General features: G+C 36.2%; 69 protein-coding genes, 1 tRNA gene and 1 pseudogene (2 of these 71 running past the window's edge). 36 read left to right on the top strand and 35 right to left on the bottom strand.

Annotated elements, in window-relative coordinates; genetic code table 11:
• Positions 1–120: the final stretch of an Asp-tRNA(Asn)/Glu-tRNA(Gln) amidotransferase subunit GatB gene (gatB, locus tag C0Q33_RS01650; RefSeq protein ID WP_101476864.1), read on the top strand. It extends 1,278 nt beyond the left edge of the window; the window shows 120 of its 1,398 coding nt (coding positions 1,279–1,398); its start codon lies off the left edge, out of view; its stop codon occupies positions 118–120.
• On the opposite strand, the gene C0Q33_RS01645 is transcribed toward gatB, so the two are convergent.
• Both C0Q33_RS01645 and C0Q33_RS01640 read right to left on the bottom strand, forming a co-directional pair.
• Complete coding sequence (locus C0Q33_RS01645; RefSeq protein WP_101476863.1) at positions 109–585, bottom strand: pyridoxamine 5'-phosphate oxidase family protein; 477 nt, start codon at positions 583–585, stop codon at positions 109–111. The genes gatB and C0Q33_RS01645 overlap by 12 nt on opposite strands.
• An 89-nt stretch (positions 586–674) precedes the next feature.
• Positions 675–2,084 carry a gas vesicle protein GvpD basic region 2 domain-containing protein gene (locus C0Q33_RS01640; protein WP_101476862.1) on the bottom strand — a complete coding sequence of 470 codons (1,410 nt, stop codon included), beginning with the start codon at positions 2,082–2,084 and terminating at the stop codon, positions 675–677.
• 322 nt (positions 2,085–2,406) lie between these two features.
• Between C0Q33_RS01640 and C0Q33_RS01635 the strand changes: the two genes are divergently transcribed.
• Positions 2,407–3,165, top strand: coding sequence for a hypothetical protein (locus C0Q33_RS01635; RefSeq protein WP_101476861.1), 759 nt, complete (start codon positions 2,407–2,409; stop codon positions 3,163–3,165).
• 37 nt (positions 3,166–3,202) lie between these two features.
• Here the strand turns inward: C0Q33_RS01635 and C0Q33_RS09170 are convergent, their stop codons facing one another.
• Together C0Q33_RS09170 and C0Q33_RS01625 are read right to left on the bottom strand one after the other, a co-directional pair.
• Entirely contained in the window at positions 3,203–3,379 is a 177-nt protein-coding gene (locus C0Q33_RS09170; RefSeq protein WP_165776408.1) for a hypothetical protein, read from the bottom strand.
• A 304-nt stretch (positions 3,380–3,683) separates the two neighbouring features.
• Positions 3,684–4,562 carry an adenylate/guanylate cyclase domain-containing protein gene (locus C0Q33_RS01625; protein ID WP_165776407.1) on the bottom strand — a complete coding sequence of 293 codons (879 nt, stop codon included), beginning with the start codon at positions 4,560–4,562 and terminating at the stop codon, positions 3,684–3,686.
• A 119-nt stretch (positions 4,563–4,681) separates the two neighbouring features.
• Here C0Q33_RS01625 and C0Q33_RS01620 point away from each other — a divergent pair, with 119 nt between their 5' ends.
• On the top strand, positions 4,682–5,434 hold the full coding sequence (locus tag C0Q33_RS01620; RefSeq protein ID WP_133120975.1) for a cupredoxin domain-containing protein: 753 nt from the start codon (positions 4,682–4,684) through the stop codon (positions 5,432–5,434).
• Between the two features lie 168 nt (positions 5,435–5,602).
• On the opposite strand, the gene C0Q33_RS01615 is transcribed toward C0Q33_RS01620, so the two are convergent.
• From C0Q33_RS01615 to C0Q33_RS09555, 5 genes and pseudogenes are all read right to left on the bottom strand, one after another.
• A complete protein-coding gene (locus C0Q33_RS01615) occupies positions 5,603–5,833 on the bottom strand; it encodes a DUF2283 domain-containing protein (RefSeq protein WP_101476857.1) in 231 nt (76 codons plus the stop codon).
• Positions 5,811–6,095 (bottom strand): DUF4258 domain-containing protein, encoded by a 285-nt coding sequence (locus C0Q33_RS01610; protein WP_101476856.1) that lies wholly within the window; start codon positions 6,093–6,095, stop codon positions 5,811–5,813. Before C0Q33_RS01610 ends, C0Q33_RS01615 begins: the two co-directional genes overlap by 23 nt.
• An 86-nt stretch (positions 6,096–6,181) precedes the next feature.
• Complete coding sequence (locus C0Q33_RS01605) at positions 6,182–6,763, bottom strand: hypothetical protein (RefSeq protein ID WP_101476855.1); 582 nt, start codon at positions 6,761–6,763, stop codon at positions 6,182–6,184.
• Positions 6,764–6,826: 63 nt separating this feature from the next.
• Positions 6,827–7,180: a CBS domain-containing protein gene (locus tag C0Q33_RS01600; RefSeq protein WP_281258814.1), complete on the bottom strand. Its 354-nt coding sequence runs from the start codon at positions 7,178–7,180 to the stop codon at positions 6,827–6,829.
• Positions 7,160–7,297, bottom strand: a pseudogene (locus C0Q33_RS09555) (CBS domain-containing protein); the annotation flags it as partial. The pseudogene C0Q33_RS09555 and the gene C0Q33_RS01600, both read right to left, overlap by 21 nt.
• Positions 7,298–7,504: 207 nt before the next feature.
• Here C0Q33_RS09555 and C0Q33_RS01595 point away from each other — a divergent pair.
• The 5 genes from C0Q33_RS01595 (at position 7,505) to C0Q33_RS01580 (ending at position 15,391) form a co-directional block, all read left to right on the top strand.
• Positions 7,505–8,518: an aldo/keto reductase gene (locus C0Q33_RS01595; protein WP_101476853.1), complete on the top strand. Its 1,014-nt coding sequence runs from the start codon at positions 7,505–7,507 to the stop codon at positions 8,516–8,518.
• Between the two features lie 311 nt (positions 8,519–8,829).
• Positions 8,830–9,003 (top strand): hypothetical protein, encoded by a 174-nt coding sequence (locus C0Q33_RS09165; protein ID WP_165776406.1) that lies wholly within the window; start codon positions 8,830–8,832, stop codon positions 9,001–9,003.
• Between the two features lie 271 nt (positions 9,004–9,274).
• Positions 9,275–13,807 carry a S8 family serine peptidase gene (locus C0Q33_RS01590; RefSeq protein WP_101476852.1) on the top strand — a complete coding sequence of 1,511 codons (4,533 nt, stop codon included), beginning with the start codon at positions 9,275–9,277 and terminating at the stop codon, positions 13,805–13,807.
• 146 nt (positions 13,808–13,953) lie between these two features.
• Positions 13,954–14,988 carry a nucleotidyltransferase domain-containing protein gene (locus tag C0Q33_RS01585; protein ID WP_101476851.1) on the top strand — a complete coding sequence of 345 codons (1,035 nt, stop codon included), beginning with the start codon at positions 13,954–13,956 and terminating at the stop codon, positions 14,986–14,988.
• Positions 14,957–15,391, top strand: coding sequence for a HEPN domain-containing protein (locus tag C0Q33_RS01580; RefSeq protein WP_165776405.1), 435 nt, complete (start codon positions 14,957–14,959; stop codon positions 15,389–15,391). The genes C0Q33_RS01585 and C0Q33_RS01580 overlap by 32 nt, the downstream gene beginning before the upstream one ends.
• A 142-nt stretch (positions 15,392–15,533) precedes the next feature.
• On the opposite strand, the gene C0Q33_RS01575 is transcribed toward C0Q33_RS01580, so the two are convergent.
• The gene (locus tag C0Q33_RS01575; RefSeq protein WP_101476849.1) at positions 15,534–16,865 is read right to left on the bottom strand and encodes a site-specific integrase; all 1,332 of its coding nucleotides are present in this window, start codon (positions 16,863–16,865) and stop codon (positions 15,534–15,536) included.
• A 58-nt stretch (positions 16,866–16,923) separates the two neighbouring features.
• Between C0Q33_RS01575 and C0Q33_RS01570 the strand changes: the two genes are divergently transcribed.
• The 3 genes from C0Q33_RS01570 to C0Q33_RS01555 all read left to right on the top strand — a co-directional run bounded on the left by C0Q33_RS01570 (position 16,924) and on the right by C0Q33_RS01555 (position 21,269).
• The gene (locus tag C0Q33_RS01570) at positions 16,924–17,502 is read left to right on the top strand and encodes a hypothetical protein (protein WP_101476848.1); all 579 of its coding nucleotides are present in this window, start codon (positions 16,924–16,926) and stop codon (positions 17,500–17,502) included.
• A gap of 656 nt (positions 17,503–18,158) precedes the next feature.
• Positions 18,159–19,406: a hypothetical protein gene (locus C0Q33_RS01560; protein ID WP_101476846.1), complete on the top strand. Its 1,248-nt coding sequence runs from the start codon at positions 18,159–18,161 to the stop codon at positions 19,404–19,406.
• Positions 19,407–19,523: 117 nt separating this feature from the next.
• Complete coding sequence (locus C0Q33_RS01555; RefSeq protein WP_101476845.1) at positions 19,524–21,269, top strand: hypothetical protein; 1,746 nt, start codon at positions 19,524–19,526, stop codon at positions 21,267–21,269.
• Between the two features lie 134 nt (positions 21,270–21,403).
• On the opposite strand, the gene C0Q33_RS01550 is transcribed toward C0Q33_RS01555, so the two are convergent.
• Entirely contained in the window at positions 21,404–22,333 is a 930-nt protein-coding gene (locus C0Q33_RS01550) for a hypothetical protein (protein WP_133120973.1), read from the bottom strand.
• A gap of 5 nt (positions 22,334–22,338) precedes the next feature.
• On the bottom strand, positions 22,339–22,632 hold the full coding sequence (locus tag C0Q33_RS01545; protein WP_101476843.1) for a winged helix-turn-helix domain-containing protein: 294 nt from the start codon (positions 22,630–22,632) through the stop codon (positions 22,339–22,341).
• Between the two features lie 163 nt (positions 22,633–22,795).
• On the opposite strand from C0Q33_RS01545, the gene C0Q33_RS01540 reads away from it, so the two are divergent.
• Positions 22,796–24,361 (top strand): hypothetical protein, encoded by a 1,566-nt coding sequence (locus C0Q33_RS01540; protein ID WP_101476842.1) that lies wholly within the window; start codon positions 22,796–22,798, stop codon positions 24,359–24,361.
• 4 nt (positions 24,362–24,365) lie between these two features.
• Positions 24,366–25,589: a metallophosphoesterase family protein gene (locus C0Q33_RS01535; protein ID WP_101476841.1), complete on the top strand. Its 1,224-nt coding sequence runs from the start codon at positions 24,366–24,368 to the stop codon at positions 25,587–25,589.
• A 149-nt stretch (positions 25,590–25,738) separates the two neighbouring features.
• Here C0Q33_RS01535 and C0Q33_RS09065 read toward each other — a convergent pair whose 3' ends face one another.
• Positions 25,739–26,032: a hypothetical protein gene (locus tag C0Q33_RS09065; RefSeq protein WP_133120972.1), complete on the bottom strand. Its 294-nt coding sequence runs from the start codon at positions 26,030–26,032 to the stop codon at positions 25,739–25,741.
• A 480-nt stretch (positions 26,033–26,512) separates the two neighbouring features.
• Here C0Q33_RS09065 and C0Q33_RS01525 point away from each other — a divergent pair, with 480 nt between their 5' ends.
• Positions 26,513–27,370, top strand: coding sequence for a CBS domain-containing protein (locus C0Q33_RS01525; protein ID WP_101476839.1), 858 nt, complete (start codon positions 26,513–26,515; stop codon positions 27,368–27,370).
• An 11-nt stretch (positions 27,371–27,381) separates the two neighbouring features.
• Here C0Q33_RS01525 and C0Q33_RS01520 read toward each other — a convergent pair whose 3' ends face one another.
• Positions 27,382–27,825 (bottom strand): CBS domain-containing protein, encoded by a 444-nt coding sequence (locus C0Q33_RS01520; RefSeq protein WP_245867280.1) that lies wholly within the window; start codon positions 27,823–27,825, stop codon positions 27,382–27,384.
• Between the two features lie 124 nt (positions 27,826–27,949).
• Positions 27,950–28,399: a CBS domain-containing protein gene (locus C0Q33_RS01515; protein WP_101476838.1), complete on the bottom strand. Its 450-nt coding sequence runs from the start codon at positions 28,397–28,399 to the stop codon at positions 27,950–27,952.
• Positions 28,400–28,728: 329 nt separating this feature from the next.
• Here C0Q33_RS01515 and C0Q33_RS01510 point away from each other — a divergent pair, with 329 nt between their 5' ends.
• The gene (locus C0Q33_RS01510; protein WP_101476837.1) at positions 28,729–28,998 is read left to right on the top strand and encodes a hypothetical protein; all 270 of its coding nucleotides are present in this window, start codon (positions 28,729–28,731) and stop codon (positions 28,996–28,998) included.
• Positions 28,999–29,445: a universal stress protein gene (locus tag C0Q33_RS01505; protein ID WP_101476836.1), complete on the top strand. Its 447-nt coding sequence runs from the start codon at positions 28,999–29,001 to the stop codon at positions 29,443–29,445.
• Positions 29,446–29,680: 235 nt separating this feature from the next.
• Here C0Q33_RS01505 and C0Q33_RS01500 read toward each other — a convergent pair whose 3' ends face one another.
• The 3 genes from C0Q33_RS01500 to C0Q33_RS01490 form a co-directional block, all read right to left on the bottom strand.
• A complete protein-coding gene (locus C0Q33_RS01500; protein WP_101476835.1) occupies positions 29,681–29,908 on the bottom strand; it encodes a hypothetical protein in 228 nt (75 codons plus the stop codon).
• A 177-nt stretch (positions 29,909–30,085) separates the two neighbouring features.
• Positions 30,086–30,475, bottom strand: a complete 390-nt coding sequence (locus tag C0Q33_RS01495) for an Hsp20/alpha crystallin family protein (protein WP_101476834.1) — start codon at positions 30,473–30,475, stop codon at positions 30,086–30,088.
• A gap of 5 nt (positions 30,476–30,480) precedes the next feature.
• Entirely contained in the window at positions 30,481–31,227 is a 747-nt protein-coding gene (locus C0Q33_RS01490; protein ID WP_101476833.1) for a proteasome assembly chaperone family protein, read from the bottom strand.
• A gap of 138 nt (positions 31,228–31,365) precedes the next feature.
• Between C0Q33_RS01490 and C0Q33_RS01485 the strand changes: the two genes are divergently transcribed.
• Entirely contained in the window at positions 31,366–31,734 is a 369-nt protein-coding gene (locus tag C0Q33_RS01485) for a hypothetical protein (protein ID WP_101476832.1), read from the top strand.
• 36 nt (positions 31,735–31,770) lie between these two features.
• Here C0Q33_RS01485 and htpX read toward each other — a convergent pair whose 3' ends face one another.
• A complete protein-coding gene (gene htpX, locus C0Q33_RS01480; RefSeq protein ID WP_101476972.1) occupies positions 31,771–32,658 on the bottom strand; it encodes a zinc metalloprotease HtpX in 888 nt (295 codons plus the stop codon).
• 317 nt (positions 32,659–32,975) lie between these two features.
• Between htpX and C0Q33_RS01475 the strand changes: the two genes are divergently transcribed.
• Both C0Q33_RS01475 and C0Q33_RS01470 read left to right on the top strand, forming a co-directional pair.
• Complete coding sequence (locus C0Q33_RS01475) at positions 32,976–33,623, top strand: GNAT family N-acetyltransferase (RefSeq protein ID WP_101476831.1); 648 nt, start codon at positions 32,976–32,978, stop codon at positions 33,621–33,623.
• Positions 33,624–34,421 carry an amidohydrolase family protein gene (locus tag C0Q33_RS01470; protein WP_101476830.1) on the top strand — a complete coding sequence of 266 codons (798 nt, stop codon included), beginning with the start codon at positions 33,624–33,626 and terminating at the stop codon, positions 34,419–34,421.
• Between the two features lie 42 nt (positions 34,422–34,463).
• Here the strand turns inward: C0Q33_RS01470 and C0Q33_RS01465 are convergent, their stop codons facing one another.
• Complete coding sequence (locus C0Q33_RS01465) at positions 34,464–35,633, bottom strand: CBS domain-containing protein (protein ID WP_101476829.1); 1,170 nt, start codon at positions 35,631–35,633, stop codon at positions 34,464–34,466.
• A gap of 119 nt (positions 35,634–35,752) precedes the next feature.
• On the opposite strand from C0Q33_RS01465, the gene C0Q33_RS01460 reads away from it, so the two are divergent.
• Both C0Q33_RS01460 and C0Q33_RS01455 read left to right on the top strand, forming a co-directional pair.
• Complete coding sequence (locus tag C0Q33_RS01460) at positions 35,753–36,181, top strand: universal stress protein (protein WP_101476971.1); 429 nt, start codon at positions 35,753–35,755, stop codon at positions 36,179–36,181.
• Positions 36,182–36,187: 6 nt separating this feature from the next.
• Positions 36,188–37,096, top strand: a complete 909-nt coding sequence (locus tag C0Q33_RS01455) for a malate dehydrogenase (protein ID WP_101476828.1) — start codon at positions 36,188–36,190, stop codon at positions 37,094–37,096.
• A gap of 49 nt (positions 37,097–37,145) precedes the next feature.
• Here C0Q33_RS01455 and C0Q33_RS01450 read toward each other — a convergent pair whose 3' ends face one another.
• On the bottom strand, positions 37,146–37,631 hold the full coding sequence (locus C0Q33_RS01450) for an Hsp20/alpha crystallin family protein (RefSeq protein WP_101476827.1): 486 nt from the start codon (positions 37,629–37,631) through the stop codon (positions 37,146–37,148).
• A 130-nt stretch (positions 37,632–37,761) separates the two neighbouring features.
• On the opposite strand from C0Q33_RS01450, the gene C0Q33_RS01445 reads away from it, so the two are divergent.
• Entirely contained in the window at positions 37,762–38,235 is a 474-nt protein-coding gene (locus C0Q33_RS01445) for a universal stress protein (RefSeq protein ID WP_101476826.1), read from the top strand.
• Positions 38,236–38,263: 28 nt separating this feature from the next.
• Here the strand turns inward: C0Q33_RS01445 and C0Q33_RS01440 are convergent, their stop codons facing one another.
• Positions 38,264–38,788 carry a hypothetical protein gene (locus C0Q33_RS01440; protein ID WP_101476825.1) on the bottom strand — a complete coding sequence of 175 codons (525 nt, stop codon included), beginning with the start codon at positions 38,786–38,788 and terminating at the stop codon, positions 38,264–38,266.
• A 109-nt stretch (positions 38,789–38,897) separates the two neighbouring features.
• Here C0Q33_RS01440 and C0Q33_RS01435 point away from each other — a divergent pair, with 109 nt between their 5' ends.
• The 3 genes from C0Q33_RS01435 (at position 38,898) to C0Q33_RS01425 (ending at position 40,884) form a co-directional block, all read left to right on the top strand.
• Positions 38,898–39,239 (top strand): winged helix-turn-helix domain-containing protein, encoded by a 342-nt coding sequence (locus C0Q33_RS01435; RefSeq protein WP_101476824.1) that lies wholly within the window; start codon positions 38,898–38,900, stop codon positions 39,237–39,239.
• Between the two features lie 87 nt (positions 39,240–39,326).
• The gene (locus C0Q33_RS01430; RefSeq protein ID WP_133120971.1) at positions 39,327–40,181 is read left to right on the top strand and encodes a CBS domain-containing protein; all 855 of its coding nucleotides are present in this window, start codon (positions 39,327–39,329) and stop codon (positions 40,179–40,181) included.
• A gap of 55 nt (positions 40,182–40,236) precedes the next feature.
• Positions 40,237–40,884, top strand: a complete 648-nt coding sequence (locus C0Q33_RS01425) for a universal stress protein (RefSeq protein WP_101476822.1) — start codon at positions 40,237–40,239, stop codon at positions 40,882–40,884.
• A gap of 206 nt (positions 40,885–41,090) precedes the next feature.
• Here the strand turns inward: C0Q33_RS01425 and C0Q33_RS01420 are convergent, their stop codons facing one another.
• Positions 41,091–41,483: a hypothetical protein gene (locus tag C0Q33_RS01420; protein WP_101476821.1), complete on the bottom strand. Its 393-nt coding sequence runs from the start codon at positions 41,481–41,483 to the stop codon at positions 41,091–41,093.
• Between the two features lie 112 nt (positions 41,484–41,595).
• Here C0Q33_RS01420 and C0Q33_RS01415 point away from each other — a divergent pair, with 112 nt between their 5' ends.
• The gene (locus C0Q33_RS01415; RefSeq protein ID WP_101476820.1) at positions 41,596–41,952 is read left to right on the top strand and encodes a hypothetical protein; all 357 of its coding nucleotides are present in this window, start codon (positions 41,596–41,598) and stop codon (positions 41,950–41,952) included.
• 38 nt (positions 41,953–41,990) lie between these two features.
• Here C0Q33_RS01415 and C0Q33_RS01410 read toward each other — a convergent pair whose 3' ends face one another.
• Both C0Q33_RS01410 and C0Q33_RS01405 read right to left on the bottom strand, forming a co-directional pair.
• On the bottom strand, positions 41,991–42,758 hold the full coding sequence (locus C0Q33_RS01410) for an SDR family NAD(P)-dependent oxidoreductase (protein ID WP_101476819.1): 768 nt from the start codon (positions 42,756–42,758) through the stop codon (positions 41,991–41,993).
• A gap of 126 nt (positions 42,759–42,884) precedes the next feature.
• On the bottom strand, positions 42,885–43,340 hold the full coding sequence (locus C0Q33_RS01405) for a universal stress protein (protein WP_101476818.1): 456 nt from the start codon (positions 43,338–43,340) through the stop codon (positions 42,885–42,887).
• Positions 43,341–43,549: 209 nt separating this feature from the next.
• On the opposite strand from C0Q33_RS01405, the gene C0Q33_RS09160 reads away from it, so the two are divergent.
• Genes C0Q33_RS09160 through C0Q33_RS01390 form a run of 4 tightly spaced genes read left to right on the top strand, consistent with a single transcriptional unit; the run spans position 43,550 to position 46,378 of the window.
• On the top strand, positions 43,550–43,723 hold the full coding sequence (locus tag C0Q33_RS09160) for a hypothetical protein (RefSeq protein WP_165776404.1): 174 nt from the start codon (positions 43,550–43,552) through the stop codon (positions 43,721–43,723).
• Entirely contained in the window at positions 43,701–44,378 is a 678-nt protein-coding gene (locus C0Q33_RS01400; RefSeq protein WP_101476970.1) for a dienelactone hydrolase family protein, read from the top strand. Before C0Q33_RS09160 ends, C0Q33_RS01400 begins: the two co-directional genes overlap by 23 nt.
• Positions 44,375–45,022, top strand: a complete 648-nt coding sequence (locus C0Q33_RS01395; RefSeq protein ID WP_101476817.1) for a phosphoribosyltransferase — start codon at positions 44,375–44,377, stop codon at positions 45,020–45,022. Before C0Q33_RS01400 ends, C0Q33_RS01395 begins: the two co-directional genes overlap by 4 nt.
• 57 nt (positions 45,023–45,079) lie before the next feature.
• Positions 45,080–46,378, top strand: coding sequence for an NRAMP family divalent metal transporter (locus tag C0Q33_RS01390; RefSeq protein WP_101476816.1), 1,299 nt, complete (start codon positions 45,080–45,082; stop codon positions 46,376–46,378).
• Between the two features lie 49 nt (positions 46,379–46,427).
• Here C0Q33_RS01390 and C0Q33_RS01385 read toward each other — a convergent pair whose 3' ends face one another.
• The 4 genes from C0Q33_RS01385 to C0Q33_RS01370 form a co-directional block, all read right to left on the bottom strand.
• Positions 46,428–48,290 carry a heavy metal translocating P-type ATPase gene (locus C0Q33_RS01385; protein WP_101476815.1) on the bottom strand — a complete coding sequence of 621 codons (1,863 nt, stop codon included), beginning with the start codon at positions 48,288–48,290 and terminating at the stop codon, positions 46,428–46,430.
• A 122-nt stretch (positions 48,291–48,412) separates the two neighbouring features.
• Positions 48,413–49,648 (bottom strand): ornithine cyclodeaminase, encoded by a 1,236-nt coding sequence (locus tag C0Q33_RS01380; RefSeq protein ID WP_101476814.1) that lies wholly within the window; start codon positions 49,646–49,648, stop codon positions 48,413–48,415.
• 74 nt (positions 49,649–49,722) lie between these two features.
• Positions 49,723–50,070, bottom strand: coding sequence for a hypothetical protein (locus C0Q33_RS01375; protein ID WP_101476813.1), 348 nt, complete (start codon positions 50,068–50,070; stop codon positions 49,723–49,725).
• Positions 50,071–50,090: 20 nt separating this feature from the next.
• A complete protein-coding gene (locus C0Q33_RS01370; protein ID WP_101476812.1) occupies positions 50,091–50,621 on the bottom strand; it encodes an HD domain-containing protein in 531 nt (176 codons plus the stop codon).
• Positions 50,622–50,731: 110 nt separating this feature from the next.
• Here C0Q33_RS01370 and C0Q33_RS01365 point away from each other — a divergent pair, with 110 nt between their 5' ends.
• Positions 50,732–51,268 carry a cob(I)yrinic acid a,c-diamide adenosyltransferase gene (locus C0Q33_RS01365; RefSeq protein ID WP_101476811.1) on the top strand — a complete coding sequence of 179 codons (537 nt, stop codon included), beginning with the start codon at positions 50,732–50,734 and terminating at the stop codon, positions 51,266–51,268.
• A 43-nt stretch (positions 51,269–51,311) separates the two neighbouring features.
• Positions 51,312–51,385 (top strand) — tRNA-Phe (locus C0Q33_RS01360).
• A 296-nt stretch (positions 51,386–51,681) separates the two neighbouring features.
• On the opposite strand, the gene C0Q33_RS01355 is transcribed toward C0Q33_RS01360, so the two are convergent.
• Together C0Q33_RS01355 and C0Q33_RS01350 are read right to left on the bottom strand one after the other, a co-directional pair.
• The gene (locus tag C0Q33_RS01355; RefSeq protein ID WP_101476810.1) at positions 51,682–52,224 is read right to left on the bottom strand and encodes a hypothetical protein; all 543 of its coding nucleotides are present in this window, start codon (positions 52,222–52,224) and stop codon (positions 51,682–51,684) included.
• 5 nt (positions 52,225–52,229) lie between these two features.
• On the bottom strand, positions 52,230–52,463 hold the full coding sequence (locus C0Q33_RS01350; RefSeq protein ID WP_101476809.1) for a hypothetical protein: 234 nt from the start codon (positions 52,461–52,463) through the stop codon (positions 52,230–52,232).
• Between the two features lie 154 nt (positions 52,464–52,617).
• Here C0Q33_RS01350 and C0Q33_RS01345 point away from each other — a divergent pair, with 154 nt between their 5' ends.
• Both C0Q33_RS01345 and C0Q33_RS01340 read left to right on the top strand, forming a co-directional pair.
• Entirely contained in the window at positions 52,618–53,019 is a 402-nt protein-coding gene (locus C0Q33_RS01345; RefSeq protein ID WP_101476808.1) for a hypothetical protein, read from the top strand.
• Positions 53,004–53,384, top strand: coding sequence for a hypothetical protein (locus C0Q33_RS01340; RefSeq protein ID WP_133120970.1), 381 nt, complete (start codon positions 53,004–53,006; stop codon positions 53,382–53,384). The genes C0Q33_RS01345 and C0Q33_RS01340 overlap by 16 nt, the downstream gene beginning before the upstream one ends.
• A gap of 103 nt (positions 53,385–53,487) precedes the next feature.
• On the opposite strand, the gene C0Q33_RS01335 is transcribed toward C0Q33_RS01340, so the two are convergent.
• Together C0Q33_RS01335 and C0Q33_RS01330 are read right to left on the bottom strand one after the other, a co-directional pair.
• Positions 53,488–53,775, bottom strand: coding sequence for a winged helix-turn-helix domain-containing protein (locus C0Q33_RS01335; protein ID WP_101476806.1), 288 nt, complete (start codon positions 53,773–53,775; stop codon positions 53,488–53,490).
• Between the two features lie 133 nt (positions 53,776–53,908).
• Positions 53,909–54,136 (bottom strand): hypothetical protein, encoded by a 228-nt coding sequence (locus C0Q33_RS01330; RefSeq protein WP_101476805.1) that lies wholly within the window; start codon positions 54,134–54,136, stop codon positions 53,909–53,911.
• Between the two features lie 418 nt (positions 54,137–54,554).
• On the opposite strand from C0Q33_RS01330, the gene C0Q33_RS01325 reads away from it, so the two are divergent.
• Positions 54,555–54,965 carry a hypothetical protein gene (locus tag C0Q33_RS01325; RefSeq protein WP_101476804.1) on the top strand — a complete coding sequence of 137 codons (411 nt, stop codon included), beginning with the start codon at positions 54,555–54,557 and terminating at the stop codon, positions 54,963–54,965.
• A gap of 7 nt (positions 54,966–54,972) precedes the next feature.
• Here C0Q33_RS01325 and C0Q33_RS01320 read toward each other — a convergent pair whose 3' ends face one another.
• Together C0Q33_RS01320 and C0Q33_RS01315 are read right to left on the bottom strand one after the other, a co-directional pair.
• Positions 54,973–55,314, bottom strand: a complete 342-nt coding sequence (locus C0Q33_RS01320; RefSeq protein ID WP_101476803.1) for a winged helix-turn-helix domain-containing protein — start codon at positions 55,312–55,314, stop codon at positions 54,973–54,975.
• 3 nt (positions 55,315–55,317) lie between these two features.
• Positions 55,318–55,668 carry a DUF7521 family protein gene (locus C0Q33_RS01315; RefSeq protein ID WP_245867279.1) on the bottom strand — a complete coding sequence of 117 codons (351 nt, stop codon included), beginning with the start codon at positions 55,666–55,668 and terminating at the stop codon, positions 55,318–55,320.
• A gap of 66 nt (positions 55,669–55,734) precedes the next feature.
• On the opposite strand from C0Q33_RS01315, the gene C0Q33_RS01310 reads away from it, so the two are divergent.
• On the top strand, positions 55,735–55,749 hold the start of the coding sequence (locus C0Q33_RS01310; RefSeq protein ID WP_133120969.1) for a cupredoxin domain-containing protein. It continues 477 nt past the right edge of the window; only the first 15 of its 492 coding nucleotides appear in the window; it begins with the start codon at positions 55,735–55,737; its stop codon lies beyond the right edge, outside the window.

Here is a 55,749-nt window from a genome sequence, read left to right as displayed (position 1 = left end):
GAAGCAAGACGGAATCCTGATACCATTAACTACCTTGTAGGAAAAGTTATGAGGAAAACAAAAGGAAAGGCAGATCCTGCAACCACACTTGATATTCTAAGAAAAAAACTATCTTCCTAGAAGCGAGATTGTCTCACCATCTTTGTCCATCACCATGGCTAAACCTGATTCTTCTTTTGGACTAAGTGAGTAAACTGCCTTTGGTGTAAACATGATTACATCCGGAGTCTTGTTCTGACTCATTCTTTCAAATATTTTGCTTGATGTCTTTCCAGTTGCAGACCTTGTAATGACATCTGTAATTCTTGCTTTTTCTTTAGATTCTGTTACAAATGTGACCTTGCCTTTCATTTGATATCCTTTGAGCTCTTTTTTATCAAATACTCCGACACTTACCCATGGAATACTCTTGAAATTTCCCTGTGATTTGTGCTTGAAAAAGTCTAGCCAATATACCGTAGCATCTGTAAAATAAAACGAGGTTCTTGGAGATAGATTTGCAAGACCATTGACATCAACAGAGCCAACTACTATGACTTTTTGACTCTTGAGCATTTCTTGGACTTTGGCTGGAATTTTAATCATAAAGTAGCATTGGTATATGATGTATTAAAGTAAAATGTCAATTATCTATCTTGAAAATACGATCCTGGTGTTAATTTATGCAAATTATCTCATACTGAATCTTCTAGAATTAATTGAGGGTATCCACTTTCAAAACTTGATTGCATGTTGCACAAAAATAGCTGTGGTTTCAAGGCCGATAGGAAAACTGTCCCTTCATGATCAAACAATCTCAAGTGCAAGTCGCATACGCTCTTCATAATCTCTAATGACTTGTATCCGGGTCTTGAAATAATCAAAAAGAGATCCTTGTTGTGTCTTATCATGCGTGAATTATCAATTAGGGATTTTAAGATTAATTTTTCTTCTGACTGGTAGGCTAGCTCTAAGAAACTATAATCTACTGACATCAAGAGTGGTTTGCCATTTTCTTTTAGGCTGCTGTATGTTTTTTGCCATTCTGTATTTGTTGACTCAAAATCCAAACCCTCTCTTTCTATGATGTAATCTGATTTTGTGCCAAAAGTGTGTCCAAATATCCTGAAATTCTTTAATGCGTCTTTATCTACATATGGTGTAAGGTAATTTACTACTGCACTTACATCTTGGTCTGATGAGGATGATATTAGAACCGAATTATTTTGAACCATAAAGTTTAGTGCAATAGGTGAGAGGAGTGGCACAAAAGCAAAACGGTCTACATCGCTGTCAATTTCAATTCCAATTACAGAACCTCTCCTAAAACCTCCGTTTAACTTTGAATCAAAATCCTTGCTACCTGTAGAGTATCGTGCATCTGAATCTGGCAAGGGAGTAAACATTGAGATACTTTTCATGTTGCTACGCAAATTTGAAAATGACTGGAATCTTCCATTTTGAAGCGTAAATGGAATCTTTGGCCTCTTGATGGGTACACCTTTTAATTTTTCAAGGCTTACCTCTCTTATTCTATATGTCTTAAAGTAACGCTGCGATGTCTCTATCACACCATCTACGAGATATTCAAGTGATGCAGTATCTTGCTGCTCGCTTAGGAAAATTATAAATCCGTCATATTTTTCGGCAAGCGATGTCAAAAGTTTCTCAGCCCGCATTCTATCTAATGCATTCATCTCTCTTGAAACTGAATCCCAGACATCAAGTATGATGAATGGTTTTCTAACACTCTCTAGGGCAAGAAAAGGATCTTTGACTTTTTTCGAAGAATTTGCTATTGCATTTACTATGGCAGATATTACAAAGGAAGGGTCAGTCAATACTGCATCTTCTGGAGATATTTCAACAATATTTGAAGGCGAGATAAAGTCTGTAATCCACGGGAATCGCCTATACAGTATTTTATCTGTTTGATTTCTTGTAATAAATATAACATTATACTCTTTTACTTTGCCCCCTGCAAGCTCAAAACAGAGTGTCTCTTTGCCAGTTCCAGATCTTCCCTTTACTAGCAGTGACCTGTTTCCAATTTCTACGAATCTTTCCAGGTCTGAAAGGCCATATCTTTTGGGTTTTTGTTCCATTGCTATTTCTTATCTCCTGATAACAATACAAATATGCTTACTTATCACATTTATCCTGATAATCATTTTTGGCTCTGAACAATCTGTTATTTCGATAATATGTTGATAAAATAAGATATTTAAAAAGAATGTCGATCTTGATGCAGATCAGAAAAGATTTTGGATTGAATCTTTGAGAAATGTCAAAGACAAGGAACATAATCTATCCGTTAAACCCTCAGAAATTTCCTAAAGCGTTTGAGTTGAACGATGATTATGATTTATAGAATATGTCATCTTGTTCTTAGTGTATTTAATATTGATGCGAAATTCATAACTTGACATGCATCTGGAAAAACTAGCACATAGTTTCACAATTGGTGGCACTTTAATTGCAATTTTGTTAGTAGTTATAGCACTAATCGAAGTATATCATTTTGGCGAGCTTGTTGATGAGACACAAAAGACAACTACGAGTTTGACCTTACTACTCAATAAAACTGACAGTTTGTTAACAGAGACGCAAAAGTCTACAGCGGGTTTGGATACGTTGGTAAACAGAACAGATCAATTAATACAAATACAAAACAGAACATCTTCGAACATCTCACAGCAAACCCTGATGACGGAATATCACGCACAGGCACCATTCAAAGATATTATCCCATATTGTTACTATGTAGAAAATGGCACTGATCTTGTTTATACTACAATTATTTTAGATAAAAATGGCGATCCTACAACTCTGAAATTCATGTCATCAACATTATTTAGATCATATACTTTTCCAAATGATAATGGAACTCTATCAAGCGGACAATTTGGAAGTTTGATGAATGATTCAAATTCAGAAGTAGTTGATCCAGTTGAAGAAAAAACACACGTATTACAACTGTCGACCATATTGAACCAAACTGAAAATTCACCTAATCCATATCTGTTCATACGCACAGAGTATAATTTTGCTCCATATTCTGAATCTGCTGGAAAAATGATTACAAAATACACTGATGATAAAATGGGTGAACAAATGATAGAATTTAAGAAAAACGATAATGGTTATTGGGAATTTTATCCTAGCCAAAATTCTGTTTGTAAATAGATAATTTTCAGTGTTGTTTAACTTGAATCAATTGATTCTACTTCAATTTGTTCTTAAGTAATTTTGTCATATCCTCAAAAGGACCACATTTATGATCTCCACATATCTTGACGCTACCGGGATGAATTGCGGTATGTTGTATAGTTGACGGTTTTTCAGATTTTGCCCAGCCTTTGGCAGATGCATCTGTAATGGTACAAGAAACTAGTAGCAATGATACTAACACAAATAGAAAAAGCGATTTTCTCATACTCGTCATACGTCACAACTAATTGCTTTTATTTGCTGTGTATGATTCATTCTAAATTTTTCTTAGATCTTATTCTTTCTAACAAATCATAACTTGCAAAATTATGAGAATCTCGGATTTTTCACGCATGAAAGGGGGTAAACCATTTTTATTTACTGTTGATGTATTCATTTGGAGTTATCTTGATGGATTTATCTAATTTTGAAAGAAAAAACCTGAAATTCTAGGAAAAAAATATTGCAGTTTCAATCGGACAAGTAAATGAAAACTATTTCCTGTCTGCTGAAAAGTATATGGGATATATCTTTCCTGTCACTGGATCGTTATACTCCCATTGTATATCTTGACCTGCAGGAATAAATCTAGTATGTGGTTCAGTCAATTGTTTATGAGCATTTTCTCCTATTGCAACATGTCCAGGCTTTGCAAATCGAATCATTTTTGATGCGATGGTAATGGTATGCCCAATTAAATCCGGCTCTGGACCTAAAAATACAACTTCGTTTGTACCAAAATCAATTGAGATCCTGACTTGAATTGGTGGCAATGCAAAATCTTGAAAAGCAAAGTTGAGTGATTGATCTATTATTGCATTCATGATATTTCCACATCTTACTGCATTTTCAGTTGCATTTCCAAATTCACTAGATGATGGAAAATATGCAATTACTGCATCACCTGCATATTTTAATACAAAACCCCCGTGTCTTGAAATTATAATTGACATCTCTTGAGAAAATACTCGAATTAGGGATGACAACTCTGATGCAGAAAGTTGCGTGGCAAGTTTTGTAGAGCCTACTACATCCACATAGAGTATTGCAGCGTCCAGCTTTTGTTCTCGTATTGAACTCAAATATCTATTTGATAAATATTTTAAAAAGATCTGGGCGTATGAATCACTTGGATTTCTCTGATATATTGACAAATTTCTTCTAATTCTATTTACTGATTGTGATAATCTTGGGTCGTTCTCAGAAACCAGAAGGTGCTCTTTTTCAGGAATTATATTCTCAAGAAGTGAATCCAAAGTTTCTTGCGGTATGAACTTTCTTGCTATTGTATCATAATATCCAAGATCTCCATCTATTACAGATTTTTGAAATCGTGTCCTGTCCTCTGTTACATCGTAGGGAAATGATATCATTGTATTTACTATCATCTGCCTGTTCTTTTTTAGAATTGTGTATTATTATCTGGGAATGATTATCAAACCTGATAATGTATATGTTAATTATATAGTATATTTAGTAGTATAAACTGGACATGAGAGCCCTTGTTTTGGGAATCATACTCAGTATAGTGGCAGTCTCATCTGGTTTTGCTTTTGCAGATTCTACCTATTCCATGAAAGGCAGTGGAGCTGCCATGATAAATGGCGATACTCCAACTCTGTATACTTCAAGCATGAGGCTTTCTATTGTAAATCCCTCAACTATAGACAAGGGTGCAATTCTAGTAGAGGGAAGTAATGGGATTTTTGTAGCCAGATTTACTGGAGACTCGTGGAATTTTACGTATAACAACGATGGTTCATTTCATGCCCAAGGTCCTGCGCAAACTGGATCTTCGGATACCTTTACTGTTTCTCTTGATGGAACACGACTATACGCAACAACAAGTGGTTCAATGTGGAAGGTATCAGCCAACATGCAAGACAGTGTCCAGAAATATGTTCTAAGTTATCTTTTACTTGGAAGCGATCCTATCCCATCTGTCAGTGTATCAAACAATGCCAAGATATTGATTCCAAATGGAAACTTTGCAACAGCAAGTACTGGTTTCTATTTGCCACTTAACTTGGAGATAATTCCTGGAACGACTGTTACTTGGCAAAATCAAGACAACATTCAACATGATATTCAAAGTATAGACTCACATGGAAATATAGTTCCATTATTTAACAGCGGTTTGCTAAATACTGGAGACACGTTTTCTTACAAGTTTGACAGTCCTGGCGTGTATCATTACTATTGTACAATCCATCCATGGCGAATTGGAACTGTAACTGTAAGCTAGAATTTTATTATAATTCATGATTCTAAATAGCTAAGGATATGCTAAGTTATTCCTGTGTTGGCATCTATCTTAAGACCAGTGAAATAAAGTCTATGGGGCAACTTGGTGGGATCTGGATTGAAAGGTAGATGCCCGTGGAACGGGATGGAACAAGTTCAAAGTCCGCAATTAATTTGACTGTGTCAATTCTATCATGTCTTTAGAACGACTGATAGCTTTTACAGCTTCTTTTGGCATGGACTTTGGAAACAAAATCTCAAAGCCTACGACGTGACCCTTGTCATCCAAATCAACAAACCTGTCTTCTCCCAAGGATATTGTTTCCTTGATGTGTTTTTTGCTTGGAGCTACTCTCACGTATAGTGCATTTGCTTCCTTATCGTACTTTACTGAAGCCATTTCTTTGTAATCCTCCTGCTGTCTGCCACATGACTGATATGATTGAAACTTGTGTATTAAACTTGCTAGGAACAACCATCAAGTATGTTTGCTGGTTTGTAAGTGAATGATTGACTAGTGCAAAGCTTTTGTAATTTTCTCTTCTATCATCATAAATTGTTTCGACAGAATTGTTGATAACAAACGCAACATCTTTTTCATTGATGTCTCTTTCCAACGCCCTTTGCTTTGCATGCCTTGTCCATTTGATTTGTAATGACAAATTGTTGCTGGTGTGGACTGTAATTACTTAAGGGTTTTTGTAGTTTAATCTGATTTTTCATAGGTTTAAATTTTTTAAAAATTATATCAACTATGGTCGTGTTCGCTAAAGTCAGAACCTAGCGCAATACTTGATATGACTGTATTTGGTGTAGTGCGAGATTTCATGACAAGACCTGGTAGAAACTCGTGAAAGACTTGTTTTAAGAAAAGTTCTGTAAATAAAGACCAGCGTATTCCAAGATTGTGCTGTATGATAAAATGATGAATGTCTCCCTCAATTCTATGGTCTGATGTCATGCCAGATGCTCGCATGTACTCCTCAAGTGATTCTATTACTCGTTTCAAATCATAACTGCCTTTCATAAACATGACCCAGTCTTTAATCATTGGAGTCATTTTTTGTATTATCTCATTCATTACCCCTCCGTCCATTTTTTCACCTAGTACCATGAGAATCTCTTTTGGAACTGGAATCATGCCAATATTTTTTGCAAATCTCTCCCAACCGACATATTTTTCTAAAATTTGTTTTACCAAAACATTCTGAGATATCTCCTTTTGCTGAGCCTCTGTCTCCAACTCTTCTATGATATGCTCTGGTAAACGATAACTTATGCTTCGGGTCTGTTCATGTTTTGTAGGGTGGGGCTGTCGTTTTACTACCATGTGTAATCAATGGCTGTTTCAGGATTGTTATAAAATTATGCAAAATTTCCCAATTTTGGTAAATTATAGTTTGATGTGAATCCTATCAATATGCTTGCCAAGACTTGCATTGTCTTTGAAATGTAGAGTGCAGTAGGGACATGTTGTTTTATCTGGGAACTCTAGTTCTGGCAGTACAATATCTCTGTCAGTGAGATTTCCGCAGACCATCTTTTGGGTTACAAGTCCAATTGGACGCTTGTCCATTACTACTAGCCTTCTGATATCATGCTTTTTCATTATTTCTAGTGCCTCTTTTACTGGAGCGGTTTTGTTTATGGTAATTAATGGACTCTTTGCTATTTGTTTGAGGATTGTACTTGATGGGTCTAGTCCCTTTGCTACTATATCCTGTAAAATGTCCTTTTCTGTAACCATTCCTATTATTTTTCCCTTTTCAAAGACTAGGATACTGTCTACTTTAGATTCTGCCATTGCCTTTGCTGCGTCTTGAATGGTAAGATCGCTTGATATTGTAGTCATTTTTTTATTTGTAAACTTGGAGACAGGCTCGTTTCATTTTTTTATTTGTAAACTTGGAGACAGGCTCGTTTAGAATGTCCGATATCATGAATTGTAATGGCGAGGTTTGAGATTTAACCTAATGGGTAGTTTTCATATGTGGTATTGTATGATGTAATTGGTAAAAGTATAAGAAGATTAAAAAGAGAAATAAGGTAAAGTTTTCAGAAAATCACAAGCATGTCACAATCACAAAAAACCTACCAGTTAACATCTGACTTGCAAATCTGCAAAATCCTAAACGGTATGTGGCAGGTAGCGGGAGGTCATGGTAAAATTGACCCAGAATCTGCCATTTCTGAGATGCTTTCATACCATGATTCTGGTTTTACTACATGGGACATGGCAGACATTTATGGACCTGCCGAAGAATACATCGGTGAATTTCGAAGAAGACTTGAAAAGAAAAAGGGTAAAGACGAACTTGACAAAATACAGGCTCTAACAAAATTTGTCCCCAATCCAGGTCCCATGACTAGATCAATTGTGGAGCATTACATTGACAAGTCCATTAGAAGAATGAATGTAAAAGCAATCGATCTTGTCCAGTTTCACTGGTGGGATTATAACGATCCAAGCTACATTGATGCATTACATCATCTCTTCAAGCTTCAAGATGATGGAAAGATACGACATGTTGGACTGACAAATTTTGATACGGAAAGAATTGAGACTATGGTAGAAAATGGATTCAAACTAGTATCAAATCAAGTGCAATATTCTATCATAGACTCTAGACCTGAAGTCAAGATGACTCCATTTTGCCAAAAACATGACATCAAACTACTAGCTTATGGAACTCTTCTCGGAGGATTCTTGTCTGAAAATTATCGAGAAAAACCAGAGCCAACGAGGTCTGAGCTATATACATCAAGTTTGCAGAAATACAAGACCATGATTGATGTCTGGGGTGGATGGGCTCTATTTCAAGAGCTACTTGCGGTACTAAATCATATAGCAAAAAAGCATCATGTCAGCATTGCAAATGTTGCTGCAAAATATGTCTTGGATAAACCCGTTGTTGCAGGTGTGATAATTGGTGTAAGACTTGGCATAGCAGAGCACAAGTCAGACAATGCTAGAGTGTTTTCATTAAATTTAGATAAAGAAGATAATGAAAAGATAAGATCAGTAACCTCAAGATCAAATGATTTGTTTTCTTCTATTGGTGACTGTGGGGATGAATATAGGTAATTTATCAATCTAGAATTGCCGACACAGAGCAATTAACCCATACGTTGAAACAGAAAATGGTGATGAACTAGAAAAAAGGCAGACCGCGTGGTTTTCAAAGTTCATTCGACTAAACAATTTGTCAACAAACCTGAGGATGAAGGAATGGATATTGAAATTTATGAATGGGTAGAAAAAACTAGTTTTATCTCTAAAGTAAAATCATTTTTTAATTAATTCTTCAGTTGTTTATTTTTTGTATATTTGAATATCCTTATGAAGAAAACAAAGATCTTATTTAATAGTAAGAAATAACAAAAAAAGTTTACAATATGACTAGAGACATGAGGGGAATTTGTATCGAATGTGGATTTGAAGTTAGGGGCGATACATTAGACGATTTAGATGAGAGTTTCACATTACATTTTGAAAATGATGGCCATGATACCTACTACTTTGTCGATAAAGAAGGCAAAAAAATAGAAAGAGACGTTTCAAAATTATAACCGTCTTTTAGCTGTTCGTACTCGTAATTTTACGCACAAAGTGGGCCCAAAATAAGCCCATGTTAGTAGCTGAATCCCCCCGATGTAGATGCAAGTGGAACTAAAATTATTCCACGTTAGTAGTTGGATCCTACGGGACAAACTATTCTTTCATTATGATGATATGTTCGTTATAGTTACAGGCTCTATATTGTAAAGTTCAAGCAAGAAATATCCAAGAAATCACAACCTACAGGATGATTAAATACTATGTTTGATTAGGATAGCAATTATGGGTGGTGTTGGCTCTGCTACCTGGATATTGTTTCTGATCCTAGTTTCTTCAATTATATTGTTTGGAAATATCAATTCATCCGATGAATCGCCTAATCGTGTCATACCAAACGATCCGTTGTTTGATAAACAATGGCATCTGAATGCCACTGAAGACTATCATATTTCTGCTCCAGAAGGATGGGCAATTCAAAATGACTGCTCCAAGGTTGTTGTCGCTGTAATAGACACCGGTATTGATTTTTCACATCCTGATTTACAAAATAATGTTTGGACTAACCCTGTTGACGGAAGTCATGGATTTGACTTTCCGGATAATACTAATGATCCTACACCAAATCTTTCAAATCAACCTACTGATCCAGACCATGGTACTGAAGTGGCAGGAGTTATAGGAGCAGAGGGAAATAATGGGATAGGAGTAACTGGAATATGTTGGCATGTCAAACTAATGGCATTGAAAGTATTTCCTGACAACTATGTTCCAAATGATCCTAATTTTCAGAATAATTTTGAAGATAGTGTAACAAAAGCATTAGCATATGTTCTTAAAGAAAAACTAGCTGGTGAAAATATAAAAGTAGTAAATATTTCACTTAGGGGACTTGACAGTGTTGAATGTATAAATGGAATATCAAATTTATTACAACAACTCAAAGATAACAATGTCTTGGTGGTTGTAGCAGCAGGAAATGACAAAGAAAATTTTGACAAAATGCGTGCATATCCAGCATGTTATTCAGCACAGTCTGATAATGTAATAACTGTTGGAGGTACTGATAAAAGTGGAAATCTTTGGACTCGTTCAGCGTCTGGAAATGCTGTTGTGAATATTGCTGCGCCTGCAATTGACATACTCAGCACAAGTATGAGTAATGGATTTATTTTCACATGGGGGGACAATTCTCAATTAAATAATTCTGAATTACTTTCATATCTGCATTATCTTGTGGGTACTCAAATCATAGAGCCTGTTAAAGCTAATATCACATACACTTCGAACATGCAAGAGATGGATATTTCATCTACCTTCAGACCAAATGAATTATTTCAACTAAAAATGGATGCAAACAAACAAGGAGTAGAAGGAACATATCTTAATGGGGCCAATCCTGTTCGACAATTCCATCTCACAGTAGTACCCAGCAAGTCCAATAATCTCAATGTGTTTGACTATACATGGAATGATGTTGACAAAGGAAGCAATTCCCAATATGGGTATGTTTATAGCTCTGGGACTTCGTTGGCATCTCCAATGGTTTCAGGCACTGCGGCACTAGTCGCTGCACATCATCCGGATTGGAATTATGCACAAATCAAGAACGCAATTCTTAGTGGTGCAGATATTGAAGAGGGATTAAAGGGTTCAATAGAAGGAGGTAGAATACTTGATGTATTTGGAGCACTGGAAAAAGGTTCGATAAGTGGTTCAATATTCATAGACAACAATAAAGATGGACGTTTTGATTCAGGTGATACGCCAATAAAAGATTCTCCTGTGAGTATACTAGCTGTTGGTGATCTTACCCATTTTACAAATTATTCAGATGCAATTTGGGGTAAAGATTATGGAACATTTCATAACAAAACACGTTCTAATGAGAATTTTACATTTGATAACATAATGCCAGGATATGTGAGTGTATCAATACCAACTATTACAGGATTGCAACTAATACCGCCGGGCACAAACTCATCAAATCCAGGATCGGCATATCCGGGCCATTCAATTAATATTGATTGGTTCTTAGAGCCAGGCCAGAATATTACGGGACTAAATTATGTTTACCAAGCAATCCCAAATAACGTTATCAATGGAAGACTATTCCTTGATACAAATGGAAATGGTGTTTTTCAAAATGACAAACCCGGAATTGCACGAGCTAGTATCTATGCAACTATTTGTGAGCAATCAATCAGTAGCACCTCAACACCGTTATGCATAGCTGATTCAGGAAATCAAATATCAGTACTTGCAGAGATGGAGTATCTCAACAGTTGGACTACGGAAGATGGTGTTTTCACTCTTTGGTCGCAAGATAATATAACACGAATTATGCACTATGCTTATGGCAGTAATCCTATCCCTGCACTGAAAATAGGAATTCTGATAGATACCAATGGAACCCAGACAGGTGACTGGCATGCTCATGTGTTAGGTTACACTCCAACCACTACGAACCCAAACTGTAAAATCGGTCCAGTATTTTCACCCTTTATTCCAGGCAGAGTTATTGGAGATACATATTGTGAATATCCACTTAGTCCTACCAATTTAGTTGGCTTGACCGATCTACAGTTTCCATATCAAACTAATTTTCATATGAAAGTAACAGGTCATGTATTTGTAGATGACAAAAATACTACTCAATACGATCCATCAGACCAACAAATTTCTAATGTTAAAGTCTCTCTAAAAACATTTGAAAATATTGACAATGACAGTGACACTAAGACAATAAATGCTACTACTCTTCCAGATGGGAGTTATTCAATAGATAACGCACCTGTAGGAATAGGAATATTGTCAGCAGAGACGCCAGATGGTCAAAAATTAATCAAACCTGAAAAAAGCTCAGACTTATTCGAACTACTTCCTCTTTGGGAACTGTGGGGCACATTTTCACCTTCCTCTTCAGCAACAAATGGGGCTGAAGAATACGGTAATGAAATTAACAGTACATGTAACGAGGATGCAAATGGAGATTGTGCATTTGGTAATGTATCTGACCAAAATTTTGTTCTTGCAGGTCCAAAAGATCACTTGCCAATAATTCTGATTCCAGGAATAGCTGGAACTGAATTAAGAATAAATGACCATCAAGCATGGCCTATACCAAATCCGCTCTATACAAGTATTAATGATTTGAAATTAAATCCAGATGGCTCATCAATAAATAATGTAGATCTTGGTGGCATACTGGATGGAAAATTAAGAACTGGAGGGCCACTTACAAATGTTTATGGTCCAATGATAAAATATCTTGTAAAAGATCAAGGTTATGTACTAGATAAAGATCTTTTTGTATTTCCATATGATTGGAGACTAGACAACGCACAACATTTTGGTGATCTTGATAACAAAATTAGTGAAGCTATGCAAAAATCTGGAAAGAATGCGGTCATAATTTTAGCGCATAGTATGGGCGGCATTTTAGCTAAAGGTTACATAATGAGTGGCTCATCACATGTATCAAATATTGATTCTTTAATTACGATGGGTACTCCATATTGGGGCGCACCTAAGGCATTTTACGCTCTAGTCAACGGATATCAGTTTGGAAATCCACTAGTGTCTGTCTCAAAAATGAAAACACTTGCACAAAATGCTGCTGCTGCATATCAACTTCTTCCAAGAGTACCTTTTGTTCAATTTTACAACGGCAGTGCAAATGTAACGCTAAACAGAGATGTTACGTATAATACTATTCGTTATAGTGGAGCTACACCATGTTCTCCAACCATCCCTTGTCCGCAGTCATTGAATCAATACCTACTACAAAATGCAAATAATTACTACAGTAAGTTTGGAAATTTTTACAACCCTGCTGTCTTGCCATTTGGAATCAAAAATTTTGTCATAGTGGGAACCGGAGTAGAAACTCTGCACCATTACTATCTAAGGCCATATAATGTAACTATAGACAAGAGCTCCATTCAATTTGCTCTTCCTAATGGTAAGGTTTTCAATGGTGTAATGAAACCAAGTTTCGGTGATGGGGATGGGACAGTTCCTGCATGGTCTGCCTATACTAGGAATGCGACAAAAGTATGGTATGTTCCTGATACGGTAGAATATTCTGCAGCGCATGTAGATTTACTAAAGAACAAGGCTGTTCAAGACATAGTAGGATTGGTAATAAACGCCGAAAGCAAAGGATTTACACCATCTGGAAATCCTGATTGGTCATCTGATAATTATTATCAACCACCACTTCGTCACATTAAAGAAGGAATAATCTTTGATACTGATTTCACTCTACACTCTGATGCCCATATGACCATAATTAGTAACAATGATGGTGGAAAATTAGGCTATGATGGTAATGATACAATCGATGAAAATATTCCAACTGGAACATTTCTCTCGATAGACGGTGTAGAGTATGCATCAATAAAAGATATGCCTGAATCGTATAGGGTTTTGGTAAATGGAACAAACACTGGAGAATTTACATTAACAATTAGTGTATCTGATGGAAACGAAACCCAGTTATTTTCATATCCTTCCGTACATGTTGACAAAGGCACGGTAGCAGAACTTAATTTTAATCCGATTGACATAACTCCAACAACACTACCAAATCTATCTGTTAATTCCAGTGGAGCAATAACTTCTGTATTAGCTACCAATGGTTCAATTTTTAATGATACTCTGGCATTATCTCCTACTATTCTTCCAAGTTCATATGCTTCAAATTCTACCATGTCGAATTTATCCGTCATATCAGAATTTCCATTTGCAATTCCAGTCATGTTGATTGGAATAGTTTCAGTAATTGCATCTTCTAGAATGAAATTTAAAAAATAAAAACTCCAGATAACACCATTTAGGTACAAAGTGGGCCCAAAATAACGACCACAATGGTACCCGAATCCCCCCGATGTAGATGCGTCCAGTTGCTAATGTGCTAACTAGTTACTAACTATATATAATAGAAATACTATTTCTATTTAGTGAATGATCATTCGATCAATAGAAATGGTACTTTTATAAATACAGAGATTACTATCTCACAAAAAGCAGAAAAGTATTTCGAAAAGAAAGGATGGAAGACCTTCCACGAAGTAAAACTAAGAGGTCGAATTGTGGACATAATAGCTACAAAGGATGACAAAATCACAGCCATAGAAGTCAAAGGAGGTTCTGGGGATATATCGCGAGGAATAGAACAAGCACTACATCAAAAGAATACCGCCAATTTTTCATACCTTGCAATTCCAAAAAACCGATCTTCTAAGATAATTTTCAACTCTTGTCAAAACCTTGGAATTGGATTACTACTGGTAAATGATGGAGTAGAAGAGGTTGTAAAACCAATTATTAGTAATGTACTTCCTTCTGTAAAGAATATAGTTTTCAAAGAAAAGAAAAAAACACAGAAAGTCGTATCTATTAAAAGCTCACTTGAAAACCTCTTCAAATCTAGGGCTCAGATCTTGATTCTAAAACTCTTATTCTTGAATTCTTCAAGTGAATTCCATGCAAATGATATTGCAAGAAAAACTGGATTAGCACCTTCCACAATAGCAAAAGAAACACCGCTGATCCAAAATATTGGTCTAGTTACAAGAAGAACTCAAGGTAATCTAGTATTCTACAAGATAAATAATCAGAGTATCATCTTCAATGAATTGAAAAGAATATTTCTAAAATTTGAGATGCTAGATGAAATTATTGCCAAAGATTTACCAAAAGAAAAGATCAAGTATGCATTAATCTTCGGATCATTTGCAAAGGGAACTGAATCACAGTCAAGTGATATTGATTTGTTGGTAATTGGTGATGTAAACGAGGATGCTCTTCTCAGATCTATATCTAAAACAGAAAGAACAATAGGACGTGAAATAAATTACTTGTTATGGAAAGAGAAGGAGTTTATGGAAAGAGTGGAAAAGAAAATACCTTTGATGAAGGAAATCTCAAAGACTCGAATACTGATGATAGTAGGCGATGAGTATGAATTTAAGCGACTTATTGAAGCAAGATAGAGTTGAAGAATTTGAATCTGACAAAGATCAGATCAAAAATGAACTTGAAAATGCTAGTGCAAAACTGACATCGGCAAAGAATGTTCTACGCATAAATGAGTGGGGATTGGCACACACTGCTGCATATGAGGCAATGTTACATGCTGGTAGGGCATTGATGTTTTCTAAAGACTACAGGACAAAAGGAATCGAACATCATGCTACAGTGGTGTTATTTGTGCAGGCGGTATTTTCGGCAAAATTCTCAAACAAGGATATATTGGATTCCTTTGATAGGGCAAGAAAACTCAGGCATGGTCGCACATATGACAATGCAAATCTGATATCTCCAACTCAGGCAAAAAATCTGGTAGAAAATGCAGAAGCATTTGTTGATAAAACAAAAGAAATTCTGAAGATGTAACCAAAATAAAACTGAAATTATATCTTTTTCATGTTGTAATTATTCTATAAAATGTAGCATGAAATTGATTTTTCTATAAAAGTGGGCCCAAAATAACGACCACAATGGTACCCGAATCCCCCCGGGCCCGTATTACATGTGACTACGAGCCCCTGCTATTTTTGACCAAAATTTTGTCATTTGGTAGGGTTGCGACATACTGCCAGCCTTCTGAAATTAATTTTTCAAACTCTTCGACAGTTACGATTTTTTCTGGACTGATGTTTTCTTCTTTTTTTGCATTGACTTCAAGGTCTAGAAATTCCTGACTCTTTCGAAATGATTCTCTCATTTCATCTGTCAACAGTTTTGGAAGTATGCTCTTGTTTGTAGTATACTTTGCTTCAATTGATCCAGTGTGTCCCATAAAGAAGACGCGAAAGTCATGAGCAATCTTTCCTCTTGATTCTGCAATCAATAGTTGTGTGTCAAAAAATGCCCGCAACACATATGGTCTCCACGGAAATCTTGGCCTCATTGTTCTTCTTACTTGTTGGCAGATCACTGATGTTGTCATGAATTTTTTTCCTTGATGTTTTCCGCGGTACGTTACAAGTTTTGACGACGGTGCAATCACTGGACTTTCAGAGTTTAGCATTTCACCGGATGCCATTCTTTCATTAAGATATGCAAGCACTTTTTCAGCACCTGATTCTGATATGAAAGTAAAGTAGGTGTGTCCTGCTTTTGATAGAGTCTTTCGGACTATAACTCTGGGTGGCACCACTTGAAACCTTGCGATTCCAAGGACAATGTCTAGCTCTGGCAGATCTCTTATCATCAAACCGTCTGAGGCATCATGCTTTCCTAGCACTTCAGGTCTGAGTCCTGCCTTTCCTATCATTGCCATTATTGCACCTGCTCTCAGATTTGCCCTGTTGAACAGTTCCTTGAGTTCAATGTCATCTGGCACGCGCTCATTTACAAGCGAAGGTGTCGAGTCTGAATTTGCGATTCTTATCTTTCGCCTGACCTCGATATCATGGTGATGTAGCCACGATTTTACCGCGGTTACCATTGCCTTGATGTATTGAGGTGCACTGTGCTGTTTTTCCATTGTTGTGATGGTGTCTTCAATCAGGTCTGCTACTGCACGCGAGTCCTTTTGTCCCAACTCGACTAGCTCCATTGGAGTTATCTTGTTGTTCTCGCAGAACCGGTTTAGTTTTCGCAGTCTGACCTCAGCTGTTACACCACTGCTTCTTGCAAGGTTGTCATACCATCGTCGTATATCTTGGTTTGAAAGAAGGCTATCTTTTTTTGTGATTTTGTGTTGTTTTGCAGTTGTTGTTTGGATTTTTTCATATGTCAATTTTTTTCCCACATCAGACTGCACAATGCAGTCCTCATCTGTGAGTACGAGACGCTTTGTTGTATTTACCTCTTTGTTGTTTTTGTAATCATTATCATCGACTATTTGCTTTAGAGCTGTCATGATTCAAAATAATCTTAATTAATAAATAAGACATACTAGGAAAAAAGAGAGTAAATTCATGAAAAAAGAAGATGTACAGGATGCGATAATTTGGGCCTTGATGCCAGAAGATTTGGGATATACTCAGCTTCTCAAAAAGGCGGAAGAGCGTCTACGTGACAAAGAACCCAAGTATGATCTGCACTACAGTGTATTCGATGAAGCCCTGTTGGGACTGATGAACAAGTCAGTCTACAAAACCAAACAAGCCGGCAGACATTCTATTTATCGTCTAGCCCCACAAAGAAATGAAAAAAACCTTGACAAAATAGAGGGGCATCTCAAGAAGGTTAGTGCAGAACTAAAAAAGATTGAAGACAAGAATATTTCTGAGATCCTCGACTTTACAGATTCTACAATCAAGAATCTCTCAAAGTCGCATCAGAGATTGCTAATCAGAAAGCACTTTGAGAAAGAGGATGCAGAAAAAATAGAGAGCATCATGGATGCAATAGATAAGGTGATAGCACAAGCATTTGCGTTGACAGAAAGAAAGGGAGAAGAAAAATTACCAAATCTCTACACTTCAGTAGACTATGCGATAAAACGTGAGCATATGGGTACAGAATATAGCTGTCTTCTTCCTGAATTTTCATAAGGACAATATAATTAACTGGTCACAAGTTTGTAGTTAACACTAGTTTAACACTGATTTAACACTGGTTAACACTGATTTAACACTGGTTAACACTGATTTAACACTGAAGTAACACCTCTACCACAAATGCAACACGAAACTGAATATTTACTGAACCAGTTTTACTCTCTTTTTTCCAAGAAAAGACTAATACTATAATTTGCACATTCAGTTTGAATTGATAACATGCCCAAAATGTGAAAAACCAGCGTGGAAGATTGCTGACGGTATTACCAAGAATTCTGTTTTCTTCAAATATCTTTATTCAAGATTTAGGCATCCGCCAGATCAATATGGAAAGATCAAGACATGTTACATCCCAAAGCAAAAGATATGCAGAACATCATCAAGCCGAGACTATTTCAAATGCTCCAAAAAGCATGAAATTCAATGTAGTGGAGGTTTGGTGAATCTATAGGAAAATAACCATTTTGAAGGATTTCATATGGAATAAAAATTCGGTAATTCAAAATGCGTCTACCAAGTATAGATCTTTCAAAATCAACTAGTTTTTTCTGTTTTTCTAGCTCTTTACATTTTTCTTTATTTAACCATAAATATGATATCAATAAAGAATATGTGAGTTGAGCTTTCGAATTTTTGAAAAACCCATTATCATGGATAAGTTAAACTACAAACAAAAAAATATCAAGGAAAAACTTGAAAAATTACATTTTACTGATCAATTGACCAATCGTAATAAAACATGGAGTAAAGAAAAAAAACGACATGAATCCATCATAAAGAAAATTCAAAAACAAAATAAGTGGCGTTTATTAACTGGAATTGCTAATGGGATCAATGCGGGATCTTATGGGAATTTATTCCCCGACTATTTACTTAAATTATACGCTCCTCTATTTTTCAAAAAATATCCAGATGGGAAAATTTGGTTTATCCCCTTCAGTATTGCTGGAATGCATCATTTTTTAATAGAAGGAAATAAGCTGACAAAAAAATACAAACCTGATCTTCACTCTCTAGGATTTTCTCAATCATATGGCATTGATTTTCACGACACATTGATTTCTATTGGTTTAGAAATTCCAATGTTTGTAAGATTTCCATATTTTCAAGGATCAATCACAGGCTCCATGAGTGGAATTGTTTGTTTTGTTATAAATTCACCAATGAGCATGTATGATGACAATTGGAATTTACATGGATTTTTGATGGATAAGACAAAAGGATACTATACTGATTCTAACTGGCAACCGTTCAAAAATACTAGATCAATTTTTAATCCATTGTCTTCAAAAATATTTTCTAAATATTTTAAGTGGTATGTAGATTCTCTAAACCGACTTTATGATTTTGTTCTTAATTTATCTGACTTGGAAACTAAACGTCTTGTTTCTTTCTCATTAGCTAGGATATGTCTTGATACTTATCTAATACAAATAATCGAACAGCCATATTTACGTAAAATACTATTTCTAACACTGTTGGATAAATATGCTAATTTTGTTCATGATTTTTGCTCAACAAAATCGGAAACAGACATTTGGAAGAATCTGTTGTCTTTAACTTTTTTTGAACACAAATTGAAACCAATTGTTAAAAAAACACCAAGATCAATGCAGATTCTTCAAGGAATGAGATTTACATTGAAACACACAGTACGACATGTTCTATATTCAAAACATAATACTAGGATCAACATAAAATCACACGAAAATGAGGTCGCAGAATATCTTAGAGTTTATAGAAATAGTCATCACGGATATCTTCTTAATGACAAAAAGAAACGAATCAAATTTTTAGATCATACTGGAGAAATTCCTAATTATCTTCCTGATCTTTCATTGGATCTTTGGCACACCTTTCTTGCTAATCCACAAGAATTTGTTGATAGTTTTAAATAAATTTAATGACTAACTTAGTCAAAAATCAAGATGACTTTTTCATCATGCTTACATCGTAAATCGTGAAATCAAATACATTGCTAACCATTTACATAGTGCTTTAACATTATTTTAGAAATGCAATTTGCTGAGATAGCCAATTCTCTGCTTGATACTTACAATTGTATAGATATACGAACGGCATCTCTTTTACAAAACAATTCTTGGCATGCTTTTCTTGTTGTCATTAGATTTCGTAGAGAAAAAATGGATCAAATTGAAAAGGAGTATAAAGAATTAACACATAAGCATGGAATGATAAATGAAAGAGACTTTCGTGTAGATCTGTCAGTATTATCCGTGAAGGAATGGGGAAAGATATGTGATAATTGGGGTCAAAATTTCCTTTTAATTAATTCTAATTTTAGAGTCAGTGTAGAAAATCGTAATGAATTATGCCACGAATTATCTGCTCCACTATTTGTTGGAACAACTAATTATGTAGATACGGAATGGGATTCTTACCTTGGCTATTCATATGTCAGTGCTCATGATGTATACAATAAAATTCGTGTGTATGATAAGAGAGCTCAAGAAAAATTCTTTAGAGATATTATTGAGTATCTCGGCATGATCTTTCAGATCAATAAGGATGACATTTCATTTAATGCCAGAAACATAATATGTGCTCCTGTTTTCTTTAAACTATCTAAAGCGACATTTCATGATAAATTTCTAAGTTTAAGGTGTGTCGTATATCCTACTGTACAATTGGATTTTGTAGTCAATTTGTATAAAAGACTAGGTAACACGACCCCAATTCCAAAGGATAAGCAAACTCTTTCACATAAAATTACAGGTGATTCATCAATCAAGCACGATTTTGAAGTCGAAATTCCTCTTGATTCATTTGATGTATTGGATGAATTTAGAATAGATGTTTATAAAAAAAGTGTTCTGATAGGAACATTATGTGGTACAGTAGGTAGCTATGTAGACAAAACCCCTGAAACAATTCAAATTCAAGACGTAGTACCTATTAATGAAAAATTAGAACCTACTCCTCCTCATGTAGAAATAAACTCGTCACGTCCGAATGTTCCATATCTTATTAAAAAATTAGAAGAATATTTGAAAAGGTTACAGGATATTGATAAACCAAATCAGTTACCTGATATTGCTATGGGATTTCGCACATTGCTTAAAGCCGGTTTTACGGATGGAAAAGAAAGATTAGATGAGTACGTTCAATCAAGAAAAAATATAGAGAAGCGTCTACCATCCTCTTCTCAGACTAGCGATCTTACTGAAATTACTAGAATAGATGAATCTAATTTTAAATTAAGAAAAAATTGGTTAAAAGCAAAAATAAAAGAAGTAATGACTGAACTAAGACATATTGAAGCAATTGAACAGACTTCAAGTAATGGAAAACCATATTCTGAAAATGCTAGATTCTTAGACATAACAAATACTACAGATGCATTTTACACCAAATTAATTAGAGAAATTAATCTTACCTACCATTACGAATTATATTCCTCTGCACAAATGCTGATTAGAAAATTATTTGAAAATCTAGTTATAGACATATTACGAAAAAAATACAAAAATGATACTAGTTCTTATTTGAACTCCAAAGATCGTTATCATCAATTTCACATAATAATCACTAACGCTAAAGAAAGAATTGAACAGGGGGATTTTGATAATGTCAAGCGTGATTTCAAAGAAACACTAGATTGGATATCGAAACTTCGCGATGAAGGAAACAAGAGTGCTCACAGTATAACTTTTGATGTTAAAAAACCGGAATTAGATAAAATCCATGATGAAATAATAAGAAATGTAGACCTGCTAAACCGAATATTCTCGATTGTGTAAGGAGTTTTGTAGCGAGTCTTACAGGTTTAGACTTGAACGAATATGATAATTCATGATATATGAAATATCTCTAAGAAGGAAAGAATGTGGATCAACGAATTTGCTTATCCACATCTGATTCAAATTTATTGGTTTTAGTCTTGAATGGAATATCTGTATGTGATTTTCTGCCCAAAAAATATTTTGGCTTTTAACGTGAGCCTACCTAATATGCCGTCCAGAGTTGTGAGACCAACATTTGGTGCCTTTGCTGCCAATATGTAATAAATTGGATCGAAATAATGGAAAAACACTTGATCGAGTTTTTCCTTGTTGATGGAATCTTTCTCCCATTCATCGTAGTATATTTTGAATACTTTATTTTCCAGGTTTTTGCTATGCTCTTTAAAAACCGTCCTTGTATCTCTATCTATGGAATCTCTTATATCTTTTACAATACTATCTGTGTTTCCAATACGATGGCATCTGAATAAGATCTGTTTAAGCCGCATATCTGGATTATTTTTTGATGTAATAAACACGTCAGGATAATTACTTTCCAACCAATGCCATAGTCTGTCCACAATATCCATGAAATCATCCAAGGGCTCTATATCTGCCCAATTGTTTTTCTTTATCCAACTTACATGTTGATATCCTTCTTCTAATTGGTCATGCATCTGACATAGGTGTGATATGATGTCTGTAGGCGAATTTTTTGGAGTACATCCATTACTCGTAAGCATTATGTTTCGACAAATTTCCTCAAATTCATGCAATGTGCCAGAAAATTGTAGGCTCCATTCTACATATGGTTTAAAATATTGCTCTCTTATTTTATAGCGTTCAGTAAGATGTTGAGTTACAAATATGCCAACCAATCCGCCAGAACCTATTATTGCTAATATTATGGGACTGTAGTTGCTAATCGCGTTATTGACCATATCTAATTGGTTATTTGTGTTACCAGTACAACTGCAAGTGGCGTTACCGTAAGAATATCCTGTGTTAATTATAAACGGAGCAAAAAGAAATATTGAAACAATAATCATGATTTTTCTTGGCATATGTCTTGTGGAGTTCAAACTTATCAATCCAGACGAGAATTCAATGTACTGTATTTCTCAGATTTTATACATTCAAGAAATTTTGAAAGTCTATCAAACATTTCTCTACCTTGCTGGGTTGCAATGTATGTGTCAGATCCATCAATGTTACTACGTGTAATGTACCCCTTACTTTGTAACCAATCAAGATATTTTTGAAATGAATCCCATCTCAATTTTGACGCAAGATGTAAATGTGTTTTTTTTATATTTTTTCCATCCATGACAACTGCAAATCTCATAAGAACATGATTATCAGGATTAAATTCGAGCGTCATAGCTAGGTTTTGATATAACCAAATTACCTATTTAAGGAAATTTAGATCTAAATTTCCCTTGAAATTATACTGTGAAGATAAATTCTCTGGTATATGCTAACCTGTTTGTAACACGTGTTACGTGTGAGTTTGCCTTAAACACAAAACTATCTATTTTCTCATTATGAGTCTTCCACATCCTCCTGTAGTACCTCAGATTAAGTTTAATTTATTTTCCGCTAGCTGTGAGTTGACCATAAGCGGCCCAGTTCTACCAGGTCAACCAATTCAACTATCGTGGAATATCTTCAGTCTTATGTTTGATTCAATTGGTACTGGTAACGTAGTAGCTACTATCACCAGTGATAACAATAATGTTCTATATACGAGCAAACCTGTTCCAATTACAAAGAATACTCCTAAGACAGCACCTGGAATTTTCACGTTCTCTTCTTTCTCTGCCGGAGAGAGTGGCATTGCCCTACAGTTTAATCCGGGACAGCAAGGTTCACAAGGATTGTATATGATAGGAACTCACACCCTCACTCTAAAAGTTACAGGTGGTAATGGTCCATTTACTGCAACTGCCCAACTGGTTGTCATCGAAGAAAACATAAACGCATCATGGTGGAATTGGACAAATCCGACAACTGGTGCCCCATCCACTGTCCAGTGGAATACTGCTTACGGTATTGCCGGCAATTTCTTCAACCAAAGTAAATGGAGTGTAATGAAAGCCTCATGTTCACTGATTGAGACCAACACTAATAATAATCAGATAGCTACGCGAGGAGTTCAATCCGTTACTGCCGACATAGGGCCAAACCCTAATCCAATGCAGTATAATTCGATAACCCAGAATTGGGGGTGGGTGGCGTCTCCAAGTGGAATAATAGTTGCCCCCACTTCAAAGACTTTCAACTATGTAGTACAAATGACACTACAGGATTCATGGGGGAATGGATATCCACCACAAAACTCGAATCAACTAAGTATTACAGTTTCTGTTCCATCTAATAAAATCACTGACGCGAACGGATGCGTAGCTGCTGATGCCACCGCGGTAGCCTGTGCAGTTGGTGGTGCCATTTCTGGGATATTCAGTTTCGGCATAGGTGCTGGAATTGGCGCTGCATGTGCTGCAGCCGCTTTAGCTACCGCAGCAGCACTACTTGCCTCGGCACAGGATCCTCCGGCACCAGACTTCATCTACAATGCGATCGTCAAGCCAATTATTCCATCGATACCCGCTAGCACAAAATTGCCACAAACATTAGCATTCTTGAACTTGTCCTTGCAAGGCGTATCTACTTATGATGCATTAAGTGCGACAGAGGGGAAATTAATAGCAGCTCGATTGGACAAGAATGTTGACGGCATTAATCTGCAGACTTCCACATACAAGACACTTGCTGGCCAACTCATAACAAGCACAAACAATTTATCAGAATCTCTAACAGCTGCAATCGCTGAAATCAAAGCTGCTGTGACTGCTAATCCTTCGCTCACTGTGGATAACCTACGCGCAACTCTTCGTTCATGGCAGGCTAACGGAATACCAGCAGATGTGGAACAAGGAATGGTTTCTGCAAAGCTTTCAAACGCAAACATGTCCACCTTACAGACACTCATTCAAACTATGGATGCCAACACATTGCCTTTCCTGACTGATAGTCTTACCACATTGGCAAATTCTATATCGACACACGCTCAATACGTCGCTGCAAATACGGAAAAAACAATCGCATGATAACATGGTTCGACAGAAGAGTTCTACTACCAAACGTTCTGCACTCCACAAAAAAATCAATACATCGCCAAAACAAAGAATATTTGGTCAAAAACGTCCAAGCGGATTAAATTCCAGCATTAAACAGAATTCAACTGGTAACCAAAAGTTTGAACAACTGCCAAATCCTACAGGTCAGAGTCCATATCATATGTCATTAGATGGCATATTGTCTGCAAACCAGATTTCATCAATTAAAAAATCTGGAGAAATGGTATTGCATATTGTCGGGGATACTGGAGGAATAAAGGATCCATACCCGCAACAATCTGTTGCAGATGCAATGGAAGATGACATTGTTAATAATAATTCTAATGCTCCGACATTTTTTTATCATTTGGGAGATGTAGTTTATTTCTACGGTGCCGCAAGTGAATATATCTCTCAATTTTATGAACCATATAACCACTATCCAGCACCAATTGTTGCCATTCCTGGCAATCATGATGGTGATGTAGCTCCGGGAGATAATACTCCATCACTTGAAGCATTTGTTGCAAACTTTTGTGCTCGTGAACCACAAACCTCGCCTGATGCTGGCGAGTGTCCACGTCATACTATGACACAGCCAAATGTATACTGGACACTTGACACACCATTTGCAACAATGATTGGTCTGTATTCTAATGTGCCAGAAGGAGGACAATTTGATCAGGACCAAATTGATTGGTTTGTAAATGAACTAAATACCGCACCAAAAAATAAAGCATTGATAGTATCTGTTCATCATCCGGCGTATTCTCTTGACGCACATCATTCAGGCAGCAAAACAATTGACGGTGTACTAGATAATGCTTTTAGCAAATCTGGACGTATCCCGGACATGGTATTTAACGGTCATGTTCATAACTACCAGAGATTTACACGAAATATCAAGGGACGTCAAGCACCCTATATTGTTGCAGGTGCCGGAGGCTATCATAATTTACATTACATGCAAAAACAACCTGATGGTAATAGTCTACAAGTTCCATATGTAGATACTAACAATAACGATGTAACTTTGGAAAATTACAATGCGGATCATAATGGATACATGATTTTAAGGGTCACACAAAATACCATAAGCGGTGAATATTACATCGTTCCAAAACAAAATGAATCGTGGCAGACAAAGTCACAAAAAATTGATAGTTTTGAGCTTGATTTGAAACAACACGCATTGACTAAAAACACAAATCCGCCATGATTGTAGGCAAGATAATCCGTAAAGGACTTGAATCTATAGGAAACCGATATGCCTGTTGAAGTGCGTGGTGGTGTCTCAGTTTGGGTAGACTACACGCTTATTCCTCCTACTTACAACAAGCCCGAACCCCCGGATCGGGTCCCAAATGGCTATGACATTGAATCAAAGACAGTAACGGGTGATGATCCACATGATGAGTGTACCAGAGTAGACCACTTCAAACTCATGACACAAATATTTGGGCACTTCCAAGTAGATGTGTATGAGTGGGTAAGGAGGTCGTCGTTCTGGAAGGGTTTAGGTGTTGCACTCTTGGCAGTGGGCGCAGTGGTTCTAATTGTTGGAACCGCGGGTGCTGCAATTCCTGCAATAGGAATGGCTGCAGCAACTTCGACTGCTCTGATTGCCGGTGGTACAGGTACAGCACTCGTTGGAGGCGGCATAGCGTATAATGTCGGGGACTACACAACAGGCGGTTTGATCACAAGCTACCAAGCTGATTTCTCCATTACAACCGATAAGGTGCAAGTCGGTACGGATGACGACCGCGGGAAGCCCTACCGATGTTAGCGTTACTACTCCATCTAAAATAGATTCTAAAAGAAGAATGATATTCAATAGGGAAGAAAATAATTCATCTAAATCCTATCAAACTAAAGAAAAATAAAAAATTAAGGAAAGGAGTTTTGTAGCTACTCCAAATTAGCTTACTGCACATTTTATGTCAAATTTTATTCACAAAAATCCTTGGGCCCGTTCCGACTGTCAGTAAGAGAACCCCCGGGCCCGAACCAATGGGATGTCAAATCTTCTAAGACCATTCACTTACCTGGATTCTAATTATCAAGTGTTAACATCATACATTGTTATCACAGATGAGATTTGTAAAAAGCCTATAATCTACCCAAATTATATGAAAATTATTGAAATTAAAAAATGACAGCATCAACCAGGTAATTAAAAAAACAATTGTAGTAACCCCCCGAACTAGCCTCTTGGACGCACGAGCGATCTTGCTAAAGCACGGGATTAGCCGACTGATCGTATCAGAGAAAGAAAAACCAGTAGGCATGCTAACAGAAAAAGACTTGGTAAAGGCAATCTATCGAATTGATGCAAAACCGCTAGAGGCTACACGCGTATCTGATGTCATGTCCAAAGACCTTGTTACAGTCCAAGAAAGTGCAACGTTACATGACTGTGCTAAATTAATGCTTGATAATAAAATCAGTTCTGTTATAGTACTACACAAAGACAAGACCCTATCTGGAATTATTACAAAGACAGACTTGGCATCCGTATTTTTGACGCAAGCCACAGAACCATTACAAGTCTCTAAAATCATGACAAGAGATGTAATTACAGTAAAACCCGCAGATTCGCTTCTATATGTTGAAAGTGTTCTTGTCAACAATAAAATCTCTAGAGTAGTTGTAGAAAGAAACAGACAGCCTGTCGGAATTATCACTCACCGTGATTTCATACCTGCCAAGATGCCTCTATGGCTAAAACAATCCGGAGATCCAACTGAAGTTGAAAACTATAGGATGGCTACAAATCCCAAAGAGTATCGCTCAAACCAACTAAGTTATCTTTTGACTTTTATTGCCACTGATATAATGACATCAAACCCAATAACTGTAGATGTAGCAGATGATGTATCAAATGTCTCGCTTTTGATGATAAGGCATGGAATTAGCGGATTGCCAGTTGTCAAGGGCAATCTCTTGGTAGGAATTGTAACAAAGACAGACATTGTACGTGCTATAGTTAAAAATTAATTTTAATTAAATTACTTGTCTGCAGGCTTCATTCTCAAAAGTATCTGGTCTGTTATCCTTCGCATCTCCGAGTCAGAGCCAATACTGCATAATTTAGTCAAGTCAGTTGCTGTTACTATTCCAACTAGGAGATCTTGATGTACTACAGGAACCTTGTGAATTCTTCTCTGTTTCATAAGTTCTGCCACTTCCCAAATGTTCTCTTCTGGATTTACTACAATCAACGGAGAGGACATTATTTTTTTTATTGGAGTTGTCAGTGGAATTCCGCGAGATACAACCCTCTTGACAAAATCGCGCTCTGTTACTATGCCCACTGCAATATTGTTCTCTATAACAACAACACAGCCAATGCCTGCATCATCCATTATCTTTGCTGTATCCATAACTGATATGGCTGCATCAACTGTAACAACCTGGTTCTTCATTATGTCTTTAGCAGAAAAATTATCCAATGGTTCCAGTATGAAATTGATACATAAAAACTTGACATCCTATTATCATACATGGTAATACTGGAACCATCCTAGTTTGATACATTAATTTCAAATTTTACACTGTAGTGAATTTATGTCTTGATTAGGACATCCAGTATTCCCAGTCTTCTATTAGATGCTGATAGAGAACCTTGTTGTAATTTTCAGAATCTGCAAGCATCTCATGCATGTGCTTGACAAAATCTGTCACTGTTATGATTCCTAGCGCCTGGTCAGAGTCCATTACCACAACTCGCCTAATTTTTTTGTCTACCATTTTCTTTGCTACCTCATCTGTGGGTGTAATGGAACTTACTATGACAAGAGGTGATGCTGTGATATCTGAAGTCTTTACTTCAGATGGCCTCTTGTTTTGTGCAACAATTTTTGATACTAAATCTCTCTCCGTTACTATGCCAATTGGCACTTGATCTTTTGTTATTATGATACTGCTTACCTTGTTTTTATCCATGATTTTTGCAATTTCAGTAGATGATACATTTGATTCAATTGTGACTACTTTACTTGACATTATATCGCGAGCTACTGTCATGAAAATAAATTCATTAATTTAGTATAAAATTTCTGGCAGGATTATCACATGTGATAACCACTTGGAACCAGTCTTGATAATGAAGATCACTTTAATAATATTGAATCCGTCTTTTATGAACATGGTAGAAAGATTCCTATCTCAGGACTTGTATTTTTCACATGAAAAAAAGTTTGTAAAATCTGATGTTAAGCCGCTTACCTGTCATGTATGTAAAAAAGAATTAAATGGAATATCGATTACAGCCAAGGTATTAAATGGAGAAATGGTGTTTCTATGCTCTACTCATTATCACTCAAAGCCGTACCAGGTCGTCTCGGTGAATTAGCATGACTATCCAGCCTGAGGTAAAAGCAGCAATTGAGAAAAACATGGAACTTATGTTAAACCAGACCAAGGCATACTTGCCATTTCTCAAAGTGGCGTTTCCTGCAGTTAGAGACCTCTCTGAATTGACTTTTAACATGATGATGGGAAACGCGTTTACACTCTTTGTAGCTCAGCTTGCTTTTCGAATGCAAACTCCATCTGCAAGTGACTTTGCAGAATTTGGACAAATCGTTGAAGCATACAGAAGTAAAGTTAAGGAATTATTCTAGTTGTTGCTAAAAAATATTCTAGTTCCGTATGACGGTTCACCACTTTCAAAAAAAGCATTAGAGTTGGCAAAAGATATTGCACGAAATTTTAATGCTGATCTAAAACTCTTGATGGTGATTCCGGTCTACTATCCAATAAGTGACTCTGTTTTTTCAGGAACTGCCGTTATGAATTATCAACAGGTTGTAAAATCTCTAACAGAGCAAGGTGAAAAGGAGATAAAAAAAATTACAGAAAAATGCAGGGAGGAAGGAGCAAAGGCATTTTATAAAATTGTCCATGATGATGTATCTAATGCCATCATAAAAGAGGTAAAAAGATCAAAAATTGATCTAATCATGATGGGAAGTAGAAGACTAACAGGTGTTTCATCCCTGAAAAGACTTGGAAGTACTGCAAGGCATGTCTCTGAACACGCAGCCTGTCCTGTTACAATTGTTCACTAGATCTTGTCAAATTGATAATTAGATAATCTTACAAATACCCACGTCATTCTTATGATATATAGGATAACAAATTGAAATTAAAAAAATGTGACTGTAAATGTGGTTGTACGCGAGATATCTGGAATAAATATTATACACTGTGCATATTTTGTACGCTTGCTGGTCACCAAATCTCACTTGCCTAAAACCATTAAAAACTTGAAAATCCTGTAGACTCGAAAGGTCTTGGATTTATCTAGTATCCAAGATATGTGTCTGGTAAACCTTGTTCGTCAACCCAGCTATGTTTACTATTGCATTCCTTGCATATCAGAACAGCTCGCCAGCTCTGTTTTTCGTCTTCTTCATTTGTAGGTGAGAGTTCAGACCACATGCCAACCTTGATGGCTGCAGGACTGCCGCAATAATAACAACTGCCTCTGTCTGATTCATCAATATGGACAGTTTTGTGTTGCTCTGTCATTTTTGTACCACATGTACTACATTCTAGTACTTAATAAATCACAAAGGGATTTTCATATGTGATAACTAGCGTCACTTCAATGTGTAATAGATTGTAATATCTGTGATATTGAATCTAGAGTTATTTTCATAAATTTTATTTATTATATCCATAGGTTGCAGTCTTGTGATAAATGATTTATTTGACTGATATCTTTTTACCGTCTGCAGGCTTTGGCATTGTAATTTTCAAAATCCCATTCTTAAAGTTTGCCGAAATTTGTTTTGTATTAATTCCGCCAGGGAGTTTTACTGTCTTTTTAAAATAATCAAACTCTGTAACTGCACTGCCTCTTGAAATGCAATATGTCTTGGTTAGTTTGGCCTTTACAGTTAGATGGTTCTCTGCTAATGTTACCTCCAAGTTCTTCTTGTCGACTAGTGGCAAGTCAACTTCCAAAGTCCAACTGGCATGCCTCTCTTTTAGATGAGACAGGGGAACTAGTTCTTTGTGTATAAAATCATCAAATAGTGTATTTCCAAAAACGTAATTCATCTGTTTTTCTATGATGGAACTAAAATCTGACATGACACTCACTTGTATATCTGCGGAGGAGTTGATGATGGTTGTTCTCTTTGTGCTTGCATTACATTTAGTGTCTCTTCCATAAGTTGCCTGTTTTGTAGTCTTAGGTAGTCAATTTGCTTCTTAAATTCTGTTAAATCGATATCTATTTTCATTATACGTGATATTGTCTTGATGGTCTGCATTGCAGCATCAGGATCGGGGAAAAAATAATTGCATTCCGTATGTAATGCCATGGTGGGTATTGATGAGTTTTTCAACTGCGTAAGGATGGTGGCATCAGGTCCACTTATTATTCCTGAAAGAAACTTGGGTATTTCATTATCATATAGAGTTTTTTCAAGTTTTTCATTGGTTACTAGTCCATATGTCTTGAGGCTTGTTACGTTTCTATCAGGTACGTGAATGCCCGATGTAAATATTATCATGCCAATGTTGTTTCTTTTTGCAAAGTCTATTACTGATTCTGCAAAGTCTACTACATTGTCGTAATCTACTGGAATGTCAGATAAAATTGCAAATGTTTTGCCTTTTTTGTAAATTCTGACAGGTCCTACAATTTGGCCATTGTCTACAAAGACAATGGATGCAGGGCTGCTTTCTATCTCTCCTATCAGATCCATCTTTAATGATTGAATGATGTATGTAATTGCCATGGTTCCTATCAATCCTGGTCCTGGAATGCCAAGGAGCAGTGTAGTTGAATTTTTTGGCAACTCTTTTTTTATTTTTGATTTTTGCATGGTCTTGAACATTACTCTAATGATTTTGTGTTATAAAAAGAATCATCACAAATTACCATTGTTGATTATCATTGGTGATATTCTTCATTATCATTAGAATCTACATTTACTTTATTTATGACCAATATGCAGGAAGATGGAGGTTAAACATTGGGATTATTTAAAAAAGAACTGGCATTTGAAAAAATTGAATTATCAAAATCAAAAATAGACTCTGATAAATCCGCAATGATTAAAGTTAATGTTAAAAACTTTAAGGAAAAATTTGATAACCTTGTCCTAAAGATAATAACTGATGATGCAAGTAATCAATATGTTACAATTAGTAATACTGTAATTCAACTCCCCCCGCTGGATTTTCCAGACAAAAATACAGGTGAGCATGAAATTACAATAACTCCGCATAATATTCCACTTAGTACAATGTCTTTTAAGATTAAAGTCGAAGTGTTTGGAAATAACAAGGAAAAGCCAATACTACACAAAGAATTCAACTTGACTGTAAAGAAAAAAAATTAGACTTTGATAATTTTTTAATTATGCCCCTAGTTGGTCCTAGTCACGAAGTTCTTGTTCTATTTGCATCAAGCGTTTTACCCGTTCCATGATTGGAGGATGCGTGGAAAAGAATCTCGCAATGGTCTGACCTGATATTGCAGGTATTATAAAAAACGCATTCATTCCTTCTATTTTTTTAAGTTCCTGGGTTGGCGCAACCTTGACCTCTCCGCTTATCTTCATCAGTGCACGGGATAGATTCATTGGCTTGCCTGTAAGATATGCCCCACCTCTATCTGCTGCAAACTCTCTGTATCGAGATATTGCTCTGATGATTAGAAAACTTAGGAACCACACTATTCCTGCTACTATTAGAACTAAAATTGTGTTGCCTCCCTGCTGCTGTCTTCCACCATATCCTCCTCCCCACATTGTACTAAACATTGAAGATTGCATGAGAAACCATGCGATTGTAGAGAACAGACTTGCAAGTGTTATGATTGTAACATCCCTGTTTCTTATGTGAGTGAGTTCATGTGATAAAACGCCCTCAAGCTCGTCCTTGTCTAATATTTTCAAAATTCCAAGGCTTACAACCACTACCGAACTTTTTGGGCCTTTTCCAGTTGCAAATGCATTTGGAACATCACTTTTCATTATTCCAACTTTTGGTTTTGGAATGTTTGCTTTTTGGCATAAACTTTCTACTATTTGATGTAACACTGGAAATTCTTCTTTCGATACAATCTTGGTCCCTGTACTCCATAATACAATTCTATCAGAAAAGAACCACTGTGCACCAATCATCAATCCTGCAATCATTGCAATGGGAAGTATACCTAGTCCAAAATACGTTGCAATAAAGCCCAAAAATACAAGATAGATCAGAGTAAGGACTAGAAAACTAATTGCCATTCTAATAGTTAGTTGTAAATCTCGTTGCATGTTGGCATATTGTGGACTTGTTTCATAATTTAAAACTTGAGAATCAATTTTTGATCGAAATGATTTGGTATGATGTATTGAGAATGGATTAGACCTGAGATTAGAGGTTATTCTTGTTCCAATGGCAATCACAATTGCATCCTTTTTGGCATTTCACTCGCCTGCAGTCAGAACACACGTTTTGTTTCCAGAAATGATCTCCATCCATCTATATCGTATCTGTTTAGAACATCGTTGCATAATAATTGTGATATTTATGTCGCAAATGGGCATTTCCTCTGGCTCGTTAATATGACCATATATGCAAATAATGATAATTGTCAGATGAGAATTCCCAGATAAACATACGACAGACTACCTATGAAGATATTCCAAAGATAGTAGAATTGCAAGAAGTTTCTTTTCCACAGATGGCAATTGAAGGGATGATCTTCAAGAAACATCACTTGGAGAGTCATTTACGGGTCTTTCCTCAGGGTCAATTTGTTGCAGAATATGATGGACAAATTGTAGGCTCGGTAAGTAGCATAATAGTCAAACTGGAGCCAGAGTACAAGGAACACACTTGGGGGGAGGTTTGCGGTGGACCAGAATTTAGAAACCATGATCCTAAAGGTGATAGCCTTTATGGTGCTGATGTATCAACACATCCGGATTATCGTAGACTTGGAATTGCAACACTACTCTATGATGCAAGAAAGACACTTTGCATTACATTAAATCTAAGGAGAATAATTGCAGGTGGAAGATTGTTCAACTATTGTGAATTTGCAGATAAAATGTCTCCTGAGGAGTATGTCCAAAAAGTGATCAAAGGTGAAATTGACGAACCAGTGCTTGGTTTCCAGCTAAAAAATGGATTCAAGTTTATCAAGGTCTTGAAAAATTATCTTAAGGATAGCAGATCAGCAGACTATGCCACTTTCATAGAATGGATAAATCCCGACTATAAACAGGTGATTTGATTGATTATTGATTGTCATACTCATCTAAACCGATATGCCACTATAGAAAATATTCCACTCCTTGAAGACAGGGTAGAGAAATTACTTTTAGAAATGTCAAATCATGACATAGATTATTCCATAGTTCTTTCATCATACAAAGTAGATGAACAACGACCATCAACACGACAGTTGATTGAAGCTACAAAGAAACATGATAACATTGGTCTAGTTGCAGGATTTAGTATTGATAATCATACTGATGCTGATCTGAAACAATATAGAAAATGGATAAAAAATGGTTTTGTGAAAGGACTCAAGATTTACTGCGGTTATGAACACTATTACCCATACGACAAGAGATATCAAAAAGTCTATGATACTTGTGTAGAATTTGGAGTTCCAGTGATGGTGCATACGGGTGACACATTTTCTGAAAAAGGTAAGCTGAAATTTTCACATCCTCTTAATCTAGATGAGGTTGCAGTAGATAATCCTGAATTAAAAATTGTCATGTGTCATCTTGGAAATCCATGGATTGAAGATTGTCAGGAAGTTGTCTACAAGAATGATAATGTTTTTGCAGACATGTCAGGCCTGGCAGTCGGTAAATTTGACCACTTTTTTGAAGAAATAATGGTAGAAAAAGTTGTAGAATTGATAAATTACGCAGGAGAGCCACGCTATCTGCTGTATGGCACTGATTGGCCGATCTCGGACATGGGCTCATACATTAATTTTGTTTCAAAGTTGAAATTAAAGAAAGAATACAGGAACAAATTGATGTTTCAGAACGCAAAAGATCTCTTCAATATTTGATATTCTATATTTTAGAAAAATTCTAGCCTGAGATTTTATCTTCTAGAAGATATCGTGCTTGTCTACTTTTCTAATACTAGTCTTCCAACGTTTCTTGCTGCGTTGAGACAAGTTTCTGATTAATTTGCTACCTAGAGTATCGAAAACTTTTGAGAGATCCCAACCCATTTCAGTATAGTTGTAGGTTCTGTATGGACTGAATACTCTGACACTGACTTCATAATGCGGTCTATTACTATCTGGATTATGTATTGTCTTGATTGATGCCTTGGCCTGCTCTACTTCAGGATATACTTTTGTCAAGTTTCTGATGATTTTGTCAAACTTTGTCTTGACAATTTCTGCACTACTGTAATCTTCAGGAAGGCCAACAATGTATAGTGGAACATCACTTGGTACTTTAGATTCAAGCAAGTTGATGATATCTTTGTAAGTGATTATTCCATGCACATGATCCCATAGAGTAAGCAAACAACATGACGAGTCATTCTTTAGCATTGATTCTATAACTAAACTGAGTGGCGCATTGGTGTTAAGATTTGGAATGCGTGTACTGCCCATGTTTGCTATATTTTCTTTGTATTTCTTTTGTAAATCTAGTCCTCTTAATCCCATCCCTAATCTTTCTGTAGGTTTTATTACTTGCAACAAGTGCATCGATGTCAACACTTGGGAAACTTTACCGCCTTTGATGACTGGAAGATGATCAATTCTTTTTGTTATCATTAATTTTCTTGCAGTTGCAATAGAATCAGTACTGGTTACAGTAATTGGGTCTGCAGTTAGTATGTTACTAGCTGGTATCCATTTTAAATCCTGTTTCTGTAACAGTTCAACAATGTCTTTTCCATTAACTACTCCGACTATCTCATTTCCTTCTACTACTGGTACTGAACGCATTCTGTAATGAGACAGGATTGCAGCTGCCTTTTCCACAGTATCGTTTCTAGTCAGCGGCTGAATCTTTCGTAATAATGATTTTATCTTCACATCACCAATATCTTTGATACCTAAAAGCTCACGTGCGCTTATTGTGAGAACGTCCTTGCCGTCCATGCAGAATACCTCATAAGAATCAGAATTTACCAAAACTCCGACTGTTTTAGATATGGAATCAGAAGAATCGATTGTGATTGCTTTCTTTAGTATCTTGTCTACCTTAAGATCTCTTACTTCTTTCAAATGTCCATAGATTACTTGTGGTGAACTCATTTCTCTTTTTGCTCCTTATTTCCTCAATAATAATCTAGGGCTATAAAAGGAAACCACTTGGTTTTTGTTCCCGATAATCAGAGGTGATGAATAAATCATACATCTCTACAAGTGATTACATGATCAAGACAAAAATTGCCAAAATTCTAGTGCCGCTGGATGGATCCAAGACGTCATTTAATGGACTTGATACTGCAGTCTTTCTGGCAAGACAATGTGGGGCGATAATAACGGGTCTTCACGTAGTTTCAATTTATCCACAACATCTAGGTGCTCTCTTAACTCCATTGAAAGCAAAACTTATCAAAGATGCTGAAAAATTTATGGAACAAGCCAAAATACAATCTGCACAACATGGTATTGTATTTCGTCATAAAATTATCTATGGAGATCCAACATCTGGTATTATAGATTTTATAAAACAAAATAAATTTGATCTTGTCGTTATAGGATCTAGAGGGATGGGAGGAATGAAAGAAGCATTCTTGGGAAGTGTCTCAAATGTTATTGTACACAAATCTCATGTACCAGTTCTTGTTGTAAAGTAACTGCTAATGATTTCTATAATTGGTGCAGGTCGTGTAGGATCTGCAGTCGCATTTTTAGTTGGACAATCTGGACTAGATGACTTGGTCATTGTCAATAGATCAAAGAACAAGGCTCTTGGTGAAGCCTTGGATATTAGTAACGCTCTACCTGAAAAATCACTCATCTCTGTTGTGGGAACTGATGATTACTCCAAGATGAAAAATTCTGATGTTGTAATAATTACAGTAAGCGGTGGAGTCATCCAGGAAGACAGGGCTGAACTTTTGCCATTTAATATTCCAATTGTATCAGACATATGCAAAAATCTTGTAAAATATGCAGATGAGGCAAAGGTGATAGTTGTAACTAATCCTGTAGATGTTATGGCATATCACGTACTACGACAAACCAAGTTTCCAAGAGAGCGAGTTATTGGAATGGGTTCTAGCTTGGATTCCAGCAGATTTCGCTATCTTGTTGCTAAAGAACTGGGTGTGAAACAAGGACAAATAGACGGATTGGTTATTGGTGAACACGGCTCTACAATGGTTCCACTTTTCTCAAACGTACAATCACAAGGTCAGAAAATAAACATTTCAGAAAAAAAAACTGATGAGATAACTTATGAATTGAGAAATTATTGGAAATATCTCGTTGCGTATAAAGAGGCATCCGTATTTGGAGCTGCAAAAAATACGTTTGATATAACAAAATCAATAGTTGAGGGGAAAGATTTTCTCGCATCCGCATCAGTATATCTGGACGGCGAGTATGGCCTTGGTGGATTTTCCATGGGAGTCCCAGTTGTTTTTGGGAAGAATGGAGTAAAAGAAATATTACAACTAAATATTGACGAAAAAGAATCTGAACTCTTGAAACTATCTGCCAAAAAAATCTCTGATGATATTGACAAATTATCGGTATTTATGAAATAAATTCAAGATTTTTTATTTTATCGTATTTTTGTAATAACATGCAAAATAATTATTGAACGGGAATATCTTTGCTTTTAGGCTTTGGTGTAGGATTTATTTTTGGAATTTCTATTGATAGAATTCCATTGTTTAGTTTTGCCTTGGCCTTTGCAGAATCTACTTTTTCAGGCAGTGGCAAACTTCGGTGATAAGAAAATGACCTTCGCTCCTTTCTTACATAGTTCTTTTTCTTTTCTTCCTTCTCTTCTTTATGCTCTGCAGATATCTCCACGTTGTTGTCTGAGACATTGAGTTTGACGTCTTCTTTGATGACTCCTGGCAATTCCGCATTTATGACATAATGATCTCCCTCGTCCAATATGTCACATGATACTGACGAAACATGCATCGGAAGATTCATGGCTGGAAATGATGTCATGGTTCTTTCAAAGTCTCTTCGAAAGTTGTCAAATACCCTGTCCAAGTCTCCCCAATTTTGTTTCCAAAAGGGCACAATTGGTTGGTCCGAACTCTCGGATTTCTTTGGCTTGTCCATGTAGTGAGATATGCTAGTTTACTTAACAGGTTTTCGCTAATTCTCAAATTTGGTTTTTGTCATTATACCGTGTATATCACAAATGAAATTTTGGAATTAACTTAAGTATGGTGTTTTTAGATATTATTTATTGGCAGAATATGTAATTAAAAAAATACTTGTACCAATTGATGGCTCAAAATATTCCAGAAAGGCACTAGTACACGCCATAGAAATTGCCAAGAAATTCAAGTCAAAATTATACTTGGTTACTGCTGTAGATACAAGTGATTTTCCTCCTGGAATGCTGCTTTCCTTGTTGAAAAAAGACACACGATTGGAAAAATCAATAGGAGAATTTGTTGTGGCTGCAAAGTCTATTGCAAGAAAAGAACTTCTTGCAGATGTGGCTATATGCAAATCAAAAGGTGCACTGAATACATCCTATGATGTAGTGGCAGGAAATCCGGTTGAATCAATTTTGAAATTTGAACATGGTGTACATCCTGATCTTATTGTAATAGGAAGTAAGGGATTACACGGTGTAGGTCAAGTCAAAGCACTTGGAAGTGTGAGCAGAAAAATATCTGAGCTTGCAAAATGTCCTGTCATGATTATACATTGATGACTTGATTGAGAAACTTGCTTTATGTTTAGAACTTGAAAGACGTTCTTACTCTGGTATACAAAATTACTACTGTTAGGATGGATATGGCAAATATTGCTGCTGATAATGAGCCAAACTCTGGAACTGCCTGATTTGGATTTGTTTGATTTGCAGTACTGGAAGACACTGGTGGTTGTGCACTGGTTGGTGTAAATGCAAATGTTGTCTTGGAAGTTTTGTCTTGTCCTCCATACGTCACATCGATTTCATAAGTACCTGTAGTTTTCCAGAGATCTCCACCTGCAACTGCTTGGGTCGAATATGTATTATCAGAATTGGGGTTTGTTTGAGCAATGTATACTATATTATTGGAACTATCTTTGATGATTACGGATATTGGTATGTTGAGTTGCTCAGCTACAGTTCCTGATATGATGATCGTGTTGCCGTCTGAATATGTTGGCTTGTCGGTAGTTACTGTGATGGGAGCAGAAGTCTGTGCAACTGCTGTTAGAAATGAAACCGTCAAGAGTGTGATTGCTACAAGGTAGATTCTTGAACTTGTTATCAACAAACTAACCTTCCTAATTTGATATTTAAGACTTGATGCTCATAGTCTGATTACATTGTAGTGCAATGCATTCATGATCATTATATAAAAAAGTGCATAATACTACGTCATGCAAGTCTTACTACAAGGGAAAACAGTTCAAGAACCATCCACAAAAGATGCATATCTTGAAATCCTGGCAGACAAGTACTCGCGAGGTATTTTGGAAGCCACAATGGAGATGCCAAAATCCGCAATCGATCTAAGCAACGAGTGTGGAATACCGATTAGCACTGCGTACCGTAGAGTGCAATTGTTACATGGGCACAAATTACTGGGAATATCAGGCTCTATAAACCAAGATGGGAAAAAGTACTTTCTCTACAAATCCAGAGTCAAGTCCATAATGACATGCTTCAAAAATGGTTCTCTTGAAGTCGAAATTGTTCCTAATTCTGATTTAGAGAATTAGGAACTGTGAAATTTTTATTATATCTTTGATAATCAAGACTGGAAATCATAATTTGATTTTAAATATATTTTTAGATATAGAACATGGGTGGAAATTCCGATGAATCCGTACACTGTATCTGTTGTAACGTTATCAGAAGAAAATATAATACACGATGCGTTACACTTGATGCAAAAAAATAATATTAAAAGAATTGTAATTGTTGAAAAAGATCTTCCAATTGGAATTGTCACGGAAAGGGACATTGGAAATTTTCTAGAATCTGATAAGAGTGCTCGAAATTTAGAACAAATTGCAATAAAAGAAATAATGAGTCGAAATCTTGTAACTGTATCTTCAGATCAGTCTGATATTCTTTCTCAATGTGCAATAAGGATGCATACTTTTCAAATCAGTTCTGTGATAATAACAAATGGAAATGGAAAACTGGCTGGATTGACTACAAAGTCTGACATTGCACGTAATTTCGCAATTAAATATTCTAGGATGTACAAAGTAAAGGACTACATGTCAAAAACAATAATGACGTGTAGAAAGACTGACTCTCTTTACTTTGGACTTGACATGCTAAATAAAAATAAAATCTCCAGACTTGTTGTAACTGATAATGATGGAAAAGCAGTGGGGCTAATAACATACGACTCTTTTCTTAGAAATAGCAATTATTTCAAAAATCCTAGTAGGAACTATTTGCTTCCAGAAGACTCAGGTAAAGGAATGGTGGTGAGCGATATTATTGGTTCTGAGTTGATAGCTGTACGCTCTGAAGATGATCTTGCAAAAGCATCTAATTTGATGGTTGAATACAAAGTGAGTGGAATTCCTGTAATTGATGCAACTGATAATCTAAACGGTGTCATCAGTGCAACTGATATTGTGAAAGCATACACTGAAGTAGAGACTCATAAGCGACTTGCAAAGATGGATCCACATTTTGCATGATAGTATCAGTTAGGTCTAATAACAAGTAAAATCGTGGTTTGTAGGAAGGAAAATAATGTCGCTGTCAAAGAATTCAGAAAATGATGAAGTTGCAAATCAAATATCTACTATACGAGAAACAATCAAGATCATACTCAAAAATGCAAAATATGGCTCAAATGAGAATCTCTTGAGGGATTTATCGAAGATAGATTCTGTATCTTCTAGGATGCAATCAAAACTAACAGGAACATATCCTGTTATACAAAAATACCGAAAAATACTTGTTCCATATGATGGATCTATCTTTTCAAAAAATGCATTAAGTGAATCACTTGAGATGGCAAAAGTATTCCATTCAAAAATATATGTACTTTCTGTAATTGAGGTTGTCTCTGACATTCCATCTGGAATTTTAAGTGAAGTGATAAATAAAAAACTCGACAAATTAAAACGCGAGATAAGCTTGCCCAAAAAATTTATAATTCCAACAAAATTACAACACCAAATCGACGAGTGTACAAAATATGGAGTTGAGGTACAAGTTGAGGTTCTTATGGGACGACCTTCTGATTCTATACTGAAATTTGCAACTCAAACAAAGACTGATCTAATTGTAATTGGTAGTCATGGATTACGTGGAATGAAAAAACTTGCGGCACTTGGAAGTGTTAGCCGAAGAGTATCAGAAGAAGCCAAATGTCCTGTTATGATAATTAGATAATCCATTATTTGATATTTGTATTAATTGCTCTGCAACCAAAACTATTATTTGTTTGATATGATAATGGACGGAAACGTGTTCTTACCTGTCATACCACTGTACGTCACGTCCGGGTTATTACCCCGCGTTTCCGTCCCAATTACTAATACGTGATTAAATTATTTAAAACTGATCCTAGTTGTCAATTACGATTTTAACAACAAGCTTTACATCATCTTGTTTAATTCTCTGATCAATTCATTTTTGCTTGTTACTACAACATCTGAAAATGCGACAGGCCACGGACTGGGAACAGGTTTGCTTGAAAATAAAATGACTTTCTTTTTTGCATTCTTTGCTACAAACATCTCAATTGATGCACCAAAACTTGGCTCTGGCAAAACTACTAGCACATCTGCTTTTTTTATGCAGTCAAGATCGTGCTTGATTATTTTTTTTACAAGCGTGGTTTTTTTCCTAAAATCCTGTATCTTGGAATAATCTTTACCTTTGGAAAACTGTTTTACTATCTCAAAGCCACTGCTTTCTAGAAATTCTCTCATCTCTAAAATTTTACCTATTCCTATTCCTCCTATGGGACCACAAACCATTATCTTCATGATTGTGATTTGTTTGATAAAATTACTATAAATGATATTACTTTTGACAAAATTTTCTAAAATATGCGAATGTAGAGTCAGATTAAAATAGAATATTGTTAGAGGGCTTTACATGCAAGGCTCAAATGCACTTGATAACTATGATGCAAAAAAAGCCCACAAATCTCTTAAAATGTTGCTAAATGACAAGAGTAATGAATTTCGGGAGATTGCTAATGGCATTGGATACCCAACCACAAACAAGGACTGGGAATTGATAATTTTGAATTTTTGTCTTGATTTTAGTGATTGCTTCAAGGCGTGGTCAAGTAAAGATATTGATGCAGATCACATGCAAGTTCACAAATGCAACACCATGATGAGACAGATAGGCATTGGCAAGTCCAACATGACTGAGGTTACGCATCTTGAAAATATTGCATACAGGATTGCAGAGGATTTTAAAGCAATTTACAAGAGAATAGAATAGTTCAAAAAAATTATTTTAAAATGAAATATCTATTGGTGTTATCCTTCAGAAGCTGATTTTCCGCCATCCACATTAAGGATTATGCCTGAAATCCATTTTGCATCATCTGATGCAAGATACACTACTGCATTTGCAACATCTTCTGGCTCTCCAATTCTGTTTATTGGCTGTCTGTTTTCTAGAACCTTTCTTGCTTCTGGATAATCAAGATATGATTTTATCATTCCTGCATTGACAATTCCAGGATTGACACAATTGCAACGAATATTTCGTCTTGCATATTCTACTGCCAATCCCTTGGTGAACATGTTGATTGCAGCTTTAGTTGTACAGTATACGGTCAAGTGAACTTTTGGTATTGCCCTTTCTGCTGAAATTGAACCAATGTTGATTATTGAACCTCCGTTTTTATTTTCAAGCATCTTTACTATGGCTGACTTTGTAATCCTAAATGTTCCAAACAAGTTGGTGTTGACAAGAGAATGCCATGCTTCTTCTGTCATCTCATGAAAATGTATTGGATCGCTAATTGCTCCTGCATTGTTGACCAAAATGTCGATTTTCCCATAATGGTCAGTTATCTGATTTACTGTTTGAATGACCTGTGATTCATTTGTAATATCGCATGGGATTGCCACTGTTTTTGATGCATAGTCTTTGATTGTGGCTCTTGCCTTTTCTAGCTTGACCATATCTCTTCCTAACATAACGACATTGGCTCCTTCCTGGACCAATTTCTTGGAAATTTCTAACCCTATATCACTTGAGGCCCCAGTAACTATGGCCACTTTGTTTTCTAGTCGCATATTCTGTATTTGGAATTATACTAATGAATAATTAAGTTCTTAGTTTTTTATCCATTTTTGGAATTTATCTGATTAATGAGAAGAGACACGTGATACCGCAATAGATCCGGGCCCTGATTTGTTGTATTAACGAACAATGACTACGGGGCATTTTGCAAGTTCTGAAACTTTTCTACTCACACTGCCAAGAGTCATTATTTTAGAAACTCCTGAAAGACCCTTGCTTCCTATAATCACTAGATCAATATTGTAGTCTTCAATGAACTTCAATAGTTTTCCTGTAATGTCTCCTTCTAGAACAAATCCTTTTACAATTACTCCTGAATCCACATATTCTTTTTGTATTTTTTGAAGATACGACTCGACTGAAGTCTTGACTGTACTCTTGATCTGATCTAAGGTCTTTCTAGTATCTTTTGAACGAATCTGCCCAGGAGGGCTAACTGTACTTACATCTATTACATTTACCAGATGTAATGCAGAATCAAACGCTCTTGCCATGTTAAATGCCATCTTGAGCGCCTTTTGAGAATATGTTGAACCATCGTATGGAACTAGTATATTGTTATATGATTTGCCCATGACTCATTTTTGACACTGCTTGGAATTAAATCAGTTTATCAATTTCATTCATGATAACATGAATATTTCTTATGCATGTGTATCCCTGATTAATTATCATTTCTGATAATCTGGGGATGGCTTCAAATATTTTGTAATACGATTTATAATTTCATGGAATATGCACAGATTTTAGATTCTTTGAATTTTCATATTAATTTCTTACAAATATGAATAAAGATACAATACAACAAATGCCGCGAGATGTGGTGTGTACATGTAAAACATGTAATCACGGCATAGCTAGAGACTGTATCAAACTCAAATGTGTTTGTTGTAAAGATGAAGATCATATGATGGTATTAGATGGCATGGTTGGGTATGGTTCTACTCACAAAAAATGAGAAAGATTCTACATTTGTAGAGATCCAACTGGATTTGGTTAAATTGGAGGGAAATCTTTCAATACCGAAAAATTCTATTGGTATAGTACTTTTTGCACATGGTAGTGGTAGTAGTAGGACAAGTCCAAGAAATCGTTTTGTTGCAAGAGAATTAAATCAAAAGGGGATTGCCGCATTGTTATTTGACCTGTTGACTCGAGAAGAGGAGGAAGTAGACATGCAAACTGCGCATTTGAGATTTGATATATCTCTGCTCTCACAAAGATTGGTCGAAACTACTGACTGGCTTTTGAAAAATTCCAAGATATCAAACCTAAATGTCGGATATTTTGGTGCAAGTACTGGTGCAGCAGCGGCCTTGGTGGCAGCAGCTGAACGACCAGATATAGTCAAGGCAGTGGTATCACGAGGAGGAAGGCCAGATCTTGCCGGACCTCATCTTAGCTCTGTAAAATGTCCTACGTTGCTACTAGTGGGAGGTTATGATGATGTTGTCATAGAATTAAACAAACAGGCAATGGATAAATTAAAATCAGAAAAGAAATTAATCATCATACAGGAAGCTACTCATCTTTTTGAAGAACCTGGAAAACTAGAACAAGTTGCTAAACACGCTACTGATTGGTTTATGAGATATATTGGAGAGTCTAATTGATATTCAAAGACCGAGTTGATGCGGCTCAAAAACTTGCAAAGAAACTAGAATGGATAAAAAAAGAAAATCCCATAATCTTGGCAATTCCACGTGGAGGTGTAGTGACAGGTGATGTGATTGCAAAAATCTTGGGACTCTCACTTGACATCATTGTTTCACGAAAAGTAGGAGCGCCACATAATCCGGAACTTGCAATAGGGGCAGTAGCACATGATGGTAGTTTTTTTCCAAACTCTGAATTGATAAATGCGTTGGGCATTCCAAAAAATTATCTAGATGAAAAAATTGCAGAGCAGATGGAAGATATTGAGCACAGACTAGTAAAATTTAGAGGAAGAACTGACTATGACATAAAAAATAGAACTGTTGTTCTTGTTGATGATGGCATTGCCACTGGTGCAACAGTCTTTGTTGCATTGGAATGGATAAAAAAACAAAACCCCAAGCGAGTCATCGTGGCAATTCCTATTGGGCCAAGGGATACCATTGAGAGGTTATCCAAAATGGCAGAAGTTGTTGTATTGGACGCTCCTGAAGCCTTTGGTGCGGTTGGAGAATTTTACCAATCCTTTGATCAAGTTGAAGATTATCAGGTGGCTGAAATCATGAGCAGTTATGGATTTAGGCCAAAGAGTCTCAAATAATGTGACTATATCATGTTTTCAAACCATATTATTACAATTAAACCAAATATGCAATAGATGTCAGACTCACGATTATTGAAAATAAAATCATTCTTCAAGATCTTGGGTCCTGGATGGATATCTGGAGCCGCAGATGACGACCCATCTGGAATTGCAACCTATTCTCAAGCAGGTGCACAATTTGGTTTTACAACATTGTGGATGGCATTATTCATGCTTCCAATGATGTTTGTAATTCAGGAGATATGTGCACGTATTGGGCTTGTTACTGGAAGTGGATTGGCAGGCATTGTAAAAAAAAGATATTCGAAAAAAATAGTCTACCCAATCATTAGTCTTCTTTTGATTGCAAATACAATAAACATTGGAGCAGACATTGGTGCAATGTCTGCATCAGTAAAACTTGTTTTCCCACATTTACCAATAGTTATTGTAACTATACTTTTTACTGCACTTATTATTTGTGCAGAAATTTTTGTGCCTTATAGGAAATATGTTACAATACTCAAGTATCTGGCTCTAAGCTTACTTGCTTATATGATAACTGCATTTATTGTAGGAGAAAACTGGACTGAAATTTTAGTTGCAAGTGTAATTCCTCATATTGAATTTACTCCAGCTTTTGCAATGTTGTTTGTTGCAATATTTGGTACTACGATATCACCATATCTATTTTTTTGGCAAGCGTCTGAAGAAGCTGAGGATAAAGTCCTACAAAATAAAATAAAAAATATCGGAGAAAGTCCTCCGAAAATTCAAAATAAAGAAATCAGGACGATGCGAAAAGATGTTGCAGTTGGGATGGCATTTTCCCAAATAGTAATGTGGTTTATCATAATTACAACGGCGGGAACACTTCATGTGAATGGTATAACCGATATAGCTACAGCAGATCAGGCCGCAAAGGCACTTGAGCCTCTAGTGAAGACATTTCCTCATTCAGGAGAATTGGCAAAAATCATCTTTGCTTTTGGGGTAATCGGTGTGGGACTCCTTGCAATACCAGTACTTGCAGGTTCTTCCGCATATGCATTATCAGAGCAATTGGGGTGGAAGCAGGGATTAAATAAAAAATTCCGACAAGCCAAGGGATTTTACTTGATTATAGCTGCATCCACTGTAGTAGGGCTCTGGATAGATTTTGCAAATATTGATCCGATTAAGGCTCTGATATATGCAGCCGTTATCAATGGTGTTATTGCCGTTCCACTTCTTGTTCTAATTGTGAAAATTGGAAATGATAAGAAAATTCTTGAGGGTAGGACCACTGGAAAAATATCTAATGTCATTGGCTGGATTACTGTTTTAGTTATGGGGTTCTCAGCAGTAATCATGTTTCTAACTTGGCAGACATGAGTTCATCTATTTACAAAAAAATCTAATGGCTGGTCATATCGCCAAGATACTACCTTGCGCGTAATGCATTTAGTATTACACTGACATCAAGAACTTCTTGTAGTAATGCTCCGATTGCCGGTGGAAGGTGGCCAAACATTGCTATTCCCATAAAGAAAAAGCTACCCCCTAGACCAACAAAGATGCTTTGTTTTGCAACAGAGATTGTTCTTTTGCCAATCTCAATTGTATCTACGACCTTTGAAACACTGTCCTCTAACAATACTATGTCTGCAGCTTCTGCAGAGATGGCAGTTCCCCTTGCACCCATTGCAATTCCAACAGTTGATGCTGCCAAAGCTGGAGCATCATTAATTCCATCTCCAACCATGATGACGTTCTCATATTCCTGTCTTAGTTTTTTTACTGCAACTACCTTTTCTTCAGGGACAAGTTCTGCCTCATAATCTGTAATACCTGCCTGTTCTGCAATGTTTCTTGCATTATTTTTGATATCTCCTGTAAGCAAAACAGTTTTCTTTATTCCAATGGTTTTTAGTCTCTGAATCATGGTTTTCACATCTGGTCGTATCTCATCAGCAAATAATATCGCCCCAGCTAGTTTTCCATTTAATGCAACAAACGCAAACATTTTACCATCTTGTTTTATCTGATCTGCCGCAGTGTTTACACCATCAAAAATATCTGCTCCCAAGTTTTCAAATATGCTAGGAGCTCCTATCATAATATGATCTTCACCTATTCTTCCTTCTACGCCCGCGCCAGATATTTCACGAAAATTTTCCGGTACTAGTAATTTCTCAAACTTTTCCTTTCCTTTTTGGACTATCATGGAAGCTATTGGGTGAGATGACATCTGCTCAAGACTTGCAGCTTTTAATAAAATCTCATCACAAGATCTCCCATCAAAGGAGATTATTCTCTCAACAGCTGGAGTCCCAAATGTTATAGTTCCAGTTTTATCAAATATTGCAACTTGTGTTCTTGCTACTTGTTCGATGGCAGCACCTGTCTTGATTATTATTCCAGTTTTTGCCGCCCTGTTTATTCCACTGATAATTGCAACAGGTGTGGCAAAGATTAGAGAACATGGAGTTGCCACAACTAGTACTGACAAAATTGTTTCAAAATTATTGGTAACTAGCCATCCGGCTGCACTTACTACCAGTGTAAGTGGAGTGAACCACACTGCATATTTGTCTGCTAGCCTTTGAATTGGTGCCTTTTCTTGCTGTGCTTTTTTTACAAGTTTTACAATTTTTGAATATTGACTCTCGTCACTTTTTCTTGCAGCTGTGATATCAAATGCATCGCCAATGTTTATTGTTCCACTAAATACTTGATCTCCACAAGTTTTTGATTTTGGTAATGGCTCTCCAGTTAATGATGATTCATCAATACGTGCTTGCAAACTCAATACCTCCCCATCAACTGGAATTAAATCGCCTGGCTTGATGATCAAAATATCATCTATGTTTATTTGCGATACTTGAATTTCCTCTATGCCGTGGTCTGTTTTTCTATGTGCAATCCTTGGTGCTCTTGATAACAAATTGTCAAGTGAGGATGAAGCTCGTCTGTATGCATAATCTTCTAACGCTTTTCCGCCTGATTGCATCAAGACAATAATCACACCTGGAAATGCATCATTGAGTATTATGGAGACAATGATTGCAAGCATTGCAACTATATCTGCAACAAAGTGTTTGTGTAAAATTTCGCGGGCAGTTTGCCAAACTACTGGAATTCCTCCGCCTATTAGAGTAACAAACCACGCAATTTTTCCTGCTTGCTCTTCATGGGATACTTGTAATATTCCTCCTACAAATAATCCGATTAGGGCAAGAACTGGAACTGGATAATGCTTTACAAACCACACAAATTGGCGTATTCCCTCTTTCTTAGGTTCCATGTGTAATTTTTGTTTATTCAAAAATTAAAACCACGCCATTACTATCAAATGTGATAATCCCATAATTGTCATTTCAATGATTGGATTTTGTAGAAATTAAATTTGATTCTATAGGTGTGATCTTAGTGACGTTTGGATAGTTTCTGAATTTCTTGTGTCACTAGAGGCAAAAATGCTCCTACGTCAGTCACTATGCCAAGTGCCTGCCATGTACCTCTGTCCATAAGTTTTGTTACAGTTGGCTGACTGATATCTACTACAATTACTTTGACGTCAGCAGGCAGCATATTGCCTGTGGCAATGGAGTGGAGCATTGTTGAAACCATGATGACAAGTTTTGCATTTTTTACAATCTCCTTGTATTTGCGCTGAGCAACTGTCATGTCTGTAATGACATCTGGTAGTGGACCGTCGTCTCTTAGAGACCCTGCAAGTACAAAAGGAACTTTATTTTTTACACATTCGTACATTATACCTCTAGTCAATAGTTTTTTTTCTACCATTTTTGGAATTGACCCAGCTTTGAAGACTGCATTTATTGCCTGCATATGATTTCTATGCCCTCTTACTGCAAGCGTTCCATCTTGAACATTCATTCCAAGTGACGTACCAAGAGTTGAATATTCGATATCATGAACTGCAAGTGCATTGCCTGCAAGAACTGCATTGATGAATCCTGTTCTTATCAACATTGCAATAGAATCAGATGCCCCAGTGTGTACAATTGCAGGTCCTCCTACAAGAACAATCTTTCCGCCTTGCTTCTTTATTCTGTAAATGTCTTCTGCAACTTTTCTTGCAATGTGTTGTGTTGGTCTCTCACTTGAGCTACCACTGCTCATGAATTGAAATAGGTTTACACCTTCTCTTGGTCTTTCAGGTGGAGTGACACGCATTCCTTTTTCTCCTACAATTATCTTGTCCCCTTTTTTTACCTCTCGAATTGGAGTACAAAATGCCCTGTTTTCTTTAACGGTGATGCATTTGTCCATCATCATGTTTTCTACCTTGATCCATTTTCCTTTGTGAAATATTTCGGTATGATTGTTAGTAGTACTGTAAAAATCATCTGGCATTACCATGTCTTTTTGTGCAGGTTTTAGCGAGATAGATTGCTCAATCTTTGATGTTGCGCCCTCGCGGTATATCGCTTCTAGAATTTTATCAAGGTGAGCCTGTGATTGACCCTGAATTGTAAGTTTTGCATAACTCGCATCTTTTTTGTGCTTGCCAACCTTGAACTCTTGTACTTGAAACTCACCCTTGAGGTCCATGATGACATCAAAAATTTTGGTTAGTATCATGGAATCAATGAGATGGCCTTTTACTTCTATCTCATGAGTGAATTTCTTGGCCATTTCCTAAGATTCTGTATTTGTACTAATTTAATCTTGGTGTCAATTATTTGTCAACATTCTCGAAAATAAAATCATTAAACGGGAAGAACAACATCGCCCGTGTGCTCTTGTATGTTATCTGATTTTATTCTTGTAACAATGGCATCTTTGCGCTCAGCGTTAAGACCTCTAACAAGTGCTTTAGAAATTCCATTTTTATCACAAATTACTATCATAAATCCAGTAGAATCTGACAAGACATATCCTCCTGTATTATTTAGAACCGCATAGAGATTTTCCTCGCCTACTGGTTCCCAGACATTGGTCTTGTTATCTCTGAGTGCTAAAGCAGGCATTGCTTGATCATTGCATAATTTGTTGAGGTACTCACGTGTCTCTTTGACTCTCTTCTCACCAATTTTTAGCGCAACAAAATATTGCATGATTGAAAAACTAGTTCTAGTTATTTATACGATAGTGTATCAAGTATGTCCAAAAGTTCTTTTGATTTTATCTCTTTTTTTGCCGAGTCTACAAACAAACTCAATTTTTCATTTGAAAATCCCTCCGAAGAATATTTTACAGCTTGGATTGCCATCTCTAGCTTGTCAATTTCATGTAAGAGAATAGACTCTTTTGTATTTGCTTGACTATATTCCTGCCATACTTTGTCATATTGCTCTGCAAGATTGTCTGGCAGCTTGGAGAAGATCTCTTTCATGGCATCATCTTCAGCTATCTTCTTGTTCTCTTTTGAGATCTCCTCTGGCATAAAATCTCCAGTGATTGATTCTGCTAAATCATGAAGGAGTGCCATTTTGAGAATTTTTTCCGTGTCCAATTTTTGTGAGTCGGACAAAACCATTGCCATGACTGCAGTTCCGTAAGAATGGTCTGCTACTGATTCTGGGTGTTCTATGCCAACTTTGCTCATCCATCCCTTACGTGGTACTTTTTTGAGTTCTGATACTAGGTAGAAAAAGTCAAACAACACAAGTAATTCTTCCCATGATTCCTGTTTTAATCTTTGAGTCTATTTGGCAGTTTTAAAATATCAATATGTTCAAACAAGATTAAAATGACAAGAATCACTAACGTGTAATTATGAAAATTTATACTAAAACTGGCGATGATGGAACTACTGGATTGATTGGAAACAAGCGTGTAAAAAAATCAAACCCTAGAATTGCAACTTATGGTATGGTGGATGAACTTAATGCATCTATTGGAATTATACTGTCTTCAAAATTAGGAAAAGATATTCGTGATTTGTTGACAAAAATACAAAATGACTTGTTTGTAGTTGGCGCAGATCTTGCAAATCCAAATTTGAGTAACAAATCAAACAGGGTTACATCTGATATGGTATTATTTCTTGAAAAAGCGATTGACAGGTTAGAGGAGAAATTATCACCAATAACTTTTTTCATCTTACCGGGAGGGGACTTGGTTGTATCACAGGTCCATCTGGCAAGAGCCATCTGTAGAAGAGCTGAGATAAATGTCGTAAACCTGTCAGAGGTAGATAAGATAAACAACGAATGTTTGGTCTACATGAATAGGTTATCAGATCTTCTTTTTGTGATAGCCAGAACAATAAATAAAAGAAAAAAGATTTCTGACGTTGCTTGGAAAAAATAGGAGAGACACACTTTAATTCCCGAATACTTTGAGAATCAAACGTGCCGCCGTAGCTCAGCCCGGGAGAGCACTCGGCTGAAGACCGAGCTGTCGCATGTTCAAGTCTTGCCGGCGGCACCTTATTTCATGTCTAGGCCATGACCAAATAATTTATCACGTTGACGTTAAGTCAGGACCATATATTCAGAAACAATAGAAAAATAGAGAAATCACATTATCTCATAATGAATTTGTTTTAAACTCGTCGATTTTCTAATATGGTTTGAAGCATTCTTTATGGTAATATTTAGTAGGTCTTGATCCCACCCGTATTACAATATCGCCTTCATTCAAAGGGGTGGTACATTTTCTGCACCTGTTATTTCCAAGGTTGTTTAATCTGGCAACATCTTTTGGTTCTAGTTGAATATGTCTCATATGAAATTCATAATAATTCCATGATGCCATCTTGTTATTACATGTAAAACAACAAGTGTCACTAGTAATGCAGCAAGAACTGCTTGACCGTGAACCAGTCTGCTAAAGAATTTTAAATTTTTACCAGATGTAAATTTTAGTATTATACCGCTAATCATTGATACCGTCATAACAATGGCCAATGAAAGTGAGATGTAATCAAGGCCCCGCATGAGCATAAATCCATGTGATATGCCTGCAAAGAATCCTACGGCATTCAACATTATATGAAAATTCAATACTGGCTGGTACATTGAAGTCAAACTCTGTGATGTAGTAGAACCACCAACTAGCCTCATGACTGGCATTTTCTTGATCATTTTGAATATGACAAGCGAGAGGTTTGCTGCTATTCCGCATCCAATGGCTAACCAGCCAAGTGTAGCAGCAGTACTAAATCCTCTATTATCATCATCTTCTGCATAGGCCAAAGTTGGAACAAATACTAGAACAATGATTATTGATAATTTCAAGTAAGAGTTGGTAGAAAAAATTTTCATGGAGATCACTTTACTCTCATTTTGGCTGCTCTTCGTCTAATGCTGAATACTTTCCAAATTGAATATCCGACTACGCCAAATATTGCTGATATGGTAATGTATAGCGTCAAACTAAAGATAGTCAGCATCATCATATCTGGCTGGCCGCCTTCTGCTCTTTCATATTGTGCAAGAGCTAGTGTTGGTGCACTTGTGGCAAGTATGACAAGTGCGATCAGCAGGTATGAATGTATTTTCATAAATTATTAGAATACAAATCAGAATAAAACGGATGCTACCATTTTCATCAACGAGAATGGATGCTATCATTTTCATCAACGAGAATGGATGCTATCATTTTCATCAACGAGAACGGTAGGAGGTATTTTATAAAATCTATTATATTGTAATGCCATGATGGCAACTCAAAAAAATCAACCTGCGAAAAATTCACAGGATCAAGAATCAGAAATCAAAGAAATATTGGAAAAGTTGAGACAAAGAGACTCACAACTTTTCAACCAAATCATAGATGCAATACACAGTCAAGATGACCGTGCCAGTAGAGTTTTAGCACATGAGGTAGTGGAGATAAGAAAGGCAATAGTCATAATAGAAAATGCCAGTGCGGATATTCTAAACCATTCAAAATGCCCCGACTTGTTACTCTGCCCAATTTGTTGTTCCCCTGAGATTTCAATTTCTCAAAGCAACACATCATCAAAATGTCACTGCCTTGACTGCGGTAAAATGTGGATTGCTGGAATGGACAATACTGAGCCAAAATGGATTGAAAATGTATGGAGTCTGGCATAGATATGGCTCAACATGTGATATCAAAAAATGTATTTCTACTGGATGAATTCATGCCACCAGAAGGTACCGAATTTGTTTGTATGATAAACAAACATGGAAGGATAGAACAGTCCATCTTCAAAAATGGAATCAATATCACTGAAGACAAAAAAGAGATGTTTGCAATGGGAGTACAGTTGCAAAATTCAATGCAGAGTGATTTTGATTATGAGTTTGGCACCGTACATTATACCATTACAGAGAGGGAAAATGCAAGATTTGTCTCAATACCTACCCATATGGGAATTTTATTGGCAAAATTGAACAAATCGGTAGACCCGTTTGTCTTTGTAAATAAAATCACTGAAATGATGAAATCCTTCTAGGAATTACCCCCTCTCCAATTCCTTCATTATTGGTTAAATCGTGAATATGTGAACAAACCACTATGCTAGAACGTAGTTACACAAATTCAAACATAATACTATGTTAATATCTTATTTTTACTGCCTGTATCATTTCAATAAATTTCTGCATTTCTTGAAAAAACTGCATTCCTTTTTCAGTGATGATAAAAGATTGAGTTTTTTTATTTATGACACATTCCATTAATCCAAAACCAACAAGCTTTTGACATTTATCAATTGCAGCATAATGTGATAGGTTTGCTTTTCGGGCTATGGAGGATATTATTTCGCCTTGTCTGCCACAGTCTATTATCACATGTAAAATATCTGAGATTATGCCCATCTCGGAACGGTATTGTTGTTTTGACATGGCATATTTTTCTTTTTCAGGTTATAATGTCTAACTACCATTTTCATAAACGAGAATGGTACTTGACAATTAAATATAAAATTTAGAAAAATGAAGAGGAATTTAAAAAAATAAAAATGGATGGATTACTAGACTAAGGTCCAGATTCTCCAGCTTCTCCAGATGGTGCAGATCCTGATTTAACTAGTTCTGTTGAAGATACTGTTGTCTTGTTAGTCTCTTGAATGTTCAGAGCTTTTTCTGTATTTTCTTCACCGGGTAATGCTAATGCCTTGTCTCCCAGGGTATTTTTTACACCTACCACTGCAACAGATATTGCAATGATTGCAATGGCAATGCCAACCAGAATTTTTTTATTCATGTTAGTTTTTTCTTTTACAAGTTATAATAGCTAGTTACCATTTCTATTGTCGAGAATGGTAGTTAGATAATTAAATGACAAATGCCAATTACATGTGATGAAGTGGCAGAATGAGAAAATGGCTTTGCCTGATCCCCTGCAAGGATATATGTTGTTGTTAATTGCTCATCTGCCACCCACTCTCCAAAACAAATAAGCCGAATTATTTTCAGTGATGAATATACATTTATCATTAATTATTTCTAACAAATCTTATTTTAGGATCTAACCCTATAATCTCAGTGCAAAAAGATTCGAGTGTTCTGACTGAATCAGCATAATCACATCACAGTGTTACAGATTTTGTAAAATACCTGTATCATTCTCGCTGATGAAAATGGTAGTTAGATAATTAAATACATAATTCCAACTACGAATATTGAAAAAATCTATACAACAGTTCATCATGATTATAGTAATTCTAGTACTTGGAAACAGCGGAATCTATTTTGTTACAGCATATTCTCAAATGCAAGAATCAAGTGATCTTCCAAGCCAGATCCAGACAATGCTTTTTGCAACTGCGGCAATTGTATATCTGCCACTTGGAATATGGATGATAAAGAACAACCTCCACAGCAGGGCCCCATATGTCATAGCAAGTCTTGTCTCAATAGCCCTGATTGGATTGTATGTTGTATCAAGAACTGTTAGCCTTCCAATAGTAGGCATACAGGAGGATGTAGGTCTAGTAGACATACTTGCCAAGATTACTCAGGGTTCTATAGTTGTGATATCTTTACTGCTGTTGCAAAACTGGAAGAAGGCAAAGATAACTATTCCACAATAAAATCAACTCATTTTTCTGAGAATTTTTCCCATAGTCTTTGTATCTTTTCATCCATGGTGAATTTTTCAATTTTACAGGACATCTCACCATATCTAAATTTTACTTCTATGCCTGAGACTAGGCTCTTGTAGTAACTTTCGTCAAGGCCTTCTAGTGTACGAATAACTTTGGTTTTCTTTATGAGGACCAGACTTTCCAGATTTTTTATCTTCCTATAGGTAGTCGATGCAGGGATGCCAAGTTTTGTAGATATTTCAAGCGCATTCATCTCATTTTTTGCAAGTATTGAGAGAATCTTTCTGCTGTATTCATCTCCCAGTATTTCTAGGATCTCATCATCGTTTGTCATTTTCTAGCTTTTCTTGACTGCTATGATTAGTACAATGAATCCTGCTATCTCAAATCCTTCTTCAATTATTTTTCCTACACTCTCGCCGGTAAATGCAAATATGTATTCAATGACAGTTTCTCCAAGGACCAACAGTGTGAATCCTATTACTAGGAGGGCCATGGGAAAATATTTCGTTCTCTTGAATGCTTTTATGGCAAAGAAAATGAGAATAGATCCAACTATGACATGTGCAGCAACAAGTACATAATTAGTAATTGATGATTCGACCATGATTACATCATTCTTGTCATACTTGGTGTTAATAGATATTTTCTGTTCATAGAAATCAATTCTGTATGCTGCATAATACACTACCTTCCATTCTCATAAATGAAAATGGTAGGCATCATTAAAATACTGAAATAGCAACAATTCTTGTTGGCCTCAAATACT

It is taken from the genome of Candidatus Nitrosotalea bavarica (genome assembly GCF_900167955.1).
Taxonomy (GTDB): Archaea; Thermoproteota; Nitrososphaeria; order Nitrososphaerales; family Nitrosopumilaceae; genus Nitrosotalea; species Nitrosotalea bavarica.
This window is presented reverse-complemented; position numbering and strand designations above follow the sequence as displayed.

What these genes read in the sequence shown, in the direction of transcription:
- C0Q33_RS01645 (WP_101476863.1), bottom strand. Translation starts at nt 585, where the DNA reads ATGATTAAAATTCCAGCCAAAGTCCAAGAAATGCTCAAGAGTCAAAAA.
- C0Q33_RS01640 (WP_101476862.1), bottom strand. Translation starts at nt 2,084, where the DNA reads ATGGAACAAAAACCCAAAAGATATGGCCTTTCAGACCTGGAAAGATTC.
- C0Q33_RS01635 (WP_101476861.1), top strand. Translation starts at nt 2,407, where the DNA reads ATGCATCTGGAAAAACTAGCACATAGTTTCACAATTGGTGGCACTTTA.
- C0Q33_RS01625 (WP_165776407.1), bottom strand. Translation starts at nt 4,562, where the DNA reads ATGATATCATTTCCCTACGATGTAACAGAGGACAGGACACGATTTCAA.
- C0Q33_RS01620 (WP_133120975.1), top strand. Translation starts at nt 4,682, where the DNA reads ATGAGAGCCCTTGTTTTGGGAATCATACTCAGTATAGTGGCAGTCTCA.
- C0Q33_RS01615 (WP_101476857.1), bottom strand. Translation starts at nt 5,833, where the DNA reads ATGGCTTCAGTAAAGTACGATAAGGAAGCAAATGCACTATACGTGAGA.
- C0Q33_RS01605 (WP_101476855.1), bottom strand. Translation starts at nt 6,763, where the DNA reads ATGGTAGTAAAACGACAGCCCCACCCTACAAAACATGAACAGACCCGA.
- C0Q33_RS01600 (WP_281258814.1), bottom strand. Translation starts at nt 7,180, where the DNA reads ATGGTTACAGAAAAGGACATTTTACAGGATATAGTAGCAAAGGGACTA.
- C0Q33_RS01595 (WP_101476853.1), top strand. Translation starts at nt 7,505, where the DNA reads ATGTCACAATCACAAAAAACCTACCAGTTAACATCTGACTTGCAAATC.
- C0Q33_RS09165 (WP_165776406.1), top strand. Translation starts at nt 8,830, where the DNA reads ATGACTAGAGACATGAGGGGAATTTGTATCGAATGTGGATTTGAAGTT.
- C0Q33_RS01590 (WP_101476852.1), top strand. Translation starts at nt 9,275, where the DNA reads ATGGGTGGTGTTGGCTCTGCTACCTGGATATTGTTTCTGATCCTAGTT.
- C0Q33_RS01580 (WP_165776405.1), top strand. Translation starts at nt 14,957, where the DNA reads ATGAATTTAAGCGACTTATTGAAGCAAGATAGAGTTGAAGAATTTGAA.
- C0Q33_RS01575 (WP_101476849.1), bottom strand. Translation starts at nt 16,865, where the DNA reads ATGACAGCTCTAAAGCAAATAGTCGATGATAATGATTACAAAAACAAC.
- C0Q33_RS01570 (WP_101476848.1), top strand. Translation starts at nt 16,924, where the DNA reads ATGAAAAAAGAAGATGTACAGGATGCGATAATTTGGGCCTTGATGCCA.
- C0Q33_RS01560 (WP_101476846.1), top strand. Translation starts at nt 18,159, where the DNA reads ATGGATAAGTTAAACTACAAACAAAAAAATATCAAGGAAAAACTTGAA.
- C0Q33_RS01555 (WP_101476845.1), top strand. Translation starts at nt 19,524, where the DNA reads ATGCAATTTGCTGAGATAGCCAATTCTCTGCTTGATACTTACAATTGT.
- C0Q33_RS01545 (WP_101476843.1), bottom strand. Translation starts at nt 22,632, where the DNA reads ATGACGCTCGAATTTAATCCTGATAATCATGTTCTTATGAGATTTGCA.
- C0Q33_RS01540 (WP_101476842.1), top strand. Translation starts at nt 22,796, where the DNA reads ATGAGTCTTCCACATCCTCCTGTAGTACCTCAGATTAAGTTTAATTTA.
- C0Q33_RS01535 (WP_101476841.1), top strand. Translation starts at nt 24,366, where the DNA reads ATGGTTCGACAGAAGAGTTCTACTACCAAACGTTCTGCACTCCACAAA.
- C0Q33_RS09065 (WP_133120972.1), bottom strand. Translation starts at nt 26,032, where the DNA reads ATGCCGCCTCCAACGAGTGCTGTACCTGTACCACCGGCAATCAGAGCA.
- C0Q33_RS01515 (WP_101476838.1), bottom strand. Translation starts at nt 28,399, where the DNA reads ATGACAGTAGCTCGCGATATAATGTCAAGTAAAGTAGTCACAATTGAA.
- C0Q33_RS01510 (WP_101476837.1), top strand. Translation starts at nt 28,729, where the DNA reads ATGACTATCCAGCCTGAGGTAAAAGCAGCAATTGAGAAAAACATGGAA.
- C0Q33_RS01500 (WP_101476835.1), bottom strand. Translation starts at nt 29,908, where the DNA reads ATGACAGAGCAACACAAAACTGTCCATATTGATGAATCAGACAGAGGC.
- C0Q33_RS01495 (WP_101476834.1), bottom strand. Translation starts at nt 30,475, where the DNA reads ATGTCAGATTTTAGTTCCATCATAGAAAAACAGATGAATTACGTTTTT.
- C0Q33_RS01490 (WP_101476833.1), bottom strand. Translation starts at nt 31,227, where the DNA reads ATGTTCAAGACCATGCAAAAATCAAAAATAAAAAAAGAGTTGCCAAAA.
- htpX (WP_101476972.1), bottom strand. Translation starts at nt 32,658, where the DNA reads ATGCAACGAGATTTACAACTAACTATTAGAATGGCAATTAGTTTTCTA.
- C0Q33_RS01465 (WP_101476829.1), bottom strand. Translation starts at nt 35,633, where the DNA reads ATGAGTTCACCACAAGTAATCTATGGACATTTGAAAGAAGTAAGAGAT.
- C0Q33_RS01460 (WP_101476971.1), top strand. Translation starts at nt 35,753, where the DNA reads ATGATCAAGACAAAAATTGCCAAAATTCTAGTGCCGCTGGATGGATCC.
- C0Q33_RS01455 (WP_101476828.1), top strand. Translation starts at nt 36,188, where the DNA reads ATGATTTCTATAATTGGTGCAGGTCGTGTAGGATCTGCAGTCGCATTT.
- C0Q33_RS01450 (WP_101476827.1), bottom strand. Translation starts at nt 37,631, where the DNA reads ATGGACAAGCCAAAGAAATCCGAGAGTTCGGACCAACCAATTGTGCCC.
- C0Q33_RS01435 (WP_101476824.1), top strand. Translation starts at nt 38,898, where the DNA reads ATGCAAGTCTTACTACAAGGGAAAACAGTTCAAGAACCATCCACAAAA.
- C0Q33_RS01425 (WP_101476822.1), top strand. Translation starts at nt 40,237, where the DNA reads ATGTCGCTGTCAAAGAATTCAGAAAATGATGAAGTTGCAAATCAAATA.
- C0Q33_RS01420 (WP_101476821.1), bottom strand. Translation starts at nt 41,483, where the DNA reads ATGAAGATAATGGTTTGTGGTCCCATAGGAGGAATAGGAATAGGTAAA.
- C0Q33_RS01415 (WP_101476820.1), top strand. Translation starts at nt 41,596, where the DNA reads ATGCAAGGCTCAAATGCACTTGATAACTATGATGCAAAAAAAGCCCAC.
- C0Q33_RS01410 (WP_101476819.1), bottom strand. Translation starts at nt 42,758, where the DNA reads ATGCGACTAGAAAACAAAGTGGCCATAGTTACTGGGGCCTCAAGTGAT.
- C0Q33_RS01405 (WP_101476818.1), bottom strand. Translation starts at nt 43,340, where the DNA reads ATGGGCAAATCATATAACAATATACTAGTTCCATACGATGGTTCAACA.
- C0Q33_RS09160 (WP_165776404.1), top strand. Translation starts at nt 43,550, where the DNA reads ATGAATAAAGATACAATACAACAAATGCCGCGAGATGTGGTGTGTACA.
- C0Q33_RS01400 (WP_101476970.1), top strand. Translation starts at nt 43,701, where the DNA reads ATGGTTCTACTCACAAAAAATGAGAAAGATTCTACATTTGTAGAGATC.
- C0Q33_RS01390 (WP_101476816.1), top strand. Translation starts at nt 45,080, where the DNA reads ATGTCAGACTCACGATTATTGAAAATAAAATCATTCTTCAAGATCTTG.
- C0Q33_RS01385 (WP_101476815.1), bottom strand. Translation starts at nt 48,290, where the DNA reads ATGGAACCTAAGAAAGAGGGAATACGCCAATTTGTGTGGTTTGTAAAG.
- C0Q33_RS01380 (WP_101476814.1), bottom strand. Translation starts at nt 49,648, where the DNA reads ATGGCCAAGAAATTCACTCATGAGATAGAAGTAAAAGGCCATCTCATT.
- C0Q33_RS01375 (WP_101476813.1), bottom strand. Translation starts at nt 50,070, where the DNA reads ATGCAATATTTTGTTGCGCTAAAAATTGGTGAGAAGAGAGTCAAAGAG.
- C0Q33_RS01365 (WP_101476811.1), top strand. Translation starts at nt 50,732, where the DNA reads ATGAAAATTTATACTAAAACTGGCGATGATGGAACTACTGGATTGATT.
- C0Q33_RS01355 (WP_101476810.1), bottom strand. Translation starts at nt 52,224, where the DNA reads ATGAAAATTTTTTCTACCAACTCTTACTTGAAATTATCAATAATCATT.
- C0Q33_RS01350 (WP_101476809.1), bottom strand. Translation starts at nt 52,463, where the DNA reads ATGAAAATACATTCATACCTGCTGATCGCACTTGTCATACTTGCCACA.
- C0Q33_RS01345 (WP_101476808.1), top strand. Translation starts at nt 52,618, where the DNA reads ATGATGGCAACTCAAAAAAATCAACCTGCGAAAAATTCACAGGATCAA.
- C0Q33_RS01340 (WP_133120970.1), top strand. Translation starts at nt 53,004, where the DNA reads ATGGAGTCTGGCATAGATATGGCTCAACATGTGATATCAAAAAATGTA.
- C0Q33_RS01335 (WP_101476806.1), bottom strand. Translation starts at nt 53,775, where the DNA reads ATGTCAAAACAACAATACCGTTCCGAGATGGGCATAATCTCAGATATT.
- C0Q33_RS01330 (WP_101476805.1), bottom strand. Translation starts at nt 54,136, where the DNA reads ATGAATAAAAAAATTCTGGTTGGCATTGCCATTGCAATCATTGCAATA.
- C0Q33_RS01320 (WP_101476803.1), bottom strand. Translation starts at nt 55,314, where the DNA reads ATGACAAACGATGATGAGATCCTAGAAATACTGGGAGATGAATACAGC.